This is a genomic window from Oscillospiraceae bacterium (genome assembly GCA_035353335.1).
GTDB lineage: Bacteria > Bacillota > Clostridia > Oscillospirales > JAKOTC01 > DAOPZJ01.
The window spans coordinates 1-42,275 of the sequence record DAOPZJ010000019.1; the positions used below are offsets into that span (position 1 = coordinate 1).

The following is a 42,275-nucleotide window of genomic DNA, read 5'->3' on the forward strand; positions in this document are numbered from 1 at the left end:
GTATCAGGGTCTGTTTTTGATTTCCGATAACGGTACTGGCAAATCCGATTTGAGTACAGGCATCGCTACCGACTCTTTGGTCTCTCTCGAGGACTACCTCGCCGACAACCCGATCTGGAACGCCTTGCCTGAGGACTTCAAATCTCTCTTTGAGGTCGACGGTCATATCTATGCGATTCCGACTTCTTTTTTCCGGACACTGAACATCCGCGTCATCCATAATGAAGCGTCAGAGAAGATCGGGATTCCCGTAACCGATCTCAACTCCTTTCGCGATTTCGCTCTTGCATATACAAAAGAAACCGAATACCCCGCCATTGGCAGCACCGCTGCCTCCGATTTGACGGATATCCTGAACGCTTACGGTCTTTACCCCGGAAACAGTGAGTATGTCCCGTTTGCCTATGACCCGAAAGAGGACTGCTATGTGGATTTTATGACCAAAGGCGCTGCCGTTGAAGCTTTTGAATACCTGCGGGAACTGTACAAAGGCGGTGCGATATCCACGAAAAACTACGGGATAAAATCCGTTGACCTGATCGCTTCGAATTATCGAGGATACAGCGATTATGACAAGTACACCGAAATATTCACCCTGAACCCTGAATACCCGAAGGTTGCCGCCACATACAGGCGGGGTTTCGCCATGACCAATGACACCCCGCAGCCCCAAGAGACCGTCAATTTTATAGTCAATATGCTGTTCGGCTCCGAGCAGAACTATCTCGAGTGCTGGCTGGGCACCCCGGACCATTACATTCTGAACAGTGACGGTTCGATTACATTTAAGTTGGTGAAGGATACCAAGGGAAACTATATCCATCCCGGCATGCCGAATCTGGCGGGCGGATTGTCGGATATTTTCCCTTATTCGGACGCGAATATCTTTTACAGTCAAGATGGCGTTATCGACATGGAAACGACCACCTCTTACGGAAAATACAATTCGATTTTGAAACAACAAAATGATTTATTCAAAAGCGGGGCAGTTGTTGAAATTCCGTTGAAATACTTCGTTTTGCACTCGAAAGCATATGATGCGAGAAAAACCGACATCGGTTTGTTGTATTCGGAATATTTTGAAAAGGCCATCACAAGTTCCGACCAAACGGTGCAGCAGATCCTTGATGAATACAAAGCAAAAATGTTCAATCTCGGAGGCAACCAAATGCTCGACCAGATGAACGCCGCCATCGGTAAAAAAACCGCATATTATTACGGGTAATCCTTCTTGCCTCCCGCCGTGACGCTTGTGTCACGGTGTACTCATCAACGGTGCGCCGTTGACGCGGGAGGGAAGGAATTGCTTGCAATTCTTCTTGACGAATTATTTCATAATTCGTCTGACGTCTTGCAACGGTGGTGGGATTCTTGCTCAGATAACAGTAGATATTTTAAAACGTAAAGTGACATATGAAAGGGGAACAATCATGAAAAAACCGATCAAACTCGCCGTTTCACTCATCATCTGCGGCATGATGTTTTTATCCGGCTGCGCATCGGCACCCAACACCTCGCTGCCGGGTGAACTGCTCGGGAAAGAAACCGGTTATCCCCAAACCCTGAACATCATCGCACCCTATTTCTTTTGGGACGGGAACGCGGCCGGTGAAAATGCCCGGACCGCCGGGCAGCAATGGCTGGACGAAATGTCGGCCCGCTACGGCGTGAATATCAACGTCATTTCGAATTCTTTTGCCGAAGACGGTACTTTTAAATCCGCGTTTTCCGGTGTGGATAAAAAGACATTTTCGGGTTTGGCTCAAGCGGAATCGATCGCTTACCTTCAGGAGATCGTCAATTCCGATTTAGCGCTTCCGCTGGACGAATACCTTGCCGATAACGCAGTTTGGAATGCTCTGCCCGAGGAGCTCAAATCCACATTTAAAGTGAACGGGCATATTTATGCCGTCCCCGCGAACGTTGAAGATTATATGTACTCCCGCGTTTTTCAAAAAGACGCGGTTGACCGGACGGGGATCACCGTCACCGATCTCCAATCGCTGAAAGAGTTTGCCGCCGCTTATGCAAAAGCGTCGGGAAACTATACGATCATTGCCAATGGCAATAACGATATTACCGACATTTTAAATGCCTTCGGATTATATTACGGCGAGGGCCCCAAAAACCCAATCGGTTATGATCCGTCGGAAGACTGCTTTACGGACTTTTTAACCAAGGGCAATGCCGTCGGCGCGCTGGAGTATTTGAGAGAGCTCTATACCGCGGGCGGATTGAAATGCGGTTTCAATGAGTATAAACCCAAAGATTCCGACGAACCGAAACCCGTTTCAACAAAGTCTTTGTTCGGTTATAATAATTCCGATGATTCCGTTGAAGCGCTGACCTTGAATCCGCAGTATCCGCAAGTCCTTTTTAATCAGGTTTTCGGATTTTATATGACAAAGAGCACGGTACAGCCCAAAGAGACCATTAACTTCTTTGTCGACATGATGTATGGTTCCGAGCAAAGTTATCTCGATTGCTGGCTGGGCTCGTCTTCCGGATATACGCTCAACAGCGACGGAACGATTACGGTGAAAATGGCGCAAAATTCCGACGGGAGTTATGTCGTCCCCGCAGCGCCGAATCTGACCGGCGGGTTTTCGGGCGTCTTCCCGCATTCGGACGCCGATGTCCTGTACAGTCAAAACGGCATAGTCACCGAAGCTTCCGGGACCGAAGCCGGAAAGAAAAATAAGGCCTATAAAGGCCTCAGGGATGCGCTAGACAAAGGTGTCGCCGTCAGGGTTCCCCCGGCATATTCCATGATAAACTGCCCTGCCTATTACTCAAATTACATTGCTTTTTGCAGTCTTTACGAGACCTGTATCCAAGATGCCGTCACTTCCGCAAATTTCACGGTGCAGCAGATCATCGATGATTATAAAAAAGAGATGCTGAACCTCGGCGGCAATCAAATGCTCGATGAAATGAACGCCGCCATCGGCAAAAAAACCGCGTATTATTACGGATAACCGACTGAAGGAGAGCAAACTCCGCACGGGCCACGGCCCGCACGGGCTTCGGCCCGGCGCTCTGTCAAATTTCCAATTAAGGAGGCATTCGAAAATGGCATCCTTAAAACCTTGTCCGATCTGCGGCCGGGAAGCCGCGCTATACGAGGCCGAAGCGGAACGCGTCGGTTTTTACTGCGAATGTTCGGTATGCGCGAAATCCACCGACGAATTCGCGGCCGAAAGCGAAGCGGAAGAAATGTGGAACCGAAGTGAGGCAAAAGATTTAAAAGACACCAACCGGCGGGGCATGTATGCCATCGTCATAAAACCCTTTCATACCTGGGCTCATGTTTTCTGGCGCCTTTTTCAGTTGTTAGGCCCTGTCGCTGCCGTAACCGTCATATGCACGTTCAAATTGTACATGAACACCGCGCTTTATATCGGTACGGTTCTTGGCGGCTTGTTATGCCTTGCGGTGGCGCTGTACTTTTCCTTTCAGTATTTCCTCCGTCTTCACGGCATACTCCGCCGCCTGCCCGCGAAGGAACGCAGAAAACACCTCATCGCCGCGGCGCTCGCCTTTTTCACCGTATTGAGTGCCTATATCGCCCTCATCTTTTTTGCCCTCATACCGTTGATCGGGTTCTGCCGCGGCGGGAAGGCGTTTTTAAACTGAAAGCCGATCGCCGCGTTTTGAAAAGGAGAACGTTATGAATCATCATTATAAACCCTTAGTCTCTTTATTTGTCAGCTGTCTGCTGTTCCTTGCAGCCTGCGCACCGTCGTCAACTTCTCTGCCGGATGAGCTTCGGGCGAAGAACATCAACTATCCCGAATCCGTCAGCATCATCGCGCCCGATTTTTTTAAAGCGACCGGCGCGGTCAATACCGATCGAATCAGGCAGCAATGGCTTGATGAAACATCCGCACGGTACGGTATCACCCTTCACATCTATCCGAATTATAACGCCTATGTAAACAACACCGGTTATGAGGCGTTTCCCAAAAAGCCCGATTATAATACCGACGGTCCTCCGCGGGTATCCAAAGACGTGGAACCTGCCCCGACTCCGGCGCCCAAACCGGAATATGTCGGTTTAACGCAAATCGGCTCCGTCGAAGCCCTGAAAAAAGCCGTTACCGGGTCCGATTCATATATGCCTCTGGACGATTACCTCGCCGATAACCCGGTTTGGAAGGCCCTGCCCGAAGATTTTAAATCCATTTACGAAATCAACGGCCGTATCTATGCGATTCCGACATCCGTTTCCCCGATCCAAAACGCCCGTATCATCCATAATGAAGCGCTTCAAAAGACCGGGATTGCGGTGACCGATCTCGATTCATTCCGTAATTTTGCATTGAACTATATACAGAACGCTAAAAAAGCCACCGACAGCGCCACTGTCTCCGAAGTTGCGGACATTCTGACCGCTTTCGGCCTTTACTCGGGAAAAGATGGCTCAGTTCAATTTAATTATGATCCGACGGCAGATTGTTTTGTGGACTGGATGACGAAACCCGCCGCCGTCGACGCACTGACGTATTTGCGGGAACTCACGAATGCCGGGGCGCTTTCTTACCGGCATGCAACCAAAACCGATTTTTTTAAAATGGGGCTTTGGGCTTCGAAATATGCGCCGTATTTCGATTATGCCGACTGCACCGAAGTACTGACTTTGAATCCCGAATTCCCGCAGGTCGCATTCACCGATGTGAAGGGTTTTGCCATGACCAAAGACACGCCGCAGCCCCAAGAGACCCTCAATTTTTTCATCGATCTGCTGTTCGGTTCCGAACAAAGCTATCTCGAGTGTTGGCTGGGTTCATCAAACACATTCGTTAAAAACAGCGATGGCTCGATCACGGTGGCGATGATGCAAGACTTGGATGACAATTTTATTGTTCCTGCCATGCCGAATTTAACGGGCGGTCTTACGGAGATCTTCCCTTATTCGTACATGGATATTATATACAGCCAAAACGGGACTGCCGCCACAACTTCGGAGATTGAAAATCACAAAGCGCAGATGAACCTGCTGAATGATTTCCTCCAAAACGGCTCCGTAGTCCAATTGCCTCCGGAATATCAAATCATAAAATCGGCAACTTATAACGGTTATACGGCGAATAGCAGTAGTTATTATAATAAGCTTTATTCCATGTATATGAGTTACTTTTCGGCTGCGGTTACACGTTCCGATTTTACAGTGCAGCAGATTGTCGACCAATACAAAAAAGCACTGCTCAACATGGGCGGAAATCAAATGCTCGACGAAATGAACGCCGCCATCGGCAAGAAAACCGCGTATTATTACGGGTAATAAATATCGCATTTAAGTGAGAAAAAAATATGCGGAAACATTCTGCGAATCACTTTACACTTATAAACCGTGAACTGCGCTCTGCCTTGTCGCTTTACACTTCACACTAAACTTGCTTCATCCCTTGATATAGGCAACCCCGTTTGCTTTGCAATACTCGGCCGCGTACTCGCCGTAACAGACCGCGGTGAGGTTTTCGCACTCCTCAAAAGCGTTTTCTCCGATCTTGGTGACGCTCGCCGGAATCGCGATGTGCGATAGCGCGTTGCATTTATAAAACGCGTCGTATTCGATTTCGGTGACGCCGGCCGGTATGTCGATGCTCGTCAAAACCTTGCAGCCCGCGAAGGTGTTGAACTCGATCTTTTTGAGCGAAGCGGGCAGCTGAATGCTTTTTAACGCGCTGCACTCGGAAAACGCGCCGTACCCGATGACCGCCACGCCTTCCGGGATTTTAATTTCTTCGAGCGCGCAGCAGTTTGAAAAAGCGTATTTTTCGATAACGGTCAGGTTTTTCGGCAAGGTGATTTTCAAGAGCGCTTCCGACTCGGAAAAAGCGCCCCATCCGATGGAGGTCACCGTATCCGGAAGCGTCGCTTCGGAGATTTCCAAACCCGAAAATGCCCATTCGCCGATGCTGACCACAGGTTTTCCGTCGATCTCAGCCGGCACCGTGACCATTAACTCTGTGCCGTTATATTTTATAATTTCTATGCCGCCTTCGACCGTCTGATATTCATACTCGGATATTTCGGAAACCGCTGCCTTTGAGGAAATCGCCGAATTCCCGGAAGCAGACGGCGCCTCCTGCGCCGGAGCGCATGTGGCGGCAAAGATCAAAAAAGATAATACCATCGCAATGCGCGTCAATTGCATCTTCATACACGGAATTCTCCTTTCCGCGAATCAAAGTGATTATAATCCATCCGAAGTATTGACAGGAATATTTTCATAAAACAAAGGACCGCCGTTCAGGCGGTCCTTTCTTTTATTTGTTATACCAGTTCGATGATGGCCATTTCGGCAGCGTCACCGCGGCGGGGACCGGTCTTGATCACACGGGTATATCCGCCGTTTTTGCTTTCATATTTCGGCGAGATCTCGTTAAACAGCTTTGCCGCAACGCTCTCTTTGGTGACGAACGCGAATACCTGCCGTTTTGCATGCAGCGTGTTCTGTTTTCCGAGCGTTATCATCTCATCGGCCAGCGCGCGCACTTCTTTTGCGCGTGTGACAGTCGTCTCAATCTTGCCTTTTTCCAGCAGGAAAGTGACCATCGCCCGCAGCATGGCGGTTCTCTGGTCAGTCGTCCTGCCGAGTTTTCTGGTTCCGGGCATTGTTTCTACACTCCTTAATCAAAGCCGTTGCCGGCATTATTCGTCGTCGCTTTTGAGCGAGAGACCCAAAGAGGCCAGTTTTCCGATGACCTCGTCGAGGGATTTCCGACCGAGGTTGCGGACCTTGATCATCTCTTCTTCGCTCTTGTTGATCAGGTCTTCGACGGTATTCAGACCCGCGCGTTTGAGGCAGTTGAACGACCGAACCGAGAGTTCAAGATCGTCGATTGCCATCTCAAGCACCTTTTCCTTGCTCTTCTCGCTGCGCTCGACCAGGATATCGCTGTCGACCGCGCCTTCGGAGAGCGAGATGAAAAGCACCAGCAGTTCGCCCAGAATCTTCGCGCCCAATGATACGGAATCACGGGCGGAAATCGTGCCGTCCGTCCATACCTCGAGCGTGAGCTTGTCGTAGTCCGTCACATTGCCGACACGGGTGTTTTCAACCGCGTAGTTGACTTTGATGACGGGTGTGTAAATAGAGTCGACGGGAATAACGCCGATCACGGAAGAGTTGTCCCGGTTTTTCTCGGCGGAGACATAACCTCTGCCCTTGTCCAGAACGATTTCCATGTTCAGCTTTGCACCCGCGCTCAATGAAGCGATGTGCATTGACGGATTTAAAACTTCCACTTCCGCGTCAGCTTTGATGCTGCCCGCAGTGACTTCGCACTCGTCCTGCGCTTCGATGTAGACCGTTTTGGGTCCTTCGGAGAAGAGCTTGACCGTGAGTCCCTTGATATTCAGGATGATCTCGGTCACGTCTTCCTTGACGCCGGGGATGGTGGAAAACTCATGCTGTACGCCGTCTATTTTTACCGACGTCACCGCCACGCCGGGCAGTGACGAGAGTAAAACTCTTCTCAGGCTGTTCCCTAATGTCGTGCCGTAGCCGCGCTCAAGCGGCTCGACGACGAACTTGCCGTAGGAACCGTCTGCCTTCATTTCGCTGATCTCTATTTTGGGCTTTTGAATCTCCAACAATTAAAACCCTCCTTTTTTCCGTAAACACGCGGCTCTCACAAACCGCGCAGCCAAACGATATCTCCTTTTTTAACCGCCATCCGGGCGGACATTGATACGGAAATACCGGATTATTTCGAGTACAACTCGACGATCAGACGCTCTTCGACCTGCAGGTCGATTTCTTCGCGTGTGGGAAGAGCTGCGACATTCGCGGTCATGTTCGCCTTGTCGGCGGACAGCCACGCGGGAATGGGTTTCGCATTGCTTTCGAACTGATCTTTGAATGTCTCGACAGAGCGGCTGGATTCCTTCATCGCAATCACATCGCCTGCTTTGCAGAGATAGGAGGGGATGTTGACGATCGAACCGTTGACGGTAAAATGGCGGTGCAGAACCATCTGTCTGGCCTCTTTGCGCGAAGACGCGAAACCGAGGCGGTAGATGATGTTGTCAAGCCGGCTCTCCAAAATGCGGAGCAGGTTTTCACCCGAGACGCCGGGCTGTTTGATCGCCATGTCGAAATATTTGCGGAACTGGCTCTCCAGGACGCCGTAGTAGCGTTTTGCTTTCTGTTTTGAACGCATCTGGATGCCGTATTCACTGGTCTTTTTTCTGCCCTGTCCGTGCTGTCCGGGGACCCCGGGTCTGCGGGACACGGCGCACTTGTCGGTATAGCAGCGATCGCCTTTCAAAAAGAGCTTTTGGCCCTCTCTGCGGCAGAGGCGGCACACCGAATCGGTATATCTTGCCATTTCTTAACCCTCCATTAAACTATACGCGTCTTCTTTTCGGCGGACGGCAGCCGTTGTGCGGAATGGGCGTAACGTCTTTGATCAGCGTGATGTCCAGGCCGGTCGCCTGAAGCGCTCTGATCGCGGCTTCGCGTCCCGAACCGGGGCCTTTGACGAAGACGTCGACGGTTTTCATGCCGTGGTCCATAGCGAGTTTTGCCGCCGCTTCAGCCGCTGTCTGCGCCGCAAACGGCGTGGACTTCTTGGAGCCGCGGAATCCCATCTCGCCCGAGCTCGCCCATGAGATGACGTTGCCCTGGGTATCGGAAATAGTGACGATGGTGTTATTGAAACTCGATTGAATGTGTGCGACGCCGCGGTCGATATTCTTGCGCTCTTTGCGGCGGCGCGTCGTAGCGGTTGCTTTTTTCGCGTTTGTCGTAGTAGCCATTTTTTGTGATGCCCTCCCCGCTTACTTCTTCTTGTTTGCGATGGTACGCTTCGGACCCTTGCGGGTTCTGGCGTTGGTCTTGGAGCGCTGACCGCGCACCGGAAGACCCTTGCGATGACGGGTTCCGCGATAGGAGCCGATCTCGACCAGTCGCTTGATGTTGAGCTGCACTTCGCGGTGCAGATCGCCTTCGACCCGGTAGCTCTTGTCGATGCATTCCCTGATCTTGGAGACGTCCTCTTCGGTCAGATCCTTGACGCGGGTATCGGGATTTACGCCCGTCTGGGCGAGGATGTCGTTAGAGAGTTTGCGGCCGATCCCAAAAATATAGGTCAGCCCGATCTCGACCCGTTTCTCACGGGGCAGATCAATACCGGCAATTCGTGCCAAACAAATACACCTCCGTTTAGTTTGTCAGTTCTAACCCTGGCGCTGCTTGTGTTTGGGATTCTCGCAAATAACCATAACCTTGCCTTTGCGTTTAATCACCTTGCACTTTTCGCACATAGGTCTCACTGAAGGTCTCACTTTCATCTTTGATTACCTCCTGTTATGCTCACTTTGAGCGCCATGTTATTCTGCCTTTGGACAAATCGTAGGGAGAGATCTCCACCGTGACCTTGTCTCCGGGCAATATGCGGATAAAATTCATCCGCAGTTTTCCTGAAATGTACGCCAGAAGTTTGTGTCCGTTCGCGAGCTGAACGGTGAACTGGGCGTTCGGAAGGGCTTCCAAAATCACGCCTTCCAATTCGATGACATCATCTTTCGACAAGCAACTACCTCCCTCAATCAGCTGTCGTCAGCGGTTTCCCGCCGTCGGCCGTAATCAAAACGGTGTGTTCGAAATGCGCGGATTTTTTACCGTCCGTTGTGACCACTGTCCAGTTGTTGTCGAGGACGTCGATCTCCCAGCCGCCGGCGTTGACCATCGGCTCGATTGCGATCGTCATACCCTCGACAAGCCGCGGGCCGTGTCCGGGACTTCCGAAGTTGGGGACTTCGGGATCCTCGTGGAGTTTTTCGCCGACACCGTGCCCCACGTAGTCGCGCACCACCGAGAATCCGGCGCTCTCAACCACAGTCTGCACCGCGTTCGAAATATCTCCGATTCTGTTTCCGGCTTTGGCGGCAGCCATTCCCGCGGACAGCGCGTTTTTCGTGACCTCCAGCAGCCGCCGGTCCTCGGGATCGCACGCTCCGACCGGAAATGTCCCCGCCGTATCCCCGTGGAAACCCTCAAAAAAGGCGCCCACGTCGATACCGACGATATCTCCTTTACACAGTTTCCGTCCGCCGGGAATCCCGTGGATGACTTCGTCATTGACCGAGATGCAGGCGGAAGCCGGAAAACCGTTATATCCCAAAAAGCTGGGTTTGGCCGATTGGGAGAATATATATTTTTTGATTGCGGCATCGATGTGGGCGGTCGTTACCCCTTCCCCGATCTCTGCCGCGCCCACTGCCAGCGCGTTAGCGGCAATTCTGCAGGCGTTTCGCATCGCGGCCAGCTGGGCGGCATTTTTCACAGCGATCATTGTCCCAATACCCCGAGGATATCCTTAGTCACGAGCGAGGAGTCTTTCTCGCCGTCCACTTCGAACAAAAGACCTTTTTCGGCGTAAAACCGTTCGAGCGGTTTGGTTTGGGAACGATAGACCTGAAGTCTTTTTTGAACGGTCTGCGGTTCGTCGTCGCTTCGGATGACGAGTTTTTCGCCGCAGTTGTCGCACAGATTATCGCTCTTCGGCTTCTTGTGCTCGATGTGAAACACAGCGCCGCAGGCCGGGCAGCTTCTTCTGCCGCCGATGCGCCGGATGATCAGATCGTCGGAAGCCCGGATGTTGATCACCCGGTCAATGGTGACGCCCATTTGATCAAGTGCCTCCGCCTGAGCAATCGTGCGGGGAAATCCGTCAAACAAAAACCCGTTTTTGCAGTCATCCTCCCTGATGCGCGCCTTGACGATGCCGATGATGACGTCGTCCGGGACGAGCTGACCGCTCTCGATGAAGGACTTCGCCGATAGACCGAGCGGAGTTCCCTCTTTCATCGCGGCTTTGAGGATATTGCCCGTGGAGATTGCGGGGATATTCAGGGCCTTGCAGACCGCTTCTGCCTGCGTGCCCTTGCCGGCGCCCGGCGCCCCGAGTAAAATGACTCTCATGATAACAGATTATTCAAGGAATCCCTTGTAATGCCGCATGAGCATCTGGGATTCAAGCGTTCTGGCCGTCTCGATTGCGACGCCGACGACGATGATGATGGTCGTTCCGCCGAGAGCCAAATTGATGTTGGTCAGCGAGCCGGTGAGCATCGGGACCAAAACGACGATGGACAGCGCCAAAGCGCCGATCAGAATAATCCTTGACAAAACGCGGGAGATATAATCCGAAGTGGGTTTGCCGGGACGGATTCCGGGGATGGTTCCGCTGTTTTTACGCAGGTTATTCGCCATTTCGACCGGATTGTAGGTGATCGAGATGTAGAAGTACGCAAACGCGACGATCAGGACGATATACAAGATCATGTATGCGGCGCCCTGGTAGCTGAACCATTTCAGGAAGTTGCCGAAGCCAGTAAACGCGCTCGGATTTCCGCTGGAATCATATGCGGTAACACCCACGCCGAAGCCGAGCAGCATGGTCGGCAGCGACAGAAGGGAGTTGGCGAAGATGACCGGGAGGACGTTCGCCATGTTGACTTTCAGCGGCATATTGGTGTTCTGGCCGCCGTAGACCTTTCTGCCGACGACACGTTTGGCGTACTGAACCGGCAGGCGGCGCTCCGCGGCGTCCATATAGACGACGAAGTAAATCTCAACCAACAGCAGGACTGCAAGCAGCGGCACGATGCCGTAATAGATCGGCTTTTCCGGCGCGTAATTCTTCCAGGCGCTGGTGAGTGAGCTGATGATTGAGTCGAAATTCGCGACGATACCGGCAAACAGCAGTAAGGAGACGCCGTTGCCGATGCCCTTTTTGTTGATCTGCTCGCCGAGCCACATCATCAGAGTCGCGCCCGCGATATAGCTGGCGATGATGACGACCGCGCTGAAGATGCCCTGAAATCCGTCTTTATAGATGACCGCATCCGACAGGGCAGCGGTATTGCGCAGATACATGAAGTACGAGAAGCCTTCGATCAGCGCCATGATGACCGTGCCGGCACGGGTGACCTGGCCGAGTTTTTTCCTGCCCTCTTCGCCCTCTTTCTGCATGCGCTCCCAGGACGGGATCGCGACGGTCAGCAATTGGACGATAATCGAGGATGTGATATACGGCGAAATCGAGAGTGCGAACAAGGTGCCTTTTTCGAAGCCGCCGCCGGTGAACAGGTTGATATAACTCAGATATTGGTTGCCTGCGGCAGCGGTGAGCGCCGCCGGATCCACGAACGGAACCGTGACCATGACCGCGCCGATGCGGAAAATCGCGATGATGAGGAATGTGTAAAAGATCTTCTTGCGCAGTTCGGGAATAGCGAACGCGTTACGAATTGTCTTAAACATCATACCACCTCTGCTGTTCCGCCGACCGCTTCAATCTTCTGTTTGGCGCTCTCGCTGAATGCGGCCGCTTTGACGGTGAGCTTCTTGGTCAGATTCCCGCTGCCGAGAATCTTGAGCCCGTCGCCCGTCTTGCGGATGATCCGTTTTTCGAGGAGTGCCTTGCTGTCGACCACTGCGCCGTTATCGAATTTTTCAAGTGCGCTGACGTTGACGCCGACGTATATTTTTGCAAAGATGTTGGTAAAACCGCGCTTCGGGAGGCGGCGGCTCAGCGGCATCTGGCCGCCTTCGAAACCGGGACGGACACCGCCGCCGGTGCGGGCTTTCTGGCCTTTATGGCCTTTGCCGGCCGTCTTGCCGTTGCCGGAGCCGATGCCTCTGCCCTTGCGTTTGGGTTCGAAACTGGAACCCGGCGCGGGTGAAAGTTCGTTGAGCTTCATTTCTGCACCTCCACGTCGACAAGATAACTGATTTTTTCAAGCTTGCCCCGGGTCTGGACGTTGTCCGGCTGAACGGTTGCGTCGCCGATCTTGCGCAGTCCGAGGGAGTTGGCGGTGTCGATATGTTTCTGATACCGGCCGATCAAGCTCTTGGTAAGCGTTATTTTGAGGTCTGCCATTTTATGCTTCCCCCTTATTCGAAAATCTCTTTGACAGATTTGCCGCGTGCGTTTGCGACCTGTTTTGCGTTGCGCAGAGACATCAGGCCCGCCATCGTGGCTCTGACCACGTTGCAGGGGTTGTTGGAGCGCAATGCCTTGGTTCTGATATCACTGATGCCGGCCGCTTCTACCACCGCGCGCACCGCACCGCCGGCGATAACGCCGGTACCGGGTGCCGCCGGTTTCAAGAGCACTCTGCCGGCTCCGAATTCACCGATAACTTCATGAGGGATCGTAGTGCCGCGAAGGCAGACCTCATGCATGTTGTTTCTGGCGTCCGCGACGCCTTTGCGGATTGCATCCGGAACTTCGCCCGCTTTGCCGAGTCCGAATCCGACTTTGCCCTTGCCGTCGCCGATGACGACGAGCGCCGAAAACTTCATGATACGGCCGCCCTTAACGGTTTTGGAAACACGGTTGATGGCAACCACTTTTTCTAAGAATTCGCTCTGTTCGCGGCCGCGGCCGCCTCTTTCGTTCTGTGCCAAATTCAACCCTCCCTTAGAAATTGAGTCCGCCCTCGCGGGCGCCGTCTGCAAGTTCCTGAATACGTCCGTGATAGACGTATCCGCCGCGATCAAAGACGACGTCTTTGATGCCTTTTTTCGCCGCCGCTTCGGCGACCAGTTTGCCGACCTTGCGGGCGGCGTCTTTGTTTCCGCCGTACCCCTCGAAGTCCTTGGACAATGTGGATGCGGACGCCAGAGTGACGCCGTTCACATCGTCGATGACCTGAGCGTAGATGTGCTTTGCGGAACGAAACACGCACAGACGCGGGCACTCCGGGGTTCCGGAGATCTTCGCGCGAACGCGGGCGTGTCTCTTCGCCCTTGCTTGATTGCTGTCGGGCTTGTTAACCATGCTCTCTCCTCCTGTGTTTTTGAGATATAGGTTCGGCTTCTCTCAAATAGTTCGTCTTAACCCGTAAGTTCAGCCCAAAGAGATAAACTTGCCTGATTTCCGAAAGAATCCGATTGAAGCCGCAAGTTCAGCTCGTAAGAGGTAAACTTGCCGCTTCTTTTGGCTCTGCCAAAAGAAGCTGTACCCTCGACAGCCGGTGGCGAATGAACGCTTTAAACCGGCTGCGTTTGCCATTATTTATGCCGGTAATTCGATTACTTCTTGCCGGCTTTGCCTTCCTTGTGGCGGACATGTTCGCCCAGATAGCGAATGCCTTTGCCCACGTTATAGTGGTCGGGCTCACGCTTTTCGCGGATTTCGGCCGCGCTCTGTCCGACGGACTCCTTATCGGGGCCCGAGACGAGAATGTGGTTCTGCTGCGCGCCGATGATGGAAAGGGTGATGCCGTCGGCCGCTTTGTAAAGAATCTGATGCGAATAACCGAGGTTGAGCAATAAATCTTTGCCCTGCATCGCCGCACGGTATCCTACGCCGACGACCTCGAGTTCTTTTGAATACCCGTTGGTAACGCCCTCGACCATGTTGTGGATCAGCGCGCGGGTCAAACCGTGCAGCGCGCGGGTCTCTTTTTCATCGTCGGCGCGTTCAATGACGACGTGGCCGTCTTCCAGCTTGATCGTCATCTGCGGGTTGAATGTCTTTGTCAACGTTCCCTTCGGGCCCTCCGCGGTGACTTTGCAGCCGTCGATGACGACTTTTGTGCCCGCGGGGACTGCGACAGGTTTTCTACCAATTCGTGACATGATGATTTATTCCTTTCCTGCGCTTACCAAACGTAGGCAAGCACTTCGCCGCCGACGTTCTGTTTGCGCGCCTCTTTATCGGTCATAACACCCTTTGAAGTCGAGACGACCGCAATGCCGAGGCCTTTCATGACCTTGGGCATTTCTTCGCAGCTGGCATAAATGCGCAGACCCGGTTTGGAGACACGGCGGAGCCCTGTGAGCGCCGCGGTCTTGATCTTGCCCGAGCCGTATTTGAGCGTCACGCGAATGACGCCCTGAACGCCGTCGTCGATGGTCTCATATGCGTTGATATAGCCCTCGTCAAGCAGAATCTTGGCGATGCTGACTTTCATGTTGGAAGCGGGGATGTCAACGCTTGAATGCTTTGCCGAGCTCGCGTTGCGGATTCTGGTGAGCATATCGGCGATGCTGTCTGTAACCTGCATTGTATTTCCTCCTCCTACTTACCAACTGGCTTTTTTCACGCCCGGAATCTGGCCTTTATAAGCCAGGTTGCGGAAGCAGATACGGCAGACGCCGAACTTGCTGAGGTAGGCGTGAGGCCGGCCGCAAATTTTGCAGCGGGTGTATGCGCGCGTACTGAACTTGGCAGGTCTGGATTGACGGACCTTTTGAGATGTTTTAGCCACGGTCTTTCCTCCTTGCTTATCTCGCGAACGGAGCGCCGAGCGCTGCAAGCAGCTCGCGGGCCTCTTCGTCTGTCTTGGCTGTGGTAACGAAGCAGATATCCATGCCGCGCACCGCGTCGATTTTGTCGAATTCGATCTCAGGGAAGATCAGCTGTTCTTTGACGCCGCAGGAATAGTTTCCGCGGCCGTCGAAGGAGTTGGGGCTGATGCCTCTGAAGTCACGCACGCGCGGAAGCGCCGCGTTGAAGAACCGGTCGATGAAGTCATACATCCGTTCGCCGCGCAGGGTGACCTTTGCGCCGATGACGTTGCCCTGACGAACTTTGAAGTTCGCAACCGATTTCTTGGCCATGCAGGGAATGCCCTTCTGGCCGGTGATGGCGGATAGATCGCCGATGATGGCGTCAAGCACCTTGGTGTTGTCTTTGCAGTCGCCGCAGGCGACGTTGACAACGACCTTTTCCATCTTGGGGATCTGCATGACGCTCTTATAGTTGAACTTTTTCATCAGTTCGCCGGCAATCTCATTGGTGTACTTAATTTTTAATCTTGACATAATTTTTCGTACCCCTTAAAACATATTGCCGCATTTGGGCTGCCGGCACACGCGAACCTTGTTGCCGTTCTTGTCGACGCCGTGGCCGACTCTGGTTGCGACGCCGCATTTGGGACAGATCAGCATGACCTTGGAGGCATACAGCGCGCTCTCGCCCTTGATGATGCCGCCCGCTTCGCCCTCTTTTTTGGGTTTGACGTGTTTGGATACGAGGCGGACTTTTTCGACGATGACTTTGCCCTCGTCGGGACTGACCGCGATGACCTTGCCCTTTTTGCCCTTGTCGGTGCCGGAGATGACCATGACGTTGTCACCGGTTTTAATATGCATCTTGCTCATAAGTCAGTACCTCTCTTAAAGGACTTCGGGAGCAAGCGAGAGGATTTTCATATAATCCTTTTCGCGCAGCTCTCTTGCGACCGGTCCGAAGATACGGGTCCCCTTGGGGTTCTTATCTTCCTTGATGATGACCGCGGCGTTTTCGTCGAACTTGATGTAGGTGCCGTCTTCTCTGCGCAGTCCGGAGACCGTGCGTACGACGACCGCCCTGACAACCTCGCCCTTTTTGACCACGCCGCCGGGTGTCGCTTTTTTAACCGAAGCGACGATGACGTCGCCGATGTTGGCATACTTTCTGCGGGTTCCGCCGAGGACTCTGATGCACATCAGTTCCTTGGCGCCCGTGTTGTCGGCGACTTTCAGGTAGGTTTGCTGCTGAATCACGATTTTTCCTCCCTTACTTGGCTCTCTCGAGGATCTCGGAGACGCGCCATCTCTTGTCCTTGGACAGCGGACGGGTCTCGGTGATCTCGACGGTATCGCCGATCTTGCATTCGTTATTCTCGTCGTGCGCTTTGAACTTCGCGGTGCGTTTGACGATCTTCTTATAAAGCGGATTCTGAACGCTGTCGATTACTTCAACGACGACGGTCTTATCCATCTTGTCGCTGACGACCTTGCCGGTCCTGGTTTTTCTCAAATTTCTATCGGTTTCCATAGCGTTTCCCCTCCTATGCGTTCGTGCTCTCGCTGCTCTTGATGGTCATCTGGGTCTTGACCCGTGCGATGTCCTTGCGCAGCTGCGGCAGGCGATTGGGGTTTTCAAGCTGATTGATGGAGTGCTGGAAGCGCAGGTTGAAAAGTTCCTGTTTGAGGTCTGTGAGCTTGGTTTCGAGTTCAGCCATGCTCAGTTCCTTGATCTCGCTCATTTTCATTCTGCGTCACCGCCGTTCTCTTTACTGACGAATTTGGTCTTGATCGGCAGCTTGTGTCCGGCAAGGCGGACGGCCTCACGGGCTGTCGCCTCATCGATGCCGCTGATCTCAAACATAACTCTGCCCGGCTTGACGACCGCTACCCAGTATTCGGGCGAGCCTTTGCCGGAACCCATGCGGGTCTCGGCCGGCTTCTCGGTCACGGGCTTGTCGGGGAATACTTTAATCCATACCTGACCGCCTCTTTTGATGTAGCGAGTCATGGCAATACGCGCCGCTTCGATCTGGTTGGATTTGACCCAACCCGGTTCGAGAGCCATCATACCGAAGTCGCCGTAGGTGACTTTGGTTCCGCGGGTCGCGACGCCTTTCATACGGCCGCGCTGGACGCGGCGGTATTTCACGCGTTTAGGCATCAACATTGCCTTTTCCTCCTTCATTGCGGTCTGCATTCGTGCGCGGAGGGCGATTGTCACGCGGTCTGCGGTCGCTCTCGCCGCCGCGATTGCCGCCTCTGTTGTCGCGGGGACCTCTGCTGTCGCGGTCGTCTCTGCGCGGACGTCTTGTATCCACAAGGATCTCGCCGCGGTAAATCCACACTTTGCAGCCGATGCGGCCGTAGGTGGTCTTTGCCTCTGCGAAGCCGTAATCAATGTCGGCGCGCAGGGTCTGCAGCGGGATGGTGCCCTCGTGATAATTTTCTCTTCTGGCGATTTCGGCGCCGCCCAGACGTCCGGAAACACTGGTCTTGATGCCTCTTGCGCCGGCTCTGGTGGAATTGAACATCGCCTGTTTCATCGCGCGGCGGAAGGCCATACGGCGCTCCAGGCAGCTGGCGATCTCCTCAGCGACGAGCTGAGCGTTCTGGTTGGGGGCTCTGACTTCGATGATGTCGATCTGAACCGGCTCACCCATCATCTGCTTGCACTTGGTACGCAGATTTTCAAGGTCCATGCCGCCCTTGCCGATGATCTTGCCCGGGCGCGCGCAGTGGATCTTGATAAAGATCTTGCCGGTCTTGCGCTCGATCTCGATGGTCGGAATGCCCGCCGAATAAAGTTCCTTCTTCAGGAATTCACGCAGTTTATAGTCGCCGACCAGTTTATCGGCGAAACCCTTTTTGGAGGAATACCATCTGGAATCCCAGTCGCGAATGACGCCGACTCTCAAGCCGTTGGGGTTTACTTTCTGACCCATATTCTCGCTTTTCCTCCTTATTCTTTCTCCGCAACCGCGATCGTGATGTGCGATGTGCGTTTTAAGATTCTGACTCCGCGTCCTTTGGACTGCGGGCGCATCCGCTTCTGCACCGGGCCGGGGGCTACGAAGCATTGGCTTACGATGAGCTTGCCGCGGTCCATGCCGTTGTTGTTCTCGGCATTGGCGACTGCGGAATTGAGCAGTTTCAGGCACAGCGGGCTGGCGGCCTTGGGGGTGTATTTCAGTATTGCGGACGCTTCACTCACCGGCTTGTTGCGGATCAGGTCCAGTACGATGCAGACCTTGCGCGGTGAGATTCGGACGTGCCGAAGATATGCTTTCGCTTCCATGTCGATTCTCTCCTTTGCCGCTACGATTTACTGGGACCGCTGCCGGTGCTTGCGGTACCGGAGTTGGTGGTCTTAGAACCACTGTGGCCGCGGAATATACGTGTCGGTGCGAACTCTCCGAGACGGTGTCCGACCATGTCTTCGGTGATGTAGACCGGAACATGTTTCTTCCCGTCGTGGACGGCGATGGTGTGCCCGACGAAATCGGGGAAAATCGTCGACGCGCGGCTCCAGGTCTTGAGGACCCGCTTTTCACCGGCCTGATTCATTTTACGGATCCGCTCAAGCAAAACGGTCTGCACAAACGGTCCTTTTTTAACGCTTCTACCCATTTAAAACAGTCCTCCTTACTTGATGTTGCGGCGCTTGATAATAAACTTATCGGTGCGCGCGTGCTTGTCTCTGGTCTTATATCCGAGTGTCGGCTTGCCCCAGGGAGTGACGGGACCGGGCCGGCCGATCGGGGATTTGCCTTCGCCGCCGCCGTGCGGGTGGTCGTTCGGGTTCATGACCGAGCCGCGGACGGTCGGGCGCCAGCCCATGTGGCGTTTTCTGCCCGCTTTGCCGTAGTTGACGTTTTCGTGGTCGATATTGCTGACCTGACCGATGGTCGCGTAGCAGTTCTGAGGGATGTTGCGGATCTCACCGGAGGGAAGACGAATCAGCGCGTAGCCGTTTTCTTTGGCCATCAGCTGAGCCATGCTGCCCGCTGCCCGGACGAGCTGTGCGCCTTTTCCGTAGTTCAGTTCAACGTTGTGAACAAACGTACCGACAGGGATTGACGCGAGCGGAAGGGCGTTGCCGGGTTTGATGTCAGCGGTCTCACCGCTCAGGATAACGTCGCCGACTTTGAGATCCTGCGGCGCGATGATGTAATTCACAACGCCGTCTTCGTATTCGACGAGCGCGATGAACGCGCTGCGGTTGGGGTCGTATTCGACGGTCTTGACGGTGGCGGGCATATTGTATCTGTCGCGTTTGAAATCGATGATGCGATATTTGACGCGATAGCCGCCGCCGCGGTGTCTGACCGTGATTCTTCCGGTGTTGTTTCTGCCGGAATTCTTTTTGATGGTCTTCGTTAAGCTCTTTTCGGGAGCTGTTTTGGTAAGCTGGGAATAATCCGTGACTGTCATCCCGCGGCGCGAGGGCGTTGTGGGACGATAGCTCTTGATAGCCATTTTTATTCACACTCCTCAATCGGTTTTGCGGGCGCCCGGCAACTGCGCCCATACTTTCCACAATGGGACGTTTGAACTTTATCAGTTCATGCCTTCGAAGAACTCGATGCCCTTCGAATCGGGTTTCAGAGTAACGATCGCCTTTTTCCAGGACGATGTGTACCCGGGTTCCATACGGACTCTCTTCATGCGTCCGCGGACATGCAGGGTATTGACCTTGGCGACCTTTACGCTGAACAGTTCTTCGACCGCCTTGGCGATTTCGCGCTTGTCGGCGTTTTTATCGACTTCAAAGGCGTACTTTTTCTGTTTCATTCCCGCCATGGAGGATTCGGTCACAACCGGGCGGAGAATGATATCCTGTGCCGTTTTGGACATTACGCGTACACCTCCTCGAGTTTTTCGACCGCCGCTTTGACGATGATCATCTGGTTGTTGTTGAGTATGTCATAGACATTGATCTCGCCGGTGATGGCAGGTGTGAGGCCTTCGATGTTTCGGGCGCTCAGAATCACCTTTTCATTGACTTCCGGCATGACCAGCAGGGCCTTGTTTTTGAAACCGACGGCGGAGAGGATCTCTGCCATGGTCTTGGTTTTGATTTCTTCGAGCGCCAGCGTGTCGAGCACGATGATCGAGCCCTCGGCTGCTTTGGAAGACAGCGCGGACTTCATCGCGAGGCGCTTGAGCTTTTTGTTGAGCGAGTACCGGTAATCACGCGGCTTCGGGCCGAACGCGATACCGCCGTGTCTGAAATGCGGAGCGCGGGTAGAACCCTGTCTTGCGCGGCCGGTGCCCTTTTGACGCCACGGCTTTTTGCCGCCGCCGCTGACTTCGGCACGTGTCTTGGTCGACTGGGTGCCCTGACGCTGATTGGCGAGGTAATTGACCACGACGGCATGCATCGCGGTGGTGTTGGGCGTGATGCCGAACACCGCATCGGAGAGTTCCATCTTGCCGACTTCTTCGCCTTTGATATTGATAACGTTTACTGTAGGCATTGTAGTTCCTCCTCCCGCGTTACGCCTTGACCGTGTCCTTGAGGAACACGACAGAGCCGTTCGGGCCCGGGATGGCGCCCTTGATCGCGATGAGATTATTCTCTGCATCGATCTTGACGACCGAGAGATTCTGAATGGTGACCTGTTCGCCGCCGAGGCGTCCGGGCATCTTCTTGCCCTTGACGACGCGGGACGGGTCGGTGTTTGCGCCGTTGGAACCGCCGTGTCTGGCAACCGGGCCGGAGCCGTGGGTCATCTTCAAACGGGAGAAGTTCCATCTCTTGATGACACCGGCAAAACCTTTGCCTTTGCTGATGCCGGTGACGTCGCAGCGGTCGCCCGCTGTGAAGACGTCGGCTTTGACGATGTCCCCGACGTTGTATCCCGAGCAGTCCTCGAAGCGGAATTCCTTGATCACGCGTTTGGGCGCGACGCCCGCTTTTGTGAACTGACCTTTGAGCGGTTTGCTGACCAGCTTATCTTTGATGTCGCCGAAGCCGAACACGACGGACTCATATCCCTCGTTGGCGGTTGTTTTACGGGCGATGACGGTGCAGGGGCCCGCGACCACGACGGTCACCGGGATGACCTTGCCGCTCTCATCGAACAGCTGAGACATACCGACTTTTTTTCCGATAATGCCTTTTTTCATTTATTTTTTTCTCCTTTTCAGGTTATTGGTTGGCTCTCGCCAACATGACCTCGTCTAATCGTATCAGATCCTGATCTCGATTTCGACGCCGGCGGGAAGTTCGAGGTTCTTCAGAGCTTCCAGAGTCTTGCCGTTGGGCTTGATCACGTCGATCATGCGCTTGTGAGTTTGAAATTCAAACTGCTCACGGGAATCCTTATACTTGTGAGGGGAGCGCAGGACGGTGATGATCTCGCGGTCGGTGGGCAGCGGTACGGGTCCGCTGATCTTGGCGCCGGTTCTCGTGACGGCTTCGACGATTTTCGCCGCGGACGCGTCGACCAGAGAGTGTTCATAGCCCTTGATTCTGATTCTGATTTTTTCGCTGACTGCCAATTTAATCGCCTCCTAAAATATTTGTGCGATCCGCTCAATTGTACACCCTTCCGCGTGTTTCGCAAAGTTCCCGTTAAAATCGCCGGATCGTTTTTCCTGACTTTATCCGGCGACGCCCTTTACGTAATTTAAACGTATATGGTGTACCATTGATTTCGCCCGGTTCATAGACCGGACATACTCCGCAGAAATTCCCCTGAGCGGTTTTAAGACGCTTTTCGCGTCTTTACGCCGGAAGCCGGAACTGGTGATTCCGACCGGCCACCTTCTGCATCTTCGCACGCTGCAAAACAGTCATAACCTTTGTTTTGGACAAAGGACACCCGTCCTTCAGACAGGCGCTTTGAAAGTATATCACAAAGAAAACCCCATTGCAAGCACTTTTTTAAATAAATTTCAGCATTTTCGGCATGGTAAAATTTCACTCGGAAAACCGGTTTTTATTGTGCCCGTTATTGATGTATATAGTGTATAGGTCATCACAATGTAGGAGCGAACATTGTTCGCCCGTCAAATAAATGCGTATAAATACGAAACGAAATGCATTCGCAAAAAATTCCTCTCTGTGGAGCGGTGGTCATTTTTAAGATGACAACCAAAGCCATCCCCTTTTGATGCAAATTTAAACAGAAGAGAGTTTACGGATCTGTCACTTTACACTTTACTCTTAGCTTTCTTGAGCGGGCGATAAAAATTGCGCTTCCGGCGTGAAAAAGCCCCGCATGAACCGTAAAGTTCACTCGGGGCTCATTCAATTTTAACTTGGACTTAAATTCTGGCGACGCCGGACTTTCTGGCGGCTTCGCGGACGGCTTGTGCGACAGCGCCGCCGACTCTCGGGTCAAACGGGGCCGGGATGATGTATTCGGGGTTCAGTTCATCGGCTGTGATGAGGCCGGCAATCGCCTTGGCGGCGGCAATCTTCATCTCGTCGTTGATGTCGCCGGAGCGGACATCCAGAGCGCCTCTGAAAATACCCGGGAAAGCCAGAACATTGTTGATTTGGTTGGGGAAGTCGGAACGGCCTGTGCCGACAACCTTGGCGCCGGCAGCCAGCGCATCGGAAGGCATGATTTCCGGGGTCGGGTTCGCCATGGCGAAAATGATCGGGTCTTTTGCCATCGTCCTGACCATTTCCTGTGTGACCATGCCCGGGGCGGACAGTCCGATGAAGACGTCGGCGCCGACGATGACTTCTTTGAGGGAACCGGTTTTCTTTTCAAGGTTGGAAATCTTGGCCATTTCGGCTTTTGCGGCGTTGAGATTGTCCCTGCCTTCGTAAATGGCGCCTTTTGTGTCGCAGAGGATCACCCTCCTGAGGCCCATGCTCATCAAAAGCTTTGTTACGGCGATACCGGCGGCACCGGAGCCGTTCACAACGACAGAGACGTCGTCGATCTGTTTTTTGACAATTTTTAAACCGTTGAGCATCGCGGCAAGCACGACAACAGCTGTGCCGTGCTGGTCGTCATGGAAAATCGGAATATCGCAGGTTTCCTTTAAACGTCTTTCAATCTCAAAGCAACGCGGAGCGGCAATATCCTCGAGGTTGATGCCGCCGAAGCTGCCCGCCAGCAGAGTGACCGTTTTGACGATTTCATCGACATCTTTGGAACGAATGCACAGCGGAATCGCGTCGACGTCGCCGAATGTTTTAAACAGGACACACTTGCCCTCCATGACCGGCATGCCGGCTTCGGGGCCGATATCGCCAAGGCCCAAAACGGCGGTTCCGTCGGTGACGACGGCGACAAGGTTGCCTCTTCTGGTCAGGGTATAGGATAAGTCAACGTCCTTTTGGATTTCAAGACAGGGCTGTGCGACGCCCGGGGTATAAGCCAGTGAGAGATCCTGTTTGTTCTTGACCGGTACGCGGCTGATGACCTCAATTTTCCCTTTCCACTCACCATGGAGCTTCAAGGACTCTTTTGCATAATCCATTGCATTTTCCTCTTTTCTGTATTCGTTCGCGTCTTTCGCGTGTGCCGTTAAAGCATGTGCTTGAAATTTTCTAAAAATGCCTTGATTTGCGCCGCGGAATTTTGCAGAAGCTCGATTTCCTTGTCGTTGAGGCTGACATCAAAAATCTTTTCCGCCCCGTTTGCGCCGACGATGGCCGGCAGGGAGAGCGCGACGTCATCAATACCGTACTTCCAGTTGTTGATAATGGTACTGACCGTTCGAATGGTTTTTAGATTTTTCAAAATGGTCTCTAACAATGAACAAATGACAACAGCGATGGAATAATAGGTCGCGCCTTTGTTCTTGATGGTCTGCGCACCCGCCGTGCTGGTTTCCCGGGCGATAAAGGCTTTTTCTTCTTCGCTCAAAAAAGCGCCTGTGCCCGGGATCAATATTTCGTCGATGCTTGTGCCGACGATGGTGGTTTTGGACCAAACCGGGAACTGGCTGTCTCCGTGTTCTCCGATGATGTAACCGTGAATGTTATGCACATCCACGTCAAATTTTCTGCTGAGCAGATAACGGAAACGTAAACTGTCAAGGGTCGTGCCGGTTCCGAAGACACGGCCGTTTTCGAGGCCGGACCACTTCTGAATCATATAGGTCATGATGTCCAACGGGTTGGAGACGACTAAAATGACGCCGCCGTTGTAATATTTCATCACCTCGGTGATGATATCTTTTGCAATCGGGACGTTTTTATTGGCCAAATCAAGTCTGGTCTCGCCCGGTTTTCTGCCTAATCCCGCTGTAATGACGATGACGTCACAGTCGGCGCAATCACTGTAATCGCCCGCATAGACTTCCATCTGACCCAAAAATGCCAGGCCGTGGTTGATATCCATGGCCTCGCCGATTGCTTTTTCTTTATTGACGTCTATGATGACCAGCTCACTGGCTATCTGTTTGAGTGAGATCGCAAACGCAACGGACGCGCCGACAAAACCGGCGCCGATGATTGCAACTTTGAATTTCCTCTGGGTTTACTCATATAAATCCTCGCTTGTTCTTTATTGGGCCGTTTTTTACTGTCGAAAGGATAAATTCCGACTTCGCAATATACTAACAAATCACAAAACAAATTGCAATATAAAATGGCTTTTAAATGTAAAATACAAAATTAAATCCCCGCAGGCTTATTGCATATGAAAAATTCAAAAAGGACAGCCGAAACCGTCCTCTTGATTTCGTATGACCCCTCCAAAGGGGAATTTCCGGAACTGTCATTTAACAATTTTAACTGCCAACTGTTAAACTGATCAGTGATTTTACACTTTGATTTTACGCTTTACCCTTGGATTTCTTGAGCGCGCTCACTTTGATCGGCAGGCCGAACAGGTTGATGAACCCGGCGGCGTCGGCCTGGTTGTAGACCTCATCCTGCCCGAAAGTCGCGGTTGCCTCGTCGTACAACGAATACGGGGACTTGACGCCCGCATTGATCAGGTTGCCCTTATACAGCTTTAATTTGACCGTGCCGGTGACCGTCTCCTGTGTCTTGTCGACAAATGCGGCGAGCGATTCGCGCAGCGGGGTAAACCACTGGCCGAAATAGACCAGTTCCGCGTATTTGGATGCGATGAGCTCTTTATAGTGCAGTGTGTCGCGGTCGAGGCAGAGGGTTTCCAGCACTTTATGCGCGCGGTATAAAATCGTGCCGCCGGGGGTCTCGTAAACGCCCCTCGACTTCATGCCGACCAGCCGGTTTTCGACCAGATCGACAAGCCCGATGCCGTTTTCGCCGCCGAGCTTATTCAAGGTTTCGAGCAGTTCTACCGGCGCCAGCTTTCTGCCGTTCACCGCGGCCGGAGCGCCTTTATCAAAATCAATTGTGACGTAAGTCGGCCTGTCGGGCGCAAGTTCCGGACAGGTACCCATCTCTAAGAATCCGGGCTTTTTATACTGCGGCTCGTTGGCGGGGTCTTCAAGGTCCATGCCCTCGTGCGACAGATGCCAGAGGTTTTTATCTTTTGAATAGTTGGTTTCGCGGTTAATTTTCAGCGGAATATGGTGCGCCTCGGCATAATCGATCTCCTCGTCGCGGGACTTGATGTCCCATTCGCGCCATGGGGCGATGATCTTCATTTGCGGCGCGAACGCTTTGATGGTCAGCTCAAAGCGCACCTGGTCGTTGCCCTTGCCGGTGCAGCCGTGGCAGATTGCGTCGGCGCCCTCTTTGAGCGCGATCTCGACGACGCGTTTTGCGATGATCGGCCTTGCAAACGATGTGCCGAGCAGATATTCGCCCTCATAAACCGCGCCCGCCTTGAGCGTCGGATAGATATAATCGGTGATAAAAGATTCTTTTAAATCCTCGATATAGAGTTTTGAGGCGCCGGTGGCCAGAGCCTTTTTCTCCAGTCCGTCCAGCTCGGTACCCTGCCCCACATCGCCCGAGACCGCGATGACTTCGCAGTTGTCGTAATGCTCTTTGAGCCATGGGATGATGATCGACGTATCCAAACCGCCCGAATAAGCCAATACGACTTTTTTGATTTGATTTGATTTCCTGGCTGCCATAAGAATCCCCCTTACGTGGTATACCGTATATTATACACATAATCAGGGGTTTGTCAAGGGTTTGTATGTAATTTTATTCAATTATAGTGAATATTTATTCAGTTTTACGTTCATTGTCTATTCAAACGCCCGCTGCTGCGTCCGCACAGAACGCATTCCGCGGACAATGATAAACGCCAGACCGACGGCGAGAAGGACATCGCCGATGCTGGCAAATCCGCCGAATACGGGTACATAGATGATGTCTCCGAAAAACGGAAAAACGGTTTTCGGCGTCATCAGCGTATATCGGAAAATCTCATTTTTCGAGAGCGCGCCGACATATCCCGCCATCTCTCCCTGTGTATCCAGATAAAGGTTTTCCGCAACCGGCATCCTAAAACCGTTAAACGAGATTACCAGAAAATTCATCAGTGTACCGGCGCCGAACAGGCAAAACTCAAAGCGGAATAAATTCAGGATGATGAAGACAAATAGCACGATATATTGCGCGGTGATTAAAATCCAGCTGTACGGGACAAAGGCGGGCCATATTTCAGCCAATTGAGCGCCGCCCGCATCCATGATGTAAGCGATGATCGGAAGCCACAAAGCCCGGATTTCGGTGTGGAGCAGGCCTTTGACCCTGCCACCGCAGATATATCCGAGCAAAACACCGAAGACCACTACCGTCAGCGCTAACATAGTTCTTGTTCTCCGGGTTCTTTTTCCAATTCGGTGACCGGCTCTCCGCGTTCAAGCTGCCCTCGTTTGATTTTCAAAAATGCCTTCGCGACTTCGGGATGGAACTGCTCTCCCATGCTCTCCTCAATAATCTGAAGGGCTTTCTCGGGCGAGAAGCCCTTCCTGTAAGGCCGGTCGCTGGTCATGGCGTCATAGGCGTCCGCGACGCCGAGGATAAACGATTCAAGCGGCACTTCTTCTCCCTCGTCCACGTCGGGATAACCGCAGCCGTTGAACCATTTGTGATGATATTTTACGTACTGCACCATCTTGGGATTGACGTTGATCTCTTTTAAAATCTTGACGCCGATGGCGGGGTGAGTCGTGATCACCATAAATTCGTCGTCGGTCAGCCGGCCCGGTTTGCCCAAAATCGTGTCGCCGATGCCGATTTTCCCGATATCATGTAAAAGCGCCGCGATCTTGACAATCTCGGTCTGTGCCATCGGCATTCTCATCGTCATGCAGATTTCCTCCGCATAGGCCTCGACGCGCTGGGAGTGACCTTTGGTGTAGATGTCCTTGGCTTCGAGGGTGACAACCAGCGTCTTGACCATCTTATAATATTGGTTTTTGCTGTCGAGGTACAGATTGAACGAATATCGCGCGAGCAGCAGCGGGAAGATAAACAGCAGCACCAGATACTGACCGGATTCGATGCTGAGAATATAGGCGAACAGGAGGCCGAACGGCGCGATGCTCGCAAGGTTCGGAAGCAGTTCGCCGAAGGTCGCCGCAAACGCGTCGATCGGCTTCATCATCTTTCCGAGTACGAACAGCGCGACGAGCAGCAGATAATTACAGATCAGTGTCAGCACCAGGAACACGAACATCGGCCATAGGATTCCCGGCATTCTCATGCTTCCGATGGAGTAACCCATGTCTGTATAGATCTTTTCATACAGCAAGCCCGGGAAAAAGATCGAAACGGCAAGATTTCCGATATTGAAAAATGACTGGCGAACCGGTGTATTGAATATATGGCGGTATCTGACCTGCAGAATGCTGCCGTCCTTGGACTTTTGCACTTGCTTCGAAATGGCGAAAACAAGGCCTACCACAGCGATTACGACCGCCTCATAAGCCCCTTTTATCAGAAGAGTCGAAAAAATGCAGACATAGGACATGTCCAGTGACTGGTTGTTGCTGATGACGACCGGCACCGATGCGCAGATGATGCACATGATCGACATAATGATGATATACGAGAGTTCTCCGCTGAAATCGGCGGATTCGGAAATATGTCCGATCAGCTTGTCAAAGCTCAGATAGGTTATGTAAATGCCGCCGAGCGATACCGCGGCAATATAAATCTTCCATAAAATTTTGGACACGATATCCCTCCCCCGCAGGAAAAATGCGGAGCCCCCTTCTCCGCGGACCGAAGCCGTTTATTCTTGTGTAGATTTTTAAACGGCTTCATGATATCATCTGCGCGCGCCCGGATAAAAGCCGGAACTGTGATCGAATTTGAATTAGAGACGCACCTTGGTACAGCTTAGAAGCTGATCCATTTGAAGTACGCGCCGCTGGACAAAAGCAAACTAACGACTGCTGTAACAGCAAGCACGATCTTTTCAACTGTCTTCTTCATGTATATGACCTCCCGAATTTACTCTGTTCATTCGCTATTCGAACAGGCCATATTTTCGCTTCGCTGAAAGACCGGCAGATACCCGGGTCCGCGCAGACGATATTAAATTTTTAATGCTGTCCTCAGTTTAAAAATTGCACCTTCCTGTTCACCGCGTCAAGTGTGGCTTTGGCGACCGCATACATCGGGTCTTTCGGGTCTCCCGCCGCGCCGACGAGCACCTCGTTGCTGCCGACCGTGTTGGAACTGACCAATACGACCTGCACTTTCAGATCCGCCGTCTCAAGTTCTTTGACGTCCAGCACCGTAAATCGGTTGGCGTCATGCAGATATTCTTTAACCGCGTTTAGTGTTGCCTCGGCGATTATCCGGCGGCGGCCGTAGGGAGTATTCGCGTAAACCGCCCGCCCGGTATATTCCTCGTCTCCGTTCTCAAGCACAACGGTTGCGGTGACTTCTTCTTTGGTCGACGAAATATCGACCCGCTGGCAAATCAGGCGAACCGCTTTGGGCCCGTGCGCGATATTCGCGGACTGCAGCTGCGCAATGCTCACAATCCGCCGGTCCAGAACGAGGTTATATTTCGCGAACATCGTCGACTGGATATCCCTCAGAACCTGTTTCGGCGACCGGGTGATGTCGGAGAGCACATGGATGTCTGTCGGATCACCGGCATCTGAATAGGAAAAACGGACATTCAGAACACCGGGAAGTGAGGAAATCGTTTTTTGGCAATCCTCGAACATCTCGGTCTTTGTGTTAAAAACTTTGTTCTCGTTCTCCATGCTTCCCTCCGCTATTTTCCGTAGTGTGGCTTGTAAAAATTATACATTGTAAATCCGGCATTGTCAACGATTTTTGACAAAATAGCCAACAATTACCTCTGTGAGTGTTTTTTGCGGGAAATATTCGGTTTTTCTGATGTTTTTCCTCATAAAATCTTCATAATTTAATAAATATATCCACTTTACCAATTTTTGATTTTACAGGCGTAAAAATATTTTCATAAAATTTTATACCATTTTGTGGCATATTATTGCAATTTTCGACATTTGTGATAAAATACTCATCGTTTACAAGGAGGGATTTCCGATGTCCGACAGAAAAAATTGGCCGCTCGCGGTATCGCTGTGCGCCCGTTCGCATCCGACCGAAAACGACTTTTTCGAGCTGAACGCAGCCGGGGTAAAAGCGATTGAGCTCAGTTATGCCTATTCCCTTTATCCCGAAATCGAATGGAAAAATATACAGACCTATTCAAAACAGAACGGCATCGCTCTGTGGTCGTTTCACCTTCCGTTCGAACATCAGAAAACCAATCCCGCGCACCCGGATCCCGCCGTAAGAACCGGGACCCTTCGTTATGACGCTGAACTCGCGAAACAAGCCGCGGACATCGGCGTCAAAGTGCTGGTCGTCCACCCGAGCGGCGAGCCGATTGAAGAATGCGACCGTGCCGAAAGCATGAAGGAGTCGAAAAATTGGGTGTCAAAACTGGCCGATCTGGCCGAAACCCTCGGTATGAAAGTCGCCGTTGAAAATCTCCCGCGCACTTGTCTCGGAAGAAATGCTTCGGATATGACGGAGTTGCTTGAAGACCCCCGGCTTTTCGTCTGCTTCGACACCAATCACCTGCTGATGGATACCCACGAGGAACTCATCAAAGCCGTTTCGGGGCGGATTTTGACCCTGCACGTCTCGGATTATGATTTCATCAACGAACGGCACTGGCTGCCCGGCGAGGGCAAAACCGACTGGCCCGAATTGATTGCCGCACTTGAAAAAGCGGATTACGACGGCCCCTGGCTCTACGAGATCTCGCGCCTCCCCGAAAAGACGATCGTGCGCCGCCCTCTTGCCTGGCGCGATTTTGCCGATAACCACGCGGCTTTGATGACGGGCAAGCAGCCCGACCGCTTCGGCTTCCCGCTCTGTGATCCTTTACCCATGTGGGTGGATTGACTCATGTAGGGGCGTTACGGGCACGACTCGCCTTGGCCGTCCGAAAACTGCGGGGCGTGTATCCGCACAGACGCGCAATGCGCGCCCCTACCCGATGAATGATAAACCGGCGGCGCGAAAAATGATTTCCGCGCCGCCGGTTTATGTATCATTTATAAGATGTCCGTTTTCCACAGTCCGTGGAGGTTGCAGTAGGCGTAGGCCGCGACCGCTTTATCTCCGGTCAGCGAGAAGACCGCTTCGGGTTTATCGCCTGGCGCAAGGCATTTGCGCTGTCCGCCGTTTTCGGTCTGGAGATAGACCCACATGATGTAGTGTTCCGCAAGCATCGGATGCGCGGCGGAGCCGACCGCGACGGTGACCAGATCGCCTGTGACAGTGACGACCGGCAGATGTTTTTCATGGCTGGCTTCAACCGTGTTCGGCACGAGCGCGGTCATGGGTTCTCCGCAGCACACGACCGGCACGCCGGACGCATGAATCACTCCGATGATATTCCCGCAATGTTTACAAATAAAGAATTTTGTCTCGCACATGTTGATTCCGCCTTTCGATTGTTGTATTTTTTTGAACCGATACGGTAATTTTCACAAACTCATCATCGGTTTATGGTTTGATTATATCGATTCGCATGCGCGGTGTCAACACTGCGGATTGTGATAAAATTACTTGACAAAAAACGGTTCATATGATAAATATGTATCCGGCATATGCCGGAAAAGGAGGCGATTTCATGCCGCGGCCGATTAAACCCCGCTATGTCTGCCGAATGCCGAAATTCGGATGTTTACAGCCGGGCGCGGTTTCAGGGGGCGAAATCACCCTCACCGTCGAAGAATACGAGGTCATACGCCTTATCGATCTCGAGAATAATACGCAGGAGGAATGCGCCCGCCAGATGCGCGTCGCCCGGACCACGGCTCAGGGCATTTATGAAACCGCCCGCCGGAAACTGGCGAAAGCCATCGTCGAGGGCAGAAGCATCGTGATCTCCGGCGGCGATTATATTCTCTGCGGCCAATACACCTGCGAATGCGGAAACGGATGCGGACGCGTCGGCGCGCACGGCTGCCGCCGACGGTGCATCGATACAGACAAGGATCAAAAAATCGGATAAAACCGAATCTTATTCCATAACGAAAAAGGAGATATTTCATGAGCAACGGCAACGAATGTTCCCACAACTGCGAGAGCTGTTCTTCAAACTGTTCCGAGAGAAAAGCCATACAGGTCGAAAAGCTGCACGATATGAGCAGCGTGAAAAAAGTCATCGCGGTATTGAGCGGCAAAGGAGGCGTCGGCAAATCGCTGGTCACCGGCCTTCTCTCCGTGCTCTCTCAGCGTGCGGGAAGCCGCACCGCGATTTTGGACGCAGACATCACCGGCCCTTCGATCCCGAAGGCCTTCAATATCCATCAAAAAGCCGAGGGCACCGAATCGGCTCTTTATCCGGTGCTCACCAAGACCGGTATCCAGATCATGTCGATCAATGTGCTGCTCCCGAACGAGACCGATCCGGTGGTCTGGCGGGGCCCTGTCATCTCAGGCGCGGTCAGGCAGTTCTGGACCGACGTTATCTGGAATGACGTCGACATCATGTTCATCGATATGCCGCCGGGAACCGGCGACGTGCCGCTGACGGTGTTCCAGTCGATTCCGATTGACGGCGTAATCGTCGTCACCTCCCCGCAGGAACTGGTCTCGATGGTCGTCGAAAAGGCGGTCAATATGGCAAAAATGATGCATATTCCGGTCATCGGCCTTGTCGAGAACATGTCCTACTTCGAATGCCCGAACTGCCGTGAAAAGCACGCGCTGTTCGGCGAGAGCCATATCGAGGAAGTCGCCAGGCGCTTCGGTATCGAAACCACCGCGCGCATCCCGATCAATCCGAAACTCGCCGCCGCCTGCGACAAAGGCATGATTGAGCTCTTCGAAGGCGATTGGCTCGACGGAATGCTCAAAAAAATCGAAGCATTACCTACAAAATAGCGTAGGGGCGATTCGTAATCGCCCGTTATGTAGGGGTCGGCATCCCCGTTCCTGCCGCGCAGATTACGACCCGTGATAACGCAGAGGTGTTTTGTATCGCGTTCCTGTAGGGAAAGGTCTTCGGCTTGTAGCTGATAACCTTCTCCGAGCGGGCTGAAATGAACCGCAACGGTTCGATGCATCCCGCCTGCATGTAATATTCTATATTTCTAACAATATAAAACTTTGCAATCTGTGCAACAAAAAGCGAGAGGCCTTCCTTCCGGAAGGCCTCTTGGTTTTATCTTCTGAATTCTTAATTCTTAATCCTGAATTATCTTACTCCGTTCTCAGCGCCACGACCGGGTCTTTCTTGGCGGCGATGCGCGACGGGATAAAGCCTGCGATCAGCGTCAGAATCATGCTGCCTGCGATCAGCGCAACGGCGTGATACAAACTCATACTGGCGATGCCGGGAATCTCGGTCAGCCGCAAAATGATTTTATTGATCGGTATCGTGAGCAGATAGGATATCCCGACGCCCATCACGCCCGCCGTAAGCCCGATGATCAGCGTCTCGGCGTTGAACACCCGCGAGATGTCCTTCTTGCGCGCACCGACGCTGCGCAGAATTCCGATCTCCTTGGTGCGCTCGATGACCGACACGTAGGTGATGATGGCGATCATAATCGTCGAGACGAGCAGCGAAATCGCGGCGAATCCGACGAGCACATAGGTCACGGTGTCCAGCAGCGTGCCGGTGATCGAGGTAATTAACTCCGCCATATCCGAATAAATCAATTGTTCTTCATCCGGTTTTCCCGAGTTGTAGTCGTCGAGCCAGGCCTTGATTTGATCTTTGCTCGCATAGTCCTTGGGGTAGATGTTGACGCCGGTCGGCGTGGTATCGGCGCCGAGCGCGAGCAGCGCCTTGTCCTTTTCACTCACGTCGGTAAACGGCGTTCCGAGCAGAACGTTCTTGTCCGAAGCGTTCTGTGCCTTGGCGATTGCGCTGTTTTGCGCATCCGCGACGACGGCATTGGTCAGCGCGGTCGTATAGGCGATGCCCTGCGACAGATAAGTGCTCGACGCGTCAGGTTTGGCGCGCAGGATTCCAACGATGGTCAGCGCGGTTCCGGCATCGCCGTCATAGAGGTTCCCGTAGTCGCTTGGATTTGCGGCGGCAAACAGGTCGCCGTTTTGGGTATAGAAGGCATCGTTCGGAATCACTTTTAAAATCGTCTTGCCGATAAAATCAGTCAGCTTGTATTGCGCGGTCTCGCCGGTGATGCCGAGCTGCTCAAAGAACGATTTATTGATGCGGTTATATTCGTCGACCACTAATACAACTTCGTTTTTTAACTTTGGCATCCGGCTTCCGTCGCCGATCAGGTCATAAAGCGACAGGATGAAATCGCCGCTCTCGGGCAGTTCCTGCCAATAGAGGTTTCCGCTGAACTGCGCCATGGTCAGGTTGTTGACGGAAGTTTTAAATTTGACGACGCTGTCCTGTCCCTTGGCCAACAGGTTGATGGTCACGGCATGGGTATAAGAGATGTTGTTGACCGTACCGGGCAGCGCATTCTCGATCCCGCCGACATAATCGAGATATTCCTGCGAGATCACGTTTTTGTGCTTGGTGGTGTTGGCCTCGCTGTCGTAGGCATACAGCACATTATCGGACGGATATTCCTCGAAATCAACCGCATTCTTGACCATAAGTCCCGGACGCCTCGTCAAATCAATGCTTTGTTCGCCCGCGGAGATCGTGACAGGAAAGCCCGAAAGCGTGTCGGACTGCATATCGCTCATATAGTTCGAAAGCCCGCTCGAGAGCGCCAGCACGAGCGCCACGCCGATGATGCCGATGCTGCCGGCGAATGAAGTCACAATCGTCCTGCCGCGCTTGGTCATCAGATTGCGAAACGATAACGACGTCGCGGTGAACAGCGACATCGAGGTCTTTTTAAACTTTTTCCCTGTTTTCGGCGGTTCTTCACTGAGTTCTTCCTGTGCGGGATTGTTATCGGATTGGATTTCGCCGTCGAGCAGCCGCACGATGCGGGTGGAATATTTATCGGCCAATTCGCCGTTGTGGGTGACCATAATCACAAGACGGTTCTTTGCGACCTGTTTTAAAATCTCCAGAATCTGCACGCTCGTATGGCTGTCTAATGCTCCGGTCGGTTCGTCGGCGAGGACGATGTCGGGGTCGTTGACGAGCGCCCGCGCGATGGCGACGCGCTGCATCTGCCCGCCTGAGAGCTGATTGGGCTTTTTCTTGATCTGGTCGGAAAGCCCGACGTCGGCGAGCGCCTGTTTGGCTCTGCGCCTGCGCTCCGCGACCGACACGCCCGAAAGCGTCAGCGCGATCTCGACGTTTTGCAATACGGTCTGGTGGCCGATCAGATTATAGGTCTGGAACACAAAGCCGATTGAGCGGTTGCGGTAGGCGTCCCAGTCGCCGTCTTTGTATTTTTTGGTGGAAATCCCGTTGATCACGAGGTCGCCGCTGTCGTAGCGGTCGAGCCCGCCGATGATGTTTAACAAGGTGGTTTTTCCGCAGCCCGACGGCCCCAGAACCGAGACGAATTCGCTCTCGCGAAACCCGAGCGAAACGCCTTTCAACGCAGTGACGATCTCTCCGCTCTTATAGGTCTTGACGATGTTCTCCAGTTTGAGTTTTAACATAGTTCCTCCGTGTTTATTTTAACGATAAGTTGTTTCAGAATTCTTCGGGTTCCTCGGGATTCGTCCCCGCTATGTCGCGGAAAATGTCCGCGACGCGCGTTAAGAGGTTGATCAGTTTATCCGTATCCGCTTCACCCAGTTCGATTCCGAGCTGCTTCAATACACCCGCCATAACCGCCTCTGCCTCCCGCACCGCCTGTTCTCCTTCCCCGGTCAGGTGAATTTCAAAGCTCCTGCGGTTGGTTTTGTCGATGGTGCGGATGATATATCCCCTTTGCTCCAGCCGATTTAGAATCCGTGAGATCATCGGGCGCTTCATCTCGAGTTTGCCGGATAAAAACGCCGCTCTCGGAAATCCCTCAAATCCGGGGCTCATGCAGTCCCCGCTTTTTTCACTGAGCATTTTTAAGACAAAAAATTCGCCCTGCGACAGATTCCCGCCCGCAAAAATGCGTTTCAACTGCCGTCGGATATCGCCGAACGCCTGTAACAGCTGCATCCCCTGCGTCTGTTCCATAAAAGTTCCCTCCAAAAAGTTAACCGATACAACAGTTAACATGGTTAACCATTATATCAGCCGTTTGTGAAAAGTCAACAGTTTTTAAAAATATTTTTTGTGTATTTTACAAAATTGAGCGACTCTCGGGATCAAGCGGTTTCCCGTTTTCATCAAAATTCTTTTTCAAGGCGATTTCGGTCGGTATGATTGATAATATCATCACCAAAACTTGTATCATGCAGACCGCCGCGCCGAAAAGCCCGACCGTGTCGTCGTCTTTTCCGAGCGCAAGCAGCATCACGGCAGCTGAAACCGGCAATAAAATCAAGCCGCAGATCGCCCAGATTCGCCCCGAATGCCGGTGCGCAAAATCCCAGGTCTCTTTGCTTTTCATCGAGCGTGCGGTGCGGTAGCCGACGATGTAATTGATCTTTTTGGGCGGGTGATTTCTGAAATATATACCGAACCCGATCATTACGCAGGGAATCAGCAAGCACATCACCAGCATAAAAACCCAAAAATCCATATAACGGCCTCCAATCTTCAAACTGCTGCAACGGACTCTGTATGTCCGCGTTTGTATTCCGTTTCATATGTCCGTCTATAAAAAGAAACAACCGTCAGGCGCTCCTAAAGGGTTGTTTCATGATATCGCATGTTCAGTGGTTGACCGAGCCCCTGCCGCCGACACGCAGGCGCAGCACGGCTCTTGCCAGCTTGTTTTTACTCGCGGCAAATTGCAGATTGCTCTCTTTTTGCCGCAATTGCTCCTCAGCGTGCATCAGTTGAATTTTGGCGCGGTTGACGTCGATCTCCTCCGGCCATTCGGCGGTCTGAACCGTGATCAGCGTATGGTTCGGGCCGGCGCGCATAAACCCGTCGGAACACGCCGCCGAGCGCCAGGTGCCGTCGGCTTTCTGAATGCGAACTTCTCCGACCGCAAGCGAGGTGACCATCGGGACATGCCCCTTTAAAACGCCGAGTTCGCCGTCGATCGCGGTGACGATGACCTGCTTTGCCCGGTCGCTGAAAAAAGTGCGCTCCGGCGTGATGATTTCAAGCAAAAAGGTGTTTTCAGCCATAAAGCCGACCTCCTTTCACCAGCTGAGAGTTATGCTTTTAACTTCTCCGCGTTTTGGCGGACTTCATCAAGCGTACCCGCCATATAGAACGCGGCCTCGGGCAGATCGTCCGCCTCACCGTCCACAATCGCCTTAAACCCGGCGATGGTCTTTTTGAGCGGGACGTATCGCCCCTCCTGTCCGGTATACTGGGTCGCGACAAACATCGGCTGAGATAAAAAGCGCTGGATTTTACGGGCGCGGTAGATGGTCTTGCGATCTTCCTCGCCGAGTTCCTCCATGCCCAAAATCGCGATAATATCTTGTAATTCTTTATAGCGCTGCAAATTCTCCTGCACGCGCCTTGCGACCTGATAATGCTCTTCGCCGACGATGCGTGGCTCCAGAATCCGGCTGGTCGAAGCCAACGGGTCGACCGCGGGATAGATGCCGAGTTCCGAGATGGCGCGCGATAAAACCGTCGTGGCGTCAAGGTGGGAAAAAATGCTCGCAGGCGCCGGGTCGGTCAGGTCGTCCGCAGGCACATAAATCGCCTGAACCGAGGTGATGGATCCGTTTTTGATCGAGGTGATGCGTTCCTGGAGCAGGCCGACCTCGTTTGCGAGCGTGGGCTGATAGCCGACCGCGGACGGCATGCGACCGAGCATCGCCGAGACCTCGCTTCCGGCCTGGATATAACGAAAGATGTTGTCGATGAATAGTAAGACGTCGCGGCCCTTGCCCTCTTTACCCGCTTCGTCGCGCAGGGATTCCGCGACGGTCAGGCCGGTCAGCGCGACGCGCATACGGCATCCCGGCGGTTCGTTCATCTGTCCGAAAACCAGCGCGGTCTTTTCGATGACGCCGGACTCGTTCATCTCCTGAATCAGTTCCTGTCCCTCGCGGGAGCGCTCGCCGACGCCGGTAAAAATCGAATAGCCGCCGTGTTCGGTGGCGATGTTGTGAATCAGTTCCATGATCAGAACCGTTTTGCCGACGCCCGCGCCGCCGAACAAGCCGATCTTTCCGCCCTTGGCATAAGGCGCGAGCAGGTCGATGACTTTGATGCCGGTCTCGAAAATCTCGGTCGTCGGGTTCTGCTGCGAAAACATCGGGGGAATCCGGTGAATCGGCAGCATCATCCCGGAATTGACGGGGCCTTTACCGTCGGCGGGGCGGCCCAAAACGTCCATGACCCGACCGAGCACGGCTTTGCCCGCCGGAACCGAGATCGGCGCGCCGGTGTCGATGACTTCAAGTCCCCTGCGAAGGCCTTCGCAGGCCTGCAGCGCGATGCAGCGCACCATCCCGTTCCCGAGGTGCTGTTCGACTTCCATCCAGACGGTCTCCCCGTGGTTTTCGGTATAAAGGGCGTTATAGATCTCGGGAAGGCGCACGCCCGAAAAATCGACGTCCAAAACGGAGCCGATGATCGCGGAGAGCTTTCCGATATTCTTTTGACTCAAATCTGCCATAAGTTACTATTCTCCAATCGGCATTCAATGCGCGGACGATAACGCGTTGACGCCGCTGACGATCTCGGTCATCTCCCGGGTGATCGCGGCCTGCCGTGCGCGGTTATAGTCAAGCCGCAGCTTTCTGAGCATCTCTTCGGCGTTGTGAGTTGCGGAGGTCATTGCGTTCATACGGGCGATATGTCCGCTCGCATATGACTGCACGAGCGCCCCGTAAATCGTGCCGATCAAATACTGCGGAATCAGGGTATCCATGACCTGTTTGGGCGAGGACTCGTAGAGAATCTCGTTGTAATGCTCTCCCTCTTCCTCCCAGGTGTCGCTGACATCGTCAAAACTGCTGTATAAAACCGGGAGCAGGCGGATGATCTTCGGCTCCTGCGCGACCGACGAGACCATTTTGGTGTAGACAATATAGACCTCGTCGAGCAGTTTCTGGCGGTAGAGATCGACGATGGTGTCGGTGACAAGCCGCGCGTTTCGAAGCGACGGGTTTTGATCGATCGTCAGAAACTCCATATCGGCCATAAACCCGTGCCGGCTGAAAAATTCGCCGGCAATCTGGCCGACCGTGAAGATATATTTTTGCCTGTCGTTTCCCTGCATGTGCGCAAACGCGGCATTTAAAACATTGTGGTTGTAAGCGCCCGCCATGCCTTTATCGCCCGCGATGACGATGTAGGCATGTTTGGCCTCGGGGTTCGGGAGAATCTCGCGCCGAAGAAACGGATGCTCGACGCCGCCGGTGTGTTGAATGATATCCTTCATCGCCGCGCGCACCTTGGTGAAATACGCGGTGTTGGATTTATACAAGTCCATCGCCCTGCGCATCTTGGAAACGGAAATCAGGTACATCGCGCGGGTGATCTGATAAATTTGCGTATTCGATTTGATGTGGCGCTTGATGTCGCTTACGCTCTGCATTTGATCGGTTCACCGTCCCTTTTTATGAGAATCAATCATCGGGGTTTATTTAGCCGTTTTCAGGCCCTCCAAAAAATTGTCTTTTATTTCCTCCGTCGCCTTTTTTAATGCTTCCGCGGTCTCATCGGACAATTCGCCGGTTGAGGCGATCGTGCTGCCGATCTCGGGATGAACCGAGGACATGAAGCTGAAGAATTCCTCTTTGAAGGCTCCGATTTTATTGAGCGGAACATCGGCGAGCATCCGGTTTTCAACCGCAAAGAGGAGCATCACCTGATTTTCCGTCGAAAGCGGATGAAACTGCCCCTGTTTCAATGCCTCGGTCAGCCGGACGCCCTGTGCGAGCTGCTGCTGGGTCGAGGCATCCAGATCGCTTGAAAACTGGGAGAAGACCTCAAGTTCGCGGTATTGCGCCAGATCGAGCCGGAGTTTTCCGCTGACCTTTCGCATCGCCTTTTCCTGCGCTGAGCCGCCGACACGCGAGACCGAGAGGCCTACGTTGACGGCGGGCCGTACACCCGAGAAAAAGAGTTCGCTCTCCAAAACGATCTGCCCGTCGGTGATGGAGATGACGTTCGTCGGAATATAAGCGGAGATGTCGCCCTCCATGGTCTCGACGATCGGAAGCGCGGTCATGCTGCCGCCGCCGAGTTCGTCGGACAATTTCGCGGCGCGTTCGAGCAGCCGGGAATGGAGGTAGAAAACGTCGCCCGGATAGGCCTCGCGTCCGGGCGGTCTGTGCAGCAAAAGCGACAGCGTACGGTAGGCGACGGCGTGTTTGGACAAATCATCGTAGACAATCAGGACATCCCTGCCCTGCCGCATGAATTCTTCGCCGATCGCGCAGCCGGCATACGGCGCGCAGTACTGCATCAAAATCGAATCGCCGGCGGTGGCCGAGACGATCACGGTATAATCCAATGCGCCCATTTGTCTGAAGGTATCGGCCAGCTGCGCGACGGTCGAGGCCTTTTGCCCGATCGCCACATAGACGCAGATGACGCCCTTGCCCTTCTGGTTCAAAATCGTGTCAACCGCAATCGCGGTCTTGCCGGTCTGGCGGTCGCCGATGATCAGCTCGCGCTGACCTCTTCCGATCGGAATCATCGAGTCGATGGCAAGCAAGCCCGTCATCAGCGGCTTGTTGACTTTACCGCGCTCGACGATGAACGGAGCCGGTGATTCGAGCGGGCGGACGTGTTCGTATTCGATCAGGCCCCTGTCGTCGATCGGATTGCCGAACGAATCGATGACGCGTCCGATCAGATTGTCTCCGACCGGAACGCTCGCGACAAGGCCGGTGGTCTGCGCTTCGTCGCCCTCGGAAACGTCGTCTTCACCGGACAGCAAAACAGCCCAGACGCCCTCGTTTTTTGCCAAATTGAATGCCATTGCGACGCCGCCGTTCGGCAGCGCGAGCAGCTCTCCGTATTCGCAGTCGGGAAGGCCGTCGATTTTCACGATTCCGTCCGCCGAAAAATAGACCTTTCCGACGCTGTGTACCTGCGGTTTAAAGTCGAAGCCGCGAAGTTGATTTTTCAGCCCCCTGACAAGATCGCCGGTGGATATTTCCGAAGCGTTTTTCTCTTTCGGCGTCTTTATTCGGGGTTTCCCGGAGATTGATTCGAGTTGAAAATCAACGCTCATATTGATGACGCGATCATCGACCCGCACGACGAATCCTCCGATAATCGAGGGATCCACGCTGCGGCCCCACTTTATGCCGCTCTCATGTAAATAGGCCTCTGCTTTTTTGCAGATGCGGTCGGCGGTAACATCGTCGATTATTACGGCAGTCGTCAGAATTCCCGATTTCTCCATGCCGTGTTACTCCCGGTTCAACTTCTCGGCATAACGATTGATCATGTCGAGCTGTTCGGTCTCTGTCATCTCTTTTTGAAGGATGTTGCCTGCAATGCCGACGGCGAGTGTGACGGATTCTTTCTGCAGTTCCTCGCGCGCCTTCGTCATCTCCTCATCCTTTTTCCGCTCTGCCTGTTTCAAGAGTTCGTCGGCCTGTAATTTGGCGTTATCGATCATGGATGCCGCCTCTTTTTTGGCAGTGTCGATGATTCGGCCGGCGGCCTCACGGCCGTCGCTGTCTGCCTGCGCAAGCTTTGCGTTATACTGCTCCAGCTTTTGTTTTGATTCTTCTTCGGCTTTTGCGGCGCCGTCGAGTTCGGAATTGATCTGATCCCGGCGTTTGTTGATGAACTTCATCACGGGTTTATACAGCAAAAAGCGGAAGACAACAAACAAAATCACCAAATTGATGACGTGATAAAGGATTTTCAAAGGATCCAGATTCATCTTATTTCATGCCTTTCCGGATTTCTTTTCGGGTTGACTAAGCTTTGCTCACAATCATCAGCGCGATGACAAAACCGTAAATAGCGGTCGATTCGGCCAAAGCCAACCCCAACAGAAGGATACTGTTGATTTTGCCTGATGCCTCCGGCTGTCTGGCCACACTCTCGACAGCTTTACCCGTCGCCAAGCCCATGCCGAGGCCTGCGCCTATGCAGCAGAGGACTGCAATCCCCGCTCCGATCATTTCCATTAAAAACACCTCTTTACTGTTATTCAGAAACTATCAATTAAATACCGAAGCATCTATTCGGTTCTCTCGCGGATGAAAGACATGGTCAGCGTCATAAAAATGAACGCCTGAAGCAGCGCATGGAACAGGTTGAAATATAAAGACAGCGCCGCGGGAACCACCACCGGGATGACGTTGTAGATCAGTTCCATGACCACCAAGCCGGCCAACATATTGCCGAACAGACGGCAAGCCAGTGAAATCGGCACGGCGAAATCGGTGATGAGGATGATCGGCGATATCGCATAGGGCTTGAAATGATGAAGCGCCTTTTTGACTCCGCCTCTGATCGCGAAATAATTGATCAAAACAAAAGACATCAGCGCCAGCGCTGCGGTCATATTGATATCGGCGCAGGGGGCGCGCAGCCCGAACAGTTCGATAATGCCGCTCATCACGATAAACCCGCCGATGGTAGCCGCATACGGAGCCATGGTGATGCCGAGCTTGTCGCCCAGATTGCTGCGCGCCATGCCGTCCATCCCCGTGACGAACATCTCGAGCAGCAGCTGAAATCCGCCGGGTTTT

The 42,275-nt window shown here is 53.1% G+C and carries 55 protein-coding genes and 1 pseudogene; 7 read left to right on the forward strand and 49 right to left on the reverse strand.

Going from position 1 to position 42,275, the window contains the following annotated elements:
- From PKH29_05505 to PKH29_05520, 4 genes are all read left to right on the forward strand, one after another.
- Nucleotides 1-1,225: hypothetical protein (locus PKH29_05505; GenBank protein HNX14292.1), on the forward strand; the 1,225-nt coding region annotated here is incomplete at its 5' end.
- Between the two features lie 205 nt (nt 1,226-1,430).
- Entirely contained in the window at nt 1,431-2,978 is a 1,548-nt protein-coding gene (locus tag PKH29_05510) for an ABC transporter substrate-binding protein (protein HNX14293.1), read from the forward strand.
- 94 nt (nt 2,979-3,072) lie between these two features.
- Nucleotides 3,073-3,636, forward strand: coding sequence for a hypothetical protein (locus PKH29_05515; GenBank protein ID HNX14294.1), 564 nt, complete (start codon nt 3,073-3,075; stop codon nt 3,634-3,636).
- 34 nt (nt 3,637-3,670) lie between these two features.
- The gene (locus tag PKH29_05520; protein ID HNX14295.1) at nt 3,671-5,284 is read left to right on the forward strand and encodes a hypothetical protein; all 1,614 of its coding nucleotides are present in this window, start codon (nt 3,671-3,673) and stop codon (nt 5,282-5,284) included.
- A gap of 117 nt (nt 5,285-5,401) precedes the next feature.
- Here the strand turns inward: PKH29_05520 and PKH29_05525 are convergent, their stop codons facing one another.
- From PKH29_05525 to PKH29_05710, 38 genes and pseudogenes are all read right to left on the reverse strand, one after another.
- Nucleotides 5,402-6,166, reverse strand: a complete 765-nt coding sequence (locus tag PKH29_05525) for a leucine-rich repeat domain-containing protein (protein ID HNX14296.1) — start codon at nt 6,164-6,166, stop codon at nt 5,402-5,404.
- Nucleotides 6,167-6,279: 113 nt separating this feature from the next.
- Nucleotides 6,280-6,621, reverse strand: a complete 342-nt coding sequence (gene rplQ / locus PKH29_05530; protein ID HNX14297.1) for a 50S ribosomal protein L17 — start codon at nt 6,619-6,621, stop codon at nt 6,280-6,282.
- Nucleotides 6,622-6,657: 36 nt separating this feature from the next.
- Entirely contained in the window at nt 6,658-7,605 is a 948-nt protein-coding gene (locus tag PKH29_05535) for a DNA-directed RNA polymerase subunit alpha (protein ID HNX14298.1), read from the reverse strand.
- Between the two features lie 110 nt (nt 7,606-7,715).
- Nucleotides 7,716-8,339, reverse strand: a complete 624-nt coding sequence (gene rpsD / locus PKH29_05540; protein ID HNX14299.1) for a 30S ribosomal protein S4 — start codon at nt 8,337-8,339, stop codon at nt 7,716-7,718.
- Nucleotides 8,340-8,358: 19 nt separating this feature from the next.
- Entirely contained in the window at nt 8,359-8,769 is a 411-nt protein-coding gene (gene rpsK, locus PKH29_05545) for a 30S ribosomal protein S11 (GenBank protein HNX14300.1), read from the reverse strand.
- Between the two features lie 21 nt (nt 8,770-8,790).
- Nucleotides 8,791-9,159: a 30S ribosomal protein S13 gene (gene rpsM / locus PKH29_05550; GenBank protein HNX14301.1), complete on the reverse strand. Its 369-nt coding sequence runs from the start codon at nt 9,157-9,159 to the stop codon at nt 8,791-8,793.
- Between the two features lie 30 nt (nt 9,160-9,189).
- On the reverse strand, nt 9,190-9,303 hold the full coding sequence (gene rpmJ, locus PKH29_05555) for a 50S ribosomal protein L36 (protein ID HNX14302.1): 114 nt from the start codon (nt 9,301-9,303) through the stop codon (nt 9,190-9,192).
- A 22-nt stretch (nt 9,304-9,325) separates the two neighbouring features.
- Complete coding sequence (gene infA, locus PKH29_05560; protein HNX14303.1) at nt 9,326-9,544, reverse strand: translation initiation factor IF-1; 219 nt, start codon at nt 9,542-9,544, stop codon at nt 9,326-9,328.
- A gap of 13 nt (nt 9,545-9,557) precedes the next feature.
- A complete protein-coding gene (gene map / locus PKH29_05565; protein HNX14304.1) occupies nt 9,558-10,307 on the reverse strand; it encodes a type I methionyl aminopeptidase in 750 nt (249 codons plus the stop codon).
- On the reverse strand, nt 10,304-10,936 hold the full coding sequence (locus tag PKH29_05570) for an adenylate kinase (GenBank protein HNX14305.1): 633 nt from the start codon (nt 10,934-10,936) through the stop codon (nt 10,304-10,306). The genes map and PKH29_05570 overlap by 4 nt, the downstream gene beginning before the upstream one ends.
- A 9-nt stretch (nt 10,937-10,945) precedes the next feature.
- Nucleotides 10,946-12,280 (reverse strand): preprotein translocase subunit SecY, encoded by a 1,335-nt coding sequence (gene secY, locus PKH29_05575; GenBank protein ID HNX14306.1) that lies wholly within the window; start codon nt 12,278-12,280, stop codon nt 10,946-10,948.
- Nucleotides 12,280-12,720: a 50S ribosomal protein L15 gene (gene rplO / locus PKH29_05580; protein HNX14307.1), complete on the reverse strand. Its 441-nt coding sequence runs from the start codon at nt 12,718-12,720 to the stop codon at nt 12,280-12,282. The genes secY and rplO overlap by 1 nt, the downstream gene beginning before the upstream one ends.
- The gene (rpmD, locus tag PKH29_05585; protein ID HNX14308.1) at nt 12,717-12,899 is read right to left on the reverse strand and encodes a 50S ribosomal protein L30; all 183 of its coding nucleotides are present in this window, start codon (nt 12,897-12,899) and stop codon (nt 12,717-12,719) included. The genes rplO and rpmD overlap by 4 nt, the downstream gene beginning before the upstream one ends.
- A gap of 14 nt (nt 12,900-12,913) precedes the next feature.
- On the reverse strand, nt 12,914-13,429 hold the full coding sequence (rpsE, locus tag PKH29_05590; protein ID HNX14309.1) for a 30S ribosomal protein S5: 516 nt from the start codon (nt 13,427-13,429) through the stop codon (nt 12,914-12,916).
- 13 nt (nt 13,430-13,442) lie between these two features.
- Nucleotides 13,443-13,802, reverse strand: coding sequence for a 50S ribosomal protein L18 (gene rplR, locus PKH29_05595; protein HNX14310.1), 360 nt, complete (start codon nt 13,800-13,802; stop codon nt 13,443-13,445).
- A 254-nt stretch (nt 13,803-14,056) separates the two neighbouring features.
- Nucleotides 14,057-14,605, reverse strand: a complete 549-nt coding sequence (rplF, locus tag PKH29_05600) for a 50S ribosomal protein L6 (protein ID HNX14311.1) — start codon at nt 14,603-14,605, stop codon at nt 14,057-14,059.
- Between the two features lie 23 nt (nt 14,606-14,628).
- Entirely contained in the window at nt 14,629-15,033 is a 405-nt protein-coding gene (gene rpsH, locus PKH29_05605; protein HNX14312.1) for a 30S ribosomal protein S8, read from the reverse strand.
- Nucleotides 15,034-15,051: 18 nt separating this feature from the next.
- Nucleotides 15,052-15,237 carry a type Z 30S ribosomal protein S14 gene (locus tag PKH29_05610; protein ID HNX14313.1) on the reverse strand — a complete coding sequence of 62 codons (186 nt, stop codon included), beginning with the start codon at nt 15,235-15,237 and terminating at the stop codon, nt 15,052-15,054.
- A gap of 16 nt (nt 15,238-15,253) precedes the next feature.
- The gene (gene rplE, locus PKH29_05615) at nt 15,254-15,793 is read right to left on the reverse strand and encodes a 50S ribosomal protein L5 (GenBank protein HNX14314.1); all 540 of its coding nucleotides are present in this window, start codon (nt 15,791-15,793) and stop codon (nt 15,254-15,256) included.
- Nucleotides 15,794-15,808: 15 nt separating this feature from the next.
- Nucleotides 15,809-16,132 carry a 50S ribosomal protein L24 gene (gene rplX, locus PKH29_05620; GenBank protein ID HNX14315.1) on the reverse strand — a complete coding sequence of 108 codons (324 nt, stop codon included), beginning with the start codon at nt 16,130-16,132 and terminating at the stop codon, nt 15,809-15,811.
- Between the two features lie 15 nt (nt 16,133-16,147).
- Nucleotides 16,148-16,516, reverse strand: a complete 369-nt coding sequence (gene rplN, locus PKH29_05625) for a 50S ribosomal protein L14 (GenBank protein ID HNX14316.1) — start codon at nt 16,514-16,516, stop codon at nt 16,148-16,150.
- Nucleotides 16,517-16,529: 13 nt separating this feature from the next.
- A complete protein-coding gene (rpsQ, locus tag PKH29_05630; GenBank protein ID HNX14317.1) occupies nt 16,530-16,790 on the reverse strand; it encodes a 30S ribosomal protein S17 in 261 nt (86 codons plus the stop codon).
- Nucleotides 16,791-16,803: 13 nt separating this feature from the next.
- A complete protein-coding gene (gene rpmC, locus PKH29_05635; protein HNX14318.1) occupies nt 16,804-17,007 on the reverse strand; it encodes a 50S ribosomal protein L29 in 204 nt (67 codons plus the stop codon).
- Nucleotides 17,004-17,429: a 50S ribosomal protein L16 gene (gene rplP, locus PKH29_05640; GenBank protein HNX14319.1), complete on the reverse strand. Its 426-nt coding sequence runs from the start codon at nt 17,427-17,429 to the stop codon at nt 17,004-17,006. Before rplP ends, rpmC begins: the two co-directional genes overlap by 4 nt.
- Complete coding sequence (rpsC, locus tag PKH29_05645; GenBank protein HNX14320.1) at nt 17,416-18,204, reverse strand: 30S ribosomal protein S3; 789 nt, start codon at nt 18,202-18,204, stop codon at nt 17,416-17,418. Before rpsC ends, rplP begins: the two co-directional genes overlap by 14 nt.
- A 17-nt stretch (nt 18,205-18,221) precedes the next feature.
- Nucleotides 18,222-18,557, reverse strand: a complete 336-nt coding sequence (gene rplV / locus PKH29_05650) for a 50S ribosomal protein L22 (protein ID HNX14321.1) — start codon at nt 18,555-18,557, stop codon at nt 18,222-18,224.
- Between the two features lie 20 nt (nt 18,558-18,577).
- Nucleotides 18,578-18,889, reverse strand: a complete 312-nt coding sequence (gene rpsS / locus PKH29_05655; protein ID HNX14322.1) for a 30S ribosomal protein S19 — start codon at nt 18,887-18,889, stop codon at nt 18,578-18,580.
- A gap of 15 nt (nt 18,890-18,904) precedes the next feature.
- Nucleotides 18,905-19,738, reverse strand: a complete 834-nt coding sequence (rplB, locus tag PKH29_05660) for a 50S ribosomal protein L2 (GenBank protein ID HNX14323.1) — start codon at nt 19,736-19,738, stop codon at nt 18,905-18,907.
- Nucleotides 19,739-19,819: 81 nt separating this feature from the next.
- Nucleotides 19,820-20,116, reverse strand: coding sequence for a 50S ribosomal protein L23 (gene rplW, locus PKH29_05665; GenBank protein ID HNX14324.1), 297 nt, complete (start codon nt 20,114-20,116; stop codon nt 19,820-19,822).
- On the reverse strand, nt 20,116-20,739 hold the full coding sequence (rplD, locus tag PKH29_05670; protein ID HNX14325.1) for a 50S ribosomal protein L4: 624 nt from the start codon (nt 20,737-20,739) through the stop codon (nt 20,116-20,118). The genes rplW and rplD overlap by 1 nt, the downstream gene beginning before the upstream one ends.
- A gap of 19 nt (nt 20,740-20,758) precedes the next feature.
- Nucleotides 20,759-21,391, reverse strand: coding sequence for a 50S ribosomal protein L3 (gene rplC, locus PKH29_05675; GenBank protein HNX14326.1), 633 nt, complete (start codon nt 21,389-21,391; stop codon nt 20,759-20,761).
- Nucleotides 21,392-21,454: 63 nt separating this feature from the next.
- Nucleotides 21,455-21,766 carry a 30S ribosomal protein S10 gene (gene rpsJ / locus PKH29_05680; GenBank protein HNX14327.1) on the reverse strand — a complete coding sequence of 104 codons (312 nt, stop codon included), beginning with the start codon at nt 21,764-21,766 and terminating at the stop codon, nt 21,455-21,457.
- Between the two features lie 768 nt (nt 21,767-22,534).
- Nucleotides 22,535-23,707, reverse strand: coding sequence for a malic enzyme-like NAD(P)-binding protein (locus PKH29_05685; GenBank protein HNX14328.1), 1,173 nt, complete (start codon nt 23,705-23,707; stop codon nt 22,535-22,537).
- Nucleotides 23,708-23,754: 47 nt separating this feature from the next.
- Nucleotides 23,755-24,696, reverse strand: a pseudogene (locus PKH29_05690) (L-lactate dehydrogenase).
- A gap of 313 nt (nt 24,697-25,009) precedes the next feature.
- The gene (locus PKH29_05695) at nt 25,010-26,248 is read right to left on the reverse strand and encodes an argininosuccinate synthase (protein HNX14329.1); all 1,239 of its coding nucleotides are present in this window, start codon (nt 26,246-26,248) and stop codon (nt 25,010-25,012) included.
- Between the two features lie 117 nt (nt 26,249-26,365).
- On the reverse strand, nt 26,366-26,932 hold the full coding sequence (locus tag PKH29_05700; GenBank protein HNX14330.1) for a DUF5317 domain-containing protein: 567 nt from the start codon (nt 26,930-26,932) through the stop codon (nt 26,366-26,368).
- Complete coding sequence (locus PKH29_05705; protein ID HNX14331.1) at nt 26,926-28,305, reverse strand: HD-GYP domain-containing protein; 1,380 nt, start codon at nt 28,303-28,305, stop codon at nt 26,926-26,928. The genes PKH29_05700 and PKH29_05705 overlap by 7 nt, the downstream gene beginning before the upstream one ends.
- Before the next feature lie 382 nt (nt 28,306-28,687).
- The gene (locus PKH29_05710; GenBank protein ID HNX14332.1) at nt 28,688-29,350 is read right to left on the reverse strand and encodes a hypothetical protein; all 663 of its coding nucleotides are present in this window, start codon (nt 29,348-29,350) and stop codon (nt 28,688-28,690) included.
- Between the two features lie 307 nt (nt 29,351-29,657).
- Here PKH29_05710 and PKH29_05715 point away from each other — a divergent pair, with 307 nt between their 5' ends.
- Nucleotides 29,658-30,527 (forward strand): sugar phosphate isomerase/epimerase family protein, encoded by an 870-nt coding sequence (locus PKH29_05715; GenBank protein ID HNX14333.1) that lies wholly within the window; start codon nt 29,658-29,660, stop codon nt 30,525-30,527.
- A gap of 152 nt (nt 30,528-30,679) precedes the next feature.
- On the opposite strand, the gene PKH29_05720 is transcribed toward PKH29_05715, so the two are convergent.
- Nucleotides 30,680-31,063, reverse strand: coding sequence for a desulfoferrodoxin family protein (locus PKH29_05720; protein HNX14334.1), 384 nt, complete (start codon nt 31,061-31,063; stop codon nt 30,680-30,682).
- A gap of 197 nt (nt 31,064-31,260) precedes the next feature.
- Between PKH29_05720 and PKH29_05725 the strand changes: the two genes are divergently transcribed.
- A complete protein-coding gene (locus PKH29_05725) occupies nt 31,261-31,644 on the forward strand; it encodes a DUF134 domain-containing protein (GenBank protein HNX14335.1) in 384 nt (127 codons plus the stop codon).
- Between the two features lie 38 nt (nt 31,645-31,682).
- Nucleotides 31,683-32,519 carry an Mrp/NBP35 family ATP-binding protein gene (locus PKH29_05730; protein HNX14336.1) on the forward strand — a complete coding sequence of 279 codons (837 nt, stop codon included), beginning with the start codon at nt 31,683-31,685 and terminating at the stop codon, nt 32,517-32,519.
- Nucleotides 32,520-32,837: 318 nt separating this feature from the next.
- Here PKH29_05730 and PKH29_05735 read toward each other — a convergent pair whose 3' ends face one another.
- The 10 genes from PKH29_05735 to PKH29_05780 form a co-directional block, all read right to left on the reverse strand.
- On the reverse strand, nt 32,838-35,189 hold the full coding sequence (locus tag PKH29_05735; protein ID HNX14337.1) for an ATP-binding cassette domain-containing protein: 2,352 nt from the start codon (nt 35,187-35,189) through the stop codon (nt 32,838-32,840).
- Between the two features lie 34 nt (nt 35,190-35,223).
- Nucleotides 35,224-35,706, reverse strand: coding sequence for a MarR family transcriptional regulator (locus PKH29_05740; protein ID HNX14338.1), 483 nt, complete (start codon nt 35,704-35,706; stop codon nt 35,224-35,226).
- A 106-nt stretch (nt 35,707-35,812) separates the two neighbouring features.
- Nucleotides 35,813-36,214 carry an SdpI family protein gene (locus tag PKH29_05745; GenBank protein ID HNX14339.1) on the reverse strand — a complete coding sequence of 134 codons (402 nt, stop codon included), beginning with the start codon at nt 36,212-36,214 and terminating at the stop codon, nt 35,813-35,815.
- A 133-nt stretch (nt 36,215-36,347) separates the two neighbouring features.
- Nucleotides 36,348-36,770, reverse strand: a complete 423-nt coding sequence (gene atpC, locus PKH29_05750; GenBank protein HNX14340.1) for an ATP synthase F1 subunit epsilon — start codon at nt 36,768-36,770, stop codon at nt 36,348-36,350.
- Between the two features lie 29 nt (nt 36,771-36,799).
- Entirely contained in the window at nt 36,800-38,224 is a 1,425-nt protein-coding gene (gene atpD, locus PKH29_05755) for a F0F1 ATP synthase subunit beta (protein HNX14341.1), read from the reverse strand.
- A 24-nt stretch (nt 38,225-38,248) separates the two neighbouring features.
- Nucleotides 38,249-39,148, reverse strand: a complete 900-nt coding sequence (gene atpG / locus PKH29_05760; protein ID HNX14342.1) for an ATP synthase F1 subunit gamma — start codon at nt 39,146-39,148, stop codon at nt 38,249-38,251.
- Nucleotides 39,149-39,193: 45 nt separating this feature from the next.
- A complete protein-coding gene (gene atpA, locus PKH29_05765; GenBank protein ID HNX14343.1) occupies nt 39,194-40,969 on the reverse strand; it encodes a F0F1 ATP synthase subunit alpha in 1,776 nt (591 codons plus the stop codon).
- A gap of 6 nt (nt 40,970-40,975) precedes the next feature.
- Entirely contained in the window at nt 40,976-41,458 is a 483-nt protein-coding gene (atpF, locus tag PKH29_05770; protein ID HNX14344.1) for a F0F1 ATP synthase subunit B, read from the reverse strand.
- A 37-nt stretch (nt 41,459-41,495) separates the two neighbouring features.
- A complete protein-coding gene (atpE, locus tag PKH29_05775; protein HNX14345.1) occupies nt 41,496-41,708 on the reverse strand; it encodes an ATP synthase F0 subunit C in 213 nt (70 codons plus the stop codon).
- A 53-nt stretch (nt 41,709-41,761) separates the two neighbouring features.
- Nucleotides 41,762-42,275, reverse strand: a 514-nt coding sequence (locus PKH29_05780) for a FoF1 ATP synthase subunit a (protein HNX14346.1), incomplete at its 5' end; no start/stop codon positions are given.

Coding starts and splice junctions, on each gene's coding strand:
- PKH29_05510 (HNX14293.1), top strand. CDS start 1,431: ATGAAAAAACCGATCAAACTCGCCGTTTCACTCATCATCTGCGGCATG.
- PKH29_05515 (HNX14294.1), top strand. CDS start 3,073: ATGGCATCCTTAAAACCTTGTCCGATCTGCGGCCGGGAAGCCGCGCTA.
- PKH29_05520 (HNX14295.1), top strand. CDS start 3,671: ATGAATCATCATTATAAACCCTTAGTCTCTTTATTTGTCAGCTGTCTG.
- PKH29_05525 (HNX14296.1), bottom strand. CDS start 6,166: ATGAAGATGCAATTGACGCGCATTGCGATGGTATTATCTTTTTTGATC.
- rplQ (HNX14297.1), bottom strand. CDS start 6,621: ATGCCCGGAACCAGAAAACTCGGCAGGACGACTGACCAGAGAACCGCC.
- rpsD (HNX14299.1), bottom strand. CDS start 8,339: ATGGCAAGATATACCGATTCGGTGTGCCGCCTCTGCCGCAGAGAGGGC.
- rpsK (HNX14300.1), bottom strand. CDS start 8,769: ATGGCTACTACGACAAACGCGAAAAAAGCAACCGCTACGACGCGCCGC.
- rpmJ (HNX14302.1), bottom strand. CDS start 9,303: ATGAAAGTGAGACCTTCAGTGAGACCTATGTGCGAAAAGTGCAAGGTG.
- map (HNX14304.1), bottom strand. CDS start 10,307: ATGATCGCTGTGAAAAATGCCGCCCAGCTGGCCGCGATGCGAAACGCC.
- PKH29_05570 (HNX14305.1), bottom strand. CDS start 10,936: ATGAGAGTCATTTTACTCGGGGCGCCGGGCGCCGGCAAGGGCACGCAG.
- secY (HNX14306.1), bottom strand. CDS start 12,280: ATGTTTAAGACAATTCGTAACGCGTTCGCTATTCCCGAACTGCGCAAG.
- rplO (HNX14307.1), bottom strand. CDS start 12,720: ATGAAGCTCAACGAACTTTCACCCGCGCCGGGTTCCAGTTTCGAACCC.
- rpmD (HNX14308.1), bottom strand. CDS start 12,899: ATGGCAGACCTCAAAATAACGCTTACCAAGAGCTTGATCGGCCGGTAT.
- rplR (HNX14310.1), bottom strand. CDS start 13,802: ATGGTTAACAAGCCCGACAGCAATCAAGCAAGGGCGAAGAGACACGCC.
- rplF (HNX14311.1), bottom strand. CDS start 14,605: ATGTCACGAATTGGTAGAAAACCTGTCGCAGTCCCCGCGGGCACAAAA.
- rpsH (HNX14312.1), bottom strand. CDS start 15,033: ATGCAGGTTACAGACAGCATCGCCGATATGCTCACCAGAATCCGCAAC.
- rplE (HNX14314.1), bottom strand. CDS start 15,793: ATGTCAAGATTAAAAATTAAGTACACCAATGAGATTGCCGGCGAACTG.
- rplX (HNX14315.1), bottom strand. CDS start 16,132: ATGAGCAAGATGCATATTAAAACCGGTGACAACGTCATGGTCATCTCC.
- rpsQ (HNX14317.1), bottom strand. CDS start 16,790: ATGGAAACCGATAGAAATTTGAGAAAAACCAGGACCGGCAAGGTCGTC.
- rpmC (HNX14318.1), bottom strand. CDS start 17,007: ATGAAAATGAGCGAGATCAAGGAACTGAGCATGGCTGAACTCGAAACC.
- rplP (HNX14319.1), bottom strand. CDS start 17,429: ATGTTGATGCCTAAACGCGTGAAATACCGCCGCGTCCAGCGCGGCCGT.
- rpsC (HNX14320.1), bottom strand. CDS start 18,204: ATGGGTCAGAAAGTAAACCCCAACGGCTTGAGAGTCGGCGTCATTCGC.
- rplV (HNX14321.1), bottom strand. CDS start 18,557: ATGGAAGCGAAAGCATATCTTCGGCACGTCCGAATCTCACCGCGCAAG.
- rpsS (HNX14322.1), bottom strand. CDS start 18,889: ATGGGTAGAAGCGTTAAAAAAGGACCGTTTGTGCAGACCGTTTTGCTT.
- rplB (HNX14323.1), bottom strand. CDS start 19,738: ATGGCTATCAAGAGCTATCGTCCCACAACGCCCTCGCGCCGCGGGATG.
- rplW (HNX14324.1), bottom strand. CDS start 20,116: ATGTCCAAAACGGCACAGGATATCATTCTCCGCCCGGTTGTGACCGAA.
- rplD (HNX14325.1), bottom strand. CDS start 20,739: ATGCCTACAGTAAACGTTATCAATATCAAAGGCGAAGAAGTCGGCAAG.
- rplC (HNX14326.1), bottom strand. CDS start 21,391: ATGAAAAAAGGCATTATCGGAAAAAAAGTCGGTATGTCTCAGCTGTTC.
- PKH29_05685 (HNX14328.1), bottom strand. CDS start 23,707: ATGGATTATGCAAAAGAGTCCTTGAAGCTCCATGGTGAGTGGAAAGGG.
- PKH29_05695 (HNX14329.1), bottom strand. CDS start 26,248: ATGGCAGCCAGGAAATCAAATCAAATCAAAAAAGTCGTATTGGCTTAT.
- PKH29_05700 (HNX14330.1), bottom strand. CDS start 26,932: ATGTTAGCGCTGACGGTAGTGGTCTTCGGTGTTTTGCTCGGATATATC.
- PKH29_05710 (HNX14332.1), bottom strand. CDS start 29,350: ATGGAGAACGAGAACAAAGTTTTTAACACAAAGACCGAGATGTTCGAG.
- PKH29_05715 (HNX14333.1), top strand. CDS start 29,658: ATGTCCGACAGAAAAAATTGGCCGCTCGCGGTATCGCTGTGCGCCCGT.
- PKH29_05720 (HNX14334.1), bottom strand. CDS start 31,063: ATGTGCGAGACAAAATTCTTTATTTGTAAACATTGCGGGAATATCATC.
- PKH29_05725 (HNX14335.1), top strand. CDS start 31,261: ATGCCGCGGCCGATTAAACCCCGCTATGTCTGCCGAATGCCGAAATTC.
- PKH29_05730 (HNX14336.1), top strand. CDS start 31,683: ATGAGCAACGGCAACGAATGTTCCCACAACTGCGAGAGCTGTTCTTCA.
- PKH29_05735 (HNX14337.1), bottom strand. CDS start 35,189: ATGTTAAAACTCAAACTGGAGAACATCGTCAAGACCTATAAGAGCGGA.
- PKH29_05740 (HNX14338.1), bottom strand. CDS start 35,706: ATGGAACAGACGCAGGGGATGCAGCTGTTACAGGCGTTCGGCGATATC.
- PKH29_05745 (HNX14339.1), bottom strand. CDS start 36,214: ATGGATTTTTGGGTTTTTATGCTGGTGATGTGCTTGCTGATTCCCTGC.
- atpC (HNX14340.1), bottom strand. CDS start 36,770: ATGGCTGAAAACACCTTTTTGCTTGAAATCATCACGCCGGAGCGCACT.
- atpD (HNX14341.1), bottom strand. CDS start 38,224: ATGGCAGATTTGAGTCAAAAGAATATCGGAAAGCTCTCCGCGATCATC.
- atpG (HNX14342.1), bottom strand. CDS start 39,148: ATGCAGAGCGTAAGCGACATCAAGCGCCACATCAAATCGAATACGCAA.
- atpA (HNX14343.1), bottom strand. CDS start 40,969: ATGGAGAAATCGGGAATTCTGACGACTGCCGTAATAATCGACGATGTT.
- atpF (HNX14344.1), bottom strand. CDS start 41,458: ATGAATCTGGATCCTTTGAAAATCCTTTATCACGTCATCAATTTGGTG.
- atpE (HNX14345.1), bottom strand. CDS start 41,708: ATGGAAATGATCGGAGCGGGGATTGCAGTCCTCTGCTGCATAGGCGCA.